This window comes from Streptomyces sp. PsTaAH-137, from assembly GCF_003259365.1.
Taxonomy (GTDB): Bacteria; Actinomycetota; Actinomycetes; order Streptomycetales; family Streptomycetaceae; genus Streptomyces.
In genome coordinates, this window is record NZ_QLLY01000015.1 from 172,394 (window position 1) to 229,506 (window position 57,113).

Annotated in this window: 54 protein-coding genes and 2 pseudogenes (2 of these 56 running past the window's edge); 39 read left to right on the forward strand and 17 right to left on the reverse strand. The window is 72.0% G+C overall.

Going from position 1 to position 57,113, the window contains the following annotated elements; all coding sequences use genetic code 11:
- A protein-coding gene (locus K377_RS29600; protein WP_111666627.1) for an HAD family hydrolase crosses the window boundary here: on the forward strand, positions 1–130 show its 3' end. The gene continues 575 nt to the left of window position 1, outside the view; only the last 130 of its 705 coding nucleotides appear in the window; the start codon falls outside the window, past its left edge; its stop codon occupies positions 128–130.
- On the forward strand, positions 131–886 hold the full coding sequence (locus K377_RS29605; RefSeq protein ID WP_111666628.1) for an SDR family NAD(P)-dependent oxidoreductase: 756 nt from the start codon (positions 131–133) through the stop codon (positions 884–886). It begins immediately after the preceding gene.
- Between the two features lie 67 nt (positions 887–953).
- On the opposite strand, the gene K377_RS29610 is transcribed toward K377_RS29605, so the two are convergent.
- From K377_RS29610 to K377_RS29625, 4 genes are all read right to left on the reverse strand, one after another.
- Positions 954–2,114: an LLM class flavin-dependent oxidoreductase gene (locus K377_RS29610; RefSeq protein ID WP_111666629.1), complete on the reverse strand. Its 1,161-nt coding sequence runs from the start codon at positions 2,112–2,114 to the stop codon at positions 954–956.
- 67 nt (positions 2,115–2,181) lie between these two features.
- Entirely contained in the window at positions 2,182–2,787 is a 606-nt protein-coding gene (locus tag K377_RS29615; protein ID WP_111666630.1) for an AAA family ATPase, read from the reverse strand.
- An 88-nt stretch (positions 2,788–2,875) separates the two neighbouring features.
- Entirely contained in the window at positions 2,876–3,577 is a 702-nt protein-coding gene (locus K377_RS29620; protein WP_111666631.1) for an AAA family ATPase, read from the reverse strand.
- Positions 3,578–3,909: 332 nt separating this feature from the next.
- Complete coding sequence (locus tag K377_RS29625) at positions 3,910–4,542, reverse strand: TetR family transcriptional regulator (RefSeq protein WP_237551940.1); 633 nt, start codon at positions 4,540–4,542, stop codon at positions 3,910–3,912.
- A 374-nt stretch (positions 4,543–4,916) separates the two neighbouring features.
- On the opposite strand from K377_RS29625, the gene K377_RS29630 reads away from it, so the two are divergent.
- From K377_RS29630 to K377_RS29680, 11 genes are all read left to right on the forward strand, one after another.
- Entirely contained in the window at positions 4,917–5,882 is a 966-nt protein-coding gene (locus tag K377_RS29630; protein WP_237551941.1) for a helix-turn-helix domain-containing protein, read from the forward strand.
- A 109-nt stretch (positions 5,883–5,991) separates the two neighbouring features.
- Entirely contained in the window at positions 5,992–7,455 is a 1,464-nt protein-coding gene (locus K377_RS29635; RefSeq protein ID WP_111666633.1) for an MFS transporter, read from the forward strand.
- Between the two features lie 148 nt (positions 7,456–7,603).
- A complete protein-coding gene (locus K377_RS29640) occupies positions 7,604–8,452 on the forward strand; it encodes an MBL fold metallo-hydrolase (protein WP_111666634.1) in 849 nt (282 codons plus the stop codon).
- A 268-nt stretch (positions 8,453–8,720) separates the two neighbouring features.
- Positions 8,721–9,512, forward strand: coding sequence for an HAD family phosphatase (locus tag K377_RS29645; protein WP_111666635.1), 792 nt, complete (start codon positions 8,721–8,723; stop codon positions 9,510–9,512).
- Positions 9,509–10,855 (forward strand): class I adenylate-forming enzyme family protein, encoded by a 1,347-nt coding sequence (locus K377_RS29650; RefSeq protein WP_111666636.1) that lies wholly within the window; start codon positions 9,509–9,511, stop codon positions 10,853–10,855. Before K377_RS29645 ends, K377_RS29650 begins: the two co-directional genes overlap by 4 nt.
- Positions 10,852–11,595: an SDR family NAD(P)-dependent oxidoreductase gene (locus K377_RS29655; protein ID WP_111666637.1), complete on the forward strand. Its 744-nt coding sequence runs from the start codon at positions 10,852–10,854 to the stop codon at positions 11,593–11,595. Before K377_RS29650 ends, K377_RS29655 begins: the two co-directional genes overlap by 4 nt.
- On the forward strand, positions 11,589–11,876 hold the full coding sequence (locus K377_RS29660) for a phosphopantetheine-binding protein (protein ID WP_111666638.1): 288 nt from the start codon (positions 11,589–11,591) through the stop codon (positions 11,874–11,876). Before K377_RS29655 ends, K377_RS29660 begins: the two co-directional genes overlap by 7 nt.
- A 1-nt stretch (position 11,877) precedes the next feature.
- Positions 11,878–12,909, forward strand: coding sequence for an AvrD family protein (locus tag K377_RS29665; protein ID WP_258395162.1), 1,032 nt, complete (start codon positions 11,878–11,880; stop codon positions 12,907–12,909).
- A 104-nt stretch (positions 12,910–13,013) separates the two neighbouring features.
- Positions 13,014–13,430: an acyl carrier protein gene (locus K377_RS29670; RefSeq protein ID WP_111666639.1), complete on the forward strand. Its 417-nt coding sequence runs from the start codon at positions 13,014–13,016 to the stop codon at positions 13,428–13,430.
- On the forward strand, positions 13,402–14,160 hold the full coding sequence (locus K377_RS29675) for a 4'-phosphopantetheinyl transferase superfamily protein (protein ID WP_111666640.1): 759 nt from the start codon (positions 13,402–13,404) through the stop codon (positions 14,158–14,160). The genes K377_RS29670 and K377_RS29675 overlap by 29 nt, the downstream gene beginning before the upstream one ends.
- Position 14,161: 1 nt before the next feature.
- Complete coding sequence (locus tag K377_RS29680; protein ID WP_111666641.1) at positions 14,162–14,902, forward strand: thioesterase II family protein; 741 nt, start codon at positions 14,162–14,164, stop codon at positions 14,900–14,902.
- 74 nt (positions 14,903–14,976) lie between these two features.
- Here the strand turns inward: K377_RS29680 and K377_RS29685 are convergent, their stop codons facing one another.
- A complete protein-coding gene (locus K377_RS29685; protein WP_111666642.1) occupies positions 14,977–16,083 on the reverse strand; it encodes a Gfo/Idh/MocA family protein in 1,107 nt (368 codons plus the stop codon).
- 86 nt (positions 16,084–16,169) lie between these two features.
- A complete protein-coding gene (locus tag K377_RS29690) occupies positions 16,170–16,715 on the reverse strand; it encodes a flavin reductase family protein (RefSeq protein ID WP_111666643.1) in 546 nt (181 codons plus the stop codon).
- A 246-nt stretch (positions 16,716–16,961) separates the two neighbouring features.
- Here K377_RS29690 and K377_RS29695 point away from each other — a divergent pair, with 246 nt between their 5' ends.
- On the forward strand, positions 16,962–17,885 hold the full coding sequence (locus tag K377_RS29695) for a LysR family transcriptional regulator (RefSeq protein ID WP_161195173.1): 924 nt from the start codon (positions 16,962–16,964) through the stop codon (positions 17,883–17,885).
- A gap of 54 nt (positions 17,886–17,939) precedes the next feature.
- Here K377_RS29695 and K377_RS29700 read toward each other — a convergent pair whose 3' ends face one another.
- A complete protein-coding gene (locus K377_RS29700; RefSeq protein WP_111666645.1) occupies positions 17,940–19,484 on the reverse strand; it encodes an amino acid adenylation domain-containing protein in 1,545 nt (514 codons plus the stop codon).
- 205 nt (positions 19,485–19,689) lie between these two features.
- Between K377_RS29700 and K377_RS29705 the strand changes: the two genes are divergently transcribed.
- Positions 19,690–22,071, forward strand: coding sequence for a condensation domain-containing protein (locus tag K377_RS29705; protein ID WP_161195174.1), 2,382 nt, complete (start codon positions 19,690–19,692; stop codon positions 22,069–22,071).
- A gap of 44 nt (positions 22,072–22,115) precedes the next feature.
- On the opposite strand, the gene K377_RS29710 is transcribed toward K377_RS29705, so the two are convergent.
- On the reverse strand, positions 22,116–22,679 hold the full coding sequence (locus K377_RS29710; protein WP_111666647.1) for a CGNR zinc finger domain-containing protein: 564 nt from the start codon (positions 22,677–22,679) through the stop codon (positions 22,116–22,118).
- Positions 22,680–22,818: 139 nt separating this feature from the next.
- Between K377_RS29710 and K377_RS29715 the strand changes: the two genes are divergently transcribed.
- The 17 genes and pseudogenes from K377_RS29715 to K377_RS29795 form a co-directional block, all read left to right on the forward strand.
- Positions 22,819–24,159 (forward strand): MFS transporter, encoded by a 1,341-nt coding sequence (locus K377_RS29715; RefSeq protein ID WP_111666648.1) that lies wholly within the window; start codon positions 22,819–22,821, stop codon positions 24,157–24,159.
- 228 nt (positions 24,160–24,387) lie between these two features.
- A complete protein-coding gene (locus tag K377_RS29720) occupies positions 24,388–24,642 on the forward strand; it encodes an acyl carrier protein (RefSeq protein WP_111666649.1) in 255 nt (84 codons plus the stop codon).
- Positions 24,639–27,791, forward strand: coding sequence for a non-ribosomal peptide synthetase (locus K377_RS29725; protein WP_111666650.1), 3,153 nt, complete (start codon positions 24,639–24,641; stop codon positions 27,789–27,791). Before K377_RS29720 ends, K377_RS29725 begins: the two co-directional genes overlap by 4 nt.
- Positions 27,791–28,522, forward strand: coding sequence for an alpha/beta fold hydrolase (locus K377_RS29730; RefSeq protein ID WP_111666651.1), 732 nt, complete (start codon positions 27,791–27,793; stop codon positions 28,520–28,522). Before K377_RS29725 ends, K377_RS29730 begins: the two co-directional genes overlap by 1 nt.
- Positions 28,519–29,259 carry an SDR family NAD(P)-dependent oxidoreductase gene (locus K377_RS29735; RefSeq protein WP_111666652.1) on the forward strand — a complete coding sequence of 247 codons (741 nt, stop codon included), beginning with the start codon at positions 28,519–28,521 and terminating at the stop codon, positions 29,257–29,259. The genes K377_RS29730 and K377_RS29735 overlap by 4 nt, the downstream gene beginning before the upstream one ends.
- A 6-nt stretch (positions 29,260–29,265) precedes the next feature.
- The gene (locus tag K377_RS29740) at positions 29,266–30,549 is read left to right on the forward strand and encodes a glutamate-5-semialdehyde dehydrogenase (RefSeq protein ID WP_111666653.1); all 1,284 of its coding nucleotides are present in this window, start codon (positions 29,266–29,268) and stop codon (positions 30,547–30,549) included.
- Between the two features lie 58 nt (positions 30,550–30,607).
- A complete protein-coding gene (locus K377_RS29745; protein WP_111666654.1) occupies positions 30,608–30,883 on the forward strand; it encodes an acyl carrier protein in 276 nt (91 codons plus the stop codon).
- On the forward strand, positions 30,883–32,247 hold the full coding sequence (locus K377_RS29750; RefSeq protein ID WP_111666655.1) for a TrpB-like pyridoxal phosphate-dependent enzyme: 1,365 nt from the start codon (positions 30,883–30,885) through the stop codon (positions 32,245–32,247). The genes K377_RS29745 and K377_RS29750 overlap by 1 nt, the downstream gene beginning before the upstream one ends.
- A complete protein-coding gene (locus K377_RS29755) occupies positions 32,240–33,424 on the forward strand; it encodes an acyl carrier protein (RefSeq protein ID WP_202455865.1) in 1,185 nt (394 codons plus the stop codon). Before K377_RS29750 ends, K377_RS29755 begins: the two co-directional genes overlap by 8 nt.
- On the forward strand, positions 33,424–34,938 hold the full coding sequence (locus K377_RS29760) for a class I adenylate-forming enzyme family protein (protein ID WP_111666656.1): 1,515 nt from the start codon (positions 33,424–33,426) through the stop codon (positions 34,936–34,938). Before K377_RS29755 ends, K377_RS29760 begins: the two co-directional genes overlap by 1 nt.
- On the forward strand, positions 34,922–36,247 hold the full coding sequence (locus tag K377_RS29765; RefSeq protein WP_202455866.1) for an alanine racemase: 1,326 nt from the start codon (positions 34,922–34,924) through the stop codon (positions 36,245–36,247). The genes K377_RS29760 and K377_RS29765 overlap by 17 nt, the downstream gene beginning before the upstream one ends.
- Entirely contained in the window at positions 36,247–36,519 is a 273-nt protein-coding gene (locus tag K377_RS29770) for an acyl carrier protein (RefSeq protein WP_111666657.1), read from the forward strand. Before K377_RS29765 ends, K377_RS29770 begins: the two co-directional genes overlap by 1 nt.
- Positions 36,516–37,715, forward strand: a complete 1,200-nt coding sequence (locus tag K377_RS29775; RefSeq protein WP_111666658.1) for an acyl-CoA dehydrogenase family protein — start codon at positions 36,516–36,518, stop codon at positions 37,713–37,715. The genes K377_RS29770 and K377_RS29775 overlap by 4 nt, the downstream gene beginning before the upstream one ends.
- Positions 37,708–38,877, forward strand: coding sequence for an acyl-CoA dehydrogenase family protein (locus K377_RS29780; RefSeq protein ID WP_202455867.1), 1,170 nt, complete (start codon positions 37,708–37,710; stop codon positions 38,875–38,877). The genes K377_RS29775 and K377_RS29780 overlap by 8 nt, the downstream gene beginning before the upstream one ends.
- Positions 38,874–39,530: a 4'-phosphopantetheinyl transferase superfamily protein gene (locus tag K377_RS29785; RefSeq protein ID WP_111666659.1), complete on the forward strand. Its 657-nt coding sequence runs from the start codon at positions 38,874–38,876 to the stop codon at positions 39,528–39,530. Before K377_RS29780 ends, K377_RS29785 begins: the two co-directional genes overlap by 4 nt.
- Positions 39,521–40,468 (forward strand): hypothetical protein, encoded by a 948-nt coding sequence (locus tag K377_RS29790; RefSeq protein WP_111666660.1) that lies wholly within the window; start codon positions 39,521–39,523, stop codon positions 40,466–40,468. The genes K377_RS29785 and K377_RS29790 overlap by 10 nt, the downstream gene beginning before the upstream one ends.
- 8 nt (positions 40,469–40,476) lie before the next feature.
- Positions 40,477–41,415, forward strand: a pseudogene (locus tag K377_RS29795) (hydroxyacid dehydrogenase); the annotation flags it as partial.
- A 133-nt stretch (positions 41,416–41,548) separates the two neighbouring features.
- Here K377_RS29795 and K377_RS29800 read toward each other — a convergent pair.
- Positions 41,549–42,490 (reverse strand): ScbA/BarX family gamma-butyrolactone biosynthesis protein, encoded by a 942-nt coding sequence (locus tag K377_RS29800; protein ID WP_111666662.1) that lies wholly within the window; start codon positions 42,488–42,490, stop codon positions 41,549–41,551.
- A 288-nt stretch (positions 42,491–42,778) separates the two neighbouring features.
- On the opposite strand from K377_RS29800, the gene K377_RS29805 reads away from it, so the two are divergent.
- From K377_RS29805 to K377_RS29815, 3 genes are all read left to right on the forward strand, one after another.
- Positions 42,779–43,381, forward strand: a complete 603-nt coding sequence (locus K377_RS29805) for a ScbR family autoregulator-binding transcription factor (protein WP_111666663.1) — start codon at positions 42,779–42,781, stop codon at positions 43,379–43,381.
- A 68-nt stretch (positions 43,382–43,449) separates the two neighbouring features.
- Positions 43,450–44,829: a mycothione reductase gene (locus K377_RS29810; protein ID WP_111666664.1), complete on the forward strand. Its 1,380-nt coding sequence runs from the start codon at positions 43,450–43,452 to the stop codon at positions 44,827–44,829.
- 257 nt (positions 44,830–45,086) lie between these two features.
- Positions 45,087–45,746: an MSMEG_1061 family FMN-dependent PPOX-type flavoprotein gene (locus K377_RS29815; protein WP_111666665.1), complete on the forward strand. Its 660-nt coding sequence runs from the start codon at positions 45,087–45,089 to the stop codon at positions 45,744–45,746.
- Positions 45,747–45,763: 17 nt separating this feature from the next.
- Here K377_RS29815 and K377_RS29820 read toward each other — a convergent pair whose 3' ends face one another.
- The 3 genes from K377_RS29820 to K377_RS29830 form a co-directional block, all read right to left on the reverse strand.
- Positions 45,764–46,366: a TetR/AcrR family transcriptional regulator gene (locus K377_RS29820; RefSeq protein WP_111666666.1), complete on the reverse strand. Its 603-nt coding sequence runs from the start codon at positions 46,364–46,366 to the stop codon at positions 45,764–45,766.
- Between the two features lie 45 nt (positions 46,367–46,411).
- Positions 46,412–47,182, reverse strand: coding sequence for a class I SAM-dependent methyltransferase (locus K377_RS29825; protein ID WP_111666667.1), 771 nt, complete (start codon positions 47,180–47,182; stop codon positions 46,412–46,414).
- A 241-nt stretch (positions 47,183–47,423) separates the two neighbouring features.
- Positions 47,424–48,722 carry an MFS transporter gene (locus K377_RS29830; protein ID WP_111666668.1) on the reverse strand — a complete coding sequence of 433 codons (1,299 nt, stop codon included), beginning with the start codon at positions 48,720–48,722 and terminating at the stop codon, positions 47,424–47,426.
- A gap of 245 nt (positions 48,723–48,967) precedes the next feature.
- On the opposite strand from K377_RS29830, the gene K377_RS29835 reads away from it, so the two are divergent.
- Positions 48,968–49,540 (forward strand): hypothetical protein, encoded by a 573-nt coding sequence (locus tag K377_RS29835; protein ID WP_111666669.1) that lies wholly within the window; start codon positions 48,968–48,970, stop codon positions 49,538–49,540.
- A gap of 46 nt (positions 49,541–49,586) precedes the next feature.
- Here K377_RS29835 and K377_RS29840 read toward each other — a convergent pair whose 3' ends face one another.
- The 3 genes and pseudogenes from K377_RS29840 to ctaD form a co-directional block, all read right to left on the reverse strand.
- The gene (locus K377_RS29840; RefSeq protein WP_111666670.1) at positions 49,587–50,171 is read right to left on the reverse strand and encodes a TetR/AcrR family transcriptional regulator; all 585 of its coding nucleotides are present in this window, start codon (positions 50,169–50,171) and stop codon (positions 49,587–49,589) included.
- A gap of 122 nt (positions 50,172–50,293) precedes the next feature.
- Positions 50,294–50,629 carry a hypothetical protein gene (locus K377_RS29845; protein WP_111666671.1) on the reverse strand — a complete coding sequence of 112 codons (336 nt, stop codon included), beginning with the start codon at positions 50,627–50,629 and terminating at the stop codon, positions 50,294–50,296.
- Positions 50,626–52,254: pseudogene (gene ctaD, locus K377_RS29850) on the reverse strand (cytochrome c oxidase subunit I); the annotation flags it as partial. The gene K377_RS29845 and the pseudogene ctaD, both read right to left, overlap by 4 nt.
- Positions 52,255–52,539: 285 nt before the next feature.
- Between ctaD and K377_RS29855 the strand changes: the two are divergent.
- Positions 52,540–53,520, forward strand: a complete 981-nt coding sequence (locus K377_RS29855) for a threonine/serine dehydratase (RefSeq protein WP_111666672.1) — start codon at positions 52,540–52,542, stop codon at positions 53,518–53,520.
- A gap of 493 nt (positions 53,521–54,013) precedes the next feature.
- Positions 54,014–54,526 (forward strand): DinB family protein, encoded by a 513-nt coding sequence (locus K377_RS29860; RefSeq protein ID WP_111666673.1) that lies wholly within the window; start codon positions 54,014–54,016, stop codon positions 54,524–54,526.
- Between the two features lie 27 nt (positions 54,527–54,553).
- Here K377_RS29860 and K377_RS29865 read toward each other — a convergent pair whose 3' ends face one another.
- The gene (locus K377_RS29865; RefSeq protein ID WP_111666674.1) at positions 54,554–56,059 is read right to left on the reverse strand and encodes a SulP family inorganic anion transporter; all 1,506 of its coding nucleotides are present in this window, start codon (positions 56,057–56,059) and stop codon (positions 54,554–54,556) included.
- Positions 56,060–56,282: 223 nt separating this feature from the next.
- Here K377_RS29865 and K377_RS29870 point away from each other — a divergent pair, with 223 nt between their 5' ends.
- On the forward strand, positions 56,283–56,678 hold the full coding sequence (locus K377_RS29870) for a MerR family transcriptional regulator (RefSeq protein ID WP_111666675.1): 396 nt from the start codon (positions 56,283–56,285) through the stop codon (positions 56,676–56,678).
- A gap of 10 nt (positions 56,679–56,688) precedes the next feature.
- Here the strand turns inward: K377_RS29870 and K377_RS29875 are convergent, their stop codons facing one another.
- A protein-coding gene (locus K377_RS29875) for an NADH:flavin oxidoreductase (protein WP_111666676.1) crosses the window boundary here: on the reverse strand, positions 56,689–57,113 show its 3' portion. 751 nt of this gene lie beyond the right edge of the window; 425 of the gene's 1,176 nt are visible here — the last part of the coding sequence; its start codon lies beyond the right edge, outside the window; the stop codon is at positions 56,689–56,691.

Below are 57,113 nucleotides of genomic sequence, written 5' to 3' on the forward strand. Positions count from 1 at the left end.
CAGCTTCCAGGCGCACCTGATGAAGGACGCCGGTGTGCGTCATCTGATCGGGGGCCTCGACGACATCGACGAGGAGCTGTTGCGCACCATCGACGACGAGGCGGCCACCGGCACGCTGTGGGGGAACTGAATGCTGAACGGCAAGGTCGTGATGATCACGGGCGCCTCCAGCGGCATCGGCGCCGCGGCGGCCGAACTGTTCGCCGCCCAGGGAGCGGCCGTCGTGCTGATGGCCCGCCGCAAGGACAGACTCGCCGACCTGGCCGCCCGGATCCGCGCGGACGGCGGCCGGGCGCTGGACGTGACCGGGGACGTCTGCCGTGAGGAGGACGTCGAACGCGCCGTGCGCGAGGCGGTGGAGAACTTCGGCCGGCTCGACGCGGCGTTCAACAACGCCGGCTTCGCCACGGCCGGCGTCCCGCTGCACGAGATCGGCACCGACGTCTACGACCGCACGATGGAGGTGAACGTGCGCGGCGTCTGGAACTGTCTCGTGCAGCAGATCCCGGCGATGCTGGCCGGCGGTGGCGGCGCGGTGGTCAACACCTCGAGCGTCGCGGGCGTGGCCGCCACCGGCGCCTCCGCCGCCTATGTCGCCGCCAAGCACGCGGTGATCGGGATGACCAAGGCCGCCGCGGCCGACTACGGACAACAGGGGATACGGGTCAACGCGCTGATCGTCGGCGCGACCAGGACCGAGATGATGCAGCAGGTCATCACGGAACACCCGAGCCTGGAGCACGACTTCATGGCGGAGTCCGTGCAGCACAGGATGGCGGACCCGGTCGAGATCGCCCGGGCCGCCGCCTGGCTGTGCAGCGATCAGTCCTCCTTCGTCACGGGTGCGGCCGTCCCCGTCGACGGTGGCGCCACGGCCACCGCCTGACCGACAGAGTCCGTTCACGGTGTCGGCCCGGGCAGGAACCCCGCCCGGGCCGACACCGACGCGCGCTCTAGGAGTGGATGGACCGTCCCTCGCGCTCGGCCCGCTCACGCCTGGCCTGCGTGTGCGGGAAGACGTGACGGTTGTCGACGCTCCACTGGATCGACTCGTCACCCCGGGCGGTGCTGCCCGAGAAGCGGGGCGCGACCTGCTCGGCCAACAGCTCGTAACTCCGCTTCGTCTTCTCGAACGACGCCCAGTTCATGGCGTAGACGAGGAACGTGCCGAAGCCGCCCGTCTCCTCCTGCAGACGCTGGACGGCGGCTGCCGCGTCCTCGACGGACCCGACGATCGCCAGTCCCTTCTCGATGCCCGCCTCCAGCTCCTGGGAGCGCTTGACGCCCTCCATGCTCGTGGCGACGTCGAACCCCGCGGCCTTGCCCCAGTAGTCCCAGAGCCAGGTCGAGAAGCCCTCCCGGACGTCGCGGTAGGCCTCCTCGCGGGTCTCGGCGATGTACATCGGAGCCACCACACGCCACGTGGCACGGTCCATCGTGTTGCCGTGCTCCTCGGCCGACTCCTCCGCGTAGCGCCACTGCTGCGCGAGGTCGACGGCCGGCGCGCCGGGCGGGGGAGCGCCCCAGGAGACCAGGCTCAGGCCGAACTGGCCCGCCACCTTGGGGCTGTTGGCCGACCCGATGCTGGAGATCGCCATCTCGATGCCCGGCTTGCTGTAGCGGGGCAGCTGCATCTTGGCGTCCTGCAGCACGAACCAGTCGCTCTTGGCGCTGACCCGCTCCTCGCCGTTGACCAGCTCCTGGACCGCGGGGATCGCCTCGCTCGCCATCCGCTTGAGCTCGTCCTGGTCGACGCCGAACTGGTGGGCGTCGTTGGGCGTGGCGCCCGGCCCCACACCGAGGATGTAGCGGCCGCGCGACAGGTGGTCGAGCATGATCGCCCGGCTCGCGACGTTGTACGGGTGGTGGAAAGGCAGCGGAACGACGCCGTTGGCCAGCTTGATCTGGCGGGTCCGCTCGGCGGCGGCCGCGATGAAGGTCTCCGGCGCGCCGATCGTCGGCCAGGCGAGGGAGTGGTGCTCGCCGAACCAGCACTCGTCGTAGTTCAACTCATCGAGGTGCTCCACCAGTTGCAGATCGCGGCGGATGGTCAGGTGCGGGTCCTGGCCGGGCGCGTGCAACGGTGAGAGGAACGCTCCGATTCCGGTGTGCAAGGTGTCTCCTCGGCTTGGGCGGGGGCGATCAGGGCGGAACGGGGGTGACGCCGTGTCGGGGGAGGGCTCAGGCGTGGCCGGAGACGCCCGGGATGGCGAGGATCTGGTCCAGGCGCTCCTCGACGGTGCCGGTGACGACGTGCACCGGTATGTCGAGCGTCTTGAGGATGTCGAGCATGAGCTCGTCCGACAGGGTGCGGAAGCTCTCGCTGATCGGGTCGACGCCCTGCGGCAGCGGGAACTCGACGGGGCAGTGGACGAACACGTCGTAGCCGGTACGGGCGTGCTCCTTGGCGAGCAGGCCCAGCTGGTCCACGACCTCCTCGAAGAGGAGCGTGCGCGGCTCGCGCACCGCGCCGGCCAGGGTGTCGGTCGGCTCGGGGAAGCGGCCGACGGCCAGACGGACCTTGCTGTACACCCACTCGTGCAGCACGGAGCCGTCCGAGAGGAAGCCCTCGGGGTGCGCGGCCTCCTCCACGGCCCGCTCGGTGAAGCGGCGTACGGCGAGCTGGACCAGCTCCGGCTCGTTCGTCTCCTCCAGCGCCTTGGGCGTGCCGCCGGCCGGGTCGCGCATGGCGCTGCCGTGGGTGCGCGCGAGGCCGAGCTTCTCGGACAGTTCGGTGGTGAGCGTCGTCTTGCCGTTGCCGTACGCGCCGACGAAAGCGATGCGCATGTGTACCTCTCAGGAGTCGTGATCGAAGCCGTGATCGAAGTCGAAGTCGATGAGGGGGTGCGGGCACAGCGCCCGCGGGAACGAACCGTCAGGCGGCGTCGGCCATGCGCTCCAGCTCGTTGCGGGTGTCGAGCTGCGCGTACTCCTCCTCGGCGCGGGCGATGGCCTGCTCGATGGTCATCACCTGCGGGAAGTCGAAGATCTCGACGATCCTCGCCAGCCGCTCCGGGATCGTGCCGCCGACGATGTGCACCGGGATCTCCAGCTCGTCCAGGGTCTCCAGGAGCAGCTGCTCGGCGAGCTGGCGGAAGCGCTCGTTCACCGGGCGGTGACCGTCCTCGACGATCGGGAACTCGATGGACAGGTGGACGAACGCGTCGTAGTTGCTCTTGGTGTGCTGCTTCGCCGGTATCGCTATCTGCTTCATGACCTCGGCGTAGAACCGGACATCGTCCGGCATCTCGACGTTGTCGAGGTCCACGGACTCGTTCGGGTTGATGCCGACCTTGACCCGGACGTTGGCGTACGACCACTCGTGCAGGGCGGAGCCGTCGGAGATGTAGCCGTTCGGCAGGTGGCTCTCGGCGACCGCCCGTCCCTGGATGCGCCGCGTGATCAGCATGATCAGCTCGGCGCCGTTGCACTCCTCGAGCGTCTTCCCCGGGAGGGAGATGGGCAGCAGCTCGCGCATGGTGGGGGCCGAGGTGCGCGGGATCCCGGTCAGGTGGGCGATCGCCATGCTGGTGATCGTCTTGCCGACGGAGTAGGTACCGGAGATGGACAGGTTCACTGATGCTCCCGTTGGAGTCGTGAGGGGCGGAACGAGGAAAGCGGGGCGAGGCGGGGCGGGGAACAGGCCGTCCGTGCGAAGGACGGCGCACCGTGTGTTCGGCCCTCGGGGCCCACGTGAGAAGCATGGCAACGGCCCACGGAGGTGCCCAGACTCCGGATCCAACAGTGTTGGCGGGCCAGCCGTCGCGCACACCATTGCCCGCACCAACAGCGTCCGGAACAAGCGGAGTCGGGCCGCTTGTGCGACGGTCCGCAAAAACGCGAAGCGGCGCCGGCCGCGGTCGTCACGCTGGACGACCGCGGCCGACGCCGCTCCGGGTGCCTCGATTCCTACGGGCGCGGTGTGAACGCCGGATCGCGCTCCGCCAGTCCGTTGAGGACCAGGTCCCACACGTCGGCCAGCGCGTCCACGGACGCCGAACCGGTGCCGGGCAGAGCCGAATCCTCCAGGCCGGAGACGAGATGCCGGGTCAGCGTCGCCACGGTGTCCGAGGTCACTCCGGGCTTGAACTCGCTGTCGCCACGGGCCTGTTCGATCAGCCGGCGCACGCTGGGCAGCCAGCTGTCGCGCCAGTCCTCCGGTCCCGCGATGCGCTCACGGGTCAGGCGCGCGGACGCGCGGACCGTGGCCTCCGTCGCCAGGAGCTCGCCCAGGGTCAGCGTGATCCGCACGATGCGCGGCAGCGCGGGCTCGGTTCCGGCCTCCGGCGCGTCCGGCCCGTGCGGTGCGGCGATGCGCAGGACGGCCTCCCGGGCGAGGGCCGCACCGTCGGCGTGGATCGCGTGGGCCAGGTCCATCTTCGTGGGGAAGTGGAACGTCAGGGCTCCCATGGTCACGCCGGCCGCCTTGCTGATGCGCTGCAGGGACGAGCCGTCGTAGCCGAACCGCGAGATCTCCACGGCGGCTGCCTGGAGCAGACGCTTGCGTGTGCGCTCGGCTCGTTGCTGGCTCGCCATCATCATCTGTCTCCTTCGAGCCACGGGGTTCGGCCGTGAGTCCGCCCGCCCCTCTAAAAACCAATCGATCTCTATGATTATTCAGCCTTGAGGCGACGGTGCAAGCCTCGGCGCGGGTGGTGTCCGGATCTGAACAGAGTGAAAACTCTGCTTTAAGGCGCGGTCTTGAGTCCGTCGTGGCCGTTCAATTGGGGCATAAATACCCAAAGAGTTCACCGCGGGTCACGAAACACGCCAAGCTCCTCCGTGAAGCTTAGGTAAAAACGTAACGATCCCTCTGTTTGGAGTAGAGAAAAAAAAGATCGATCGCTATCTTGGTGGTGAAGCACCGCGCCGTGACCGGGCGGGTGCCAGTTGATTCGCGGAGGAGGACGGCCACGATGACTGCCACGGGATCGTCGGCAACCCGTGTCGCGTTGTTGATGCGCGACGCGGGGCGCCTGGAAGCCGGCAGGGATTCCCGCCGGAGGGGGGTCCAGGACGTCGCACCACCCAGGCCCTCCACCCTGAAGTTCGCCGAGCTTGGCAGCTTTCTCGCCGCGCGACGGGCCGAGGTGACCCCGGAGCAGGTGGGGCTGCCCGGCGGGGGATCGCGCAGGCTGACCGGGCTGCGCCGCGAGGAGGTGGCGATGCTCGCGGGCATCGGCGCCTCCTGGTACGCGTGGATCGAGCAGGGGAGAGCGAAGAACGTCTCCCTGGAGATCCTGGAGGCCATCGCGCACGTGCTGCGCCTCAACGAGGTGGAGTGCCTGCACATGATGCGGCTCGCGGGATACGCCGTTCCGCGCAGGCCGCGCAACCCGGTGGACGACGACCGGCGCCTCGCGATGCGGGTCGTCGACAGCTTCCTGTCCAAGCCGGCCTATTTCATGGACCGTTACTGGGACGTCCTGGCGGCCAACTCCCTCGCGACGCGGCTGCTGGGCTTCGAGGGAGCGAACCACAACTACCTGGAGTCCCTCTTCCTCGACCCGCGCGCCCCCGACCGGTTCGCCGACTGGGAGCGGGTCGCGGACGAGGCGGTGGCGCGGTTCCGCACACAGAGCGGCGAATACCTCGGCGACCCGAGGCTGGCCGCGCTCACCCAGCACCTGCGCGAGGGCAGCGCCGTCTTCGCGGATCTGTGGGAGCGGCACCGCTTCGGTGACGGGACCCAGGTCACGCAGGTGCTGACCCACCCCGGCCTCGGGCAGGTCAGCCTGTCCCACATCTGTCTCGACTTCGCGGCACGCCCCGGACTCCAGCTCATCCTGCTGGATCCGCAGTCCGGCGCGGTGGCGGACCGCCTGGCGCGGTGGGCACAGGACGCTCCGCTGCCGGAGGCCGGGGTCCGTGTGCCGGCCTGACCGGTCCCGGGCCGTCGCCCGCCGCGGCAGTTCCCACCCTTTTCCCAACTGGCCTTATCGCTCAGCACTTTACGCCGAAACCCGAATACCCAGAGAGGTACACAGACCCATGACCGCATCGGGTACCACCCGCCGCCCAGGCCTGATCCTGGCCGCGCTGGCACTGGCCCAGCTGATCATCGCGCTGGACTACAGCATCGTGTTCGTCGCGCTGCCGGACATCGGCGAGGGGGTGGGCTTCTCGGGACAGCAGTTGCAGTGGGTCATCGGTGCCTACGCCGTCGCCTTCGGTGGCTTCCTGCTGCTCGGCGGCCGCCTGGCCGACCTGCTCGGGCGCCGGCGCATGTTCCTGACCGGACTCTCCCTCTATGCGATCGCCTCCGTCGTCGGCGGCCTGGCCGACGGACCCGGCCCGCTCGTGGCCGCCCGCGCCGTGCAGGGCATCGGCGGAGCCCTCCTTGCTCCGGCCACCCTCTCCCTGCTCACGACCACCTTCGCGGAGGGTCGCGAGCGCAACCGGGCCCTGGGCATCTGGGGCGCGACCGGCAGCAGCGGCATGGTCGTCGGCTCCCTGCTGGGCGGCGTGCTGACCCAGGCGTTCGGCTGGGAGGCGGTCTTCTACGTGAACGTGCCGCTGGCCCTCGGAGTCGGTCTGCTCGGTGCGCGTGTGCTGCCCGCCGACGCCACGGCCGAGCGCCGCCAGGGCTTCGACCTGCCCGGCGGCGTCTCCGTGACCCTCGGGGCGCTGCTCCTGGTCTTCGGTCTCGTCCAGGGCCCCGACGCCGGCTGGGCCGCGCCCGTCACGCTGATCAGCTTCGTCGCCGCCGCGGCGCTGATCGTGGCCTTCGTCGTCATCGAGTCGCGCACCGCCGACCCGCTGGTGCCGCTGAAGGTCTTCTCGTACAAGAGCCTGCGGCTCGGCTCGATGATCACTTTCATGTTCATGGCCACCTTCGGAGCCAGCGCCTACTTCCTCACCCTCGCGCTGCAGACGGTCCGCGACTGGAGCGCCCTCGCCACCGGCCTGGCGTTCATCCTGCCGTGCGCCTGCATCCTGGTCGGCTCCGTGGTCGGCGGCAAGCTGTCCACGGCCTTCGGCGTCCGCGGCACGCTCGTCATCGGCCTGGTGATCGGCGCGGTCGGCACGGCGCTGTTCGCCGCCTTCCTGGATTCCGGCTCGACGTACCTCCAGATGGCCCCCGGCATCGTCGTCTTCAGCCTGGCGCAGGGCGTCATCTGGACCGCCATGTTCTCGGCGGCCACCGCCGGGGTCGAGGAGGGGCTCCAGGGCCTCGCCTCCGGTCTCGCCACGAGCGGGCAGCAGGTCGGCGCCGCCGTCGGCCTCGCCGTCCTCGTCGCCGTCTCCAACGCGGTGACCGGATCCGACCCCGCCCCGGCCGAGCTGTCCGACGGCCTCCAGGCCGCCACGTACACCTCCGCCGTGCTCATCCTGCTCACCGTCGGCCTCGCCCTGGCGCTGAGCAAGCAGCCCAAGGCGGCGGCCGCGGACACCTCGCAGGTGGTGGCGAGCAGCCTCCCCGCGGAGCCGACCGTGCCGGTCCAGAACGCCTGATCAACATCTGACGCTCCATCAAGTCCCCGTGCGTGCGGCACACAGCGCCACGCTCGCGCACGCGGACGGCCGAGGCCCGGTGTCGAACCCGTCGACACCGGGCCTCGCGCGTGCACCCGCCCCACCTCCCTCCAGCGAAAGAGACGCGATGACCCACCACGACGCACCGTCCGCCACCGACAGCCACGTCAGGTCGCTCCGGCTCGGCGAGCACACCGTCACCGTCCTCACGGACGGCGGTGTCCAACTGCACCCCCTGCACTGGTTTCCCGACTCCGCACCGGACGACTGGAGCGCCCCGGACGCCTCCCCGCTGGACTCCACCGGACACCTCGCCGCCCCCATCACCGCCCTGCTCGTCGAGCACCGCGACCGGGCCCTGCTCATCGACACCGGGTACGGCGCGCACAGCGTGGCCGCCGAGGACACCGTCGCCACCATCGGAGGCCTGTACGGAGGACGGCTCCCGGCCGAACTCGCCCGCCACGGACGCGAGGGCGCGGACATCGACACGGTCGCCTTCACGCATCTCCACGACGACCACGTCGGATGGGCCTTCGGCGCCGGGCCCGACGCGCCACGCCTCTTCCCCCGGGCCGCGTTCGTGGCATCGGCCGCCGAGTGGAAGGGACAGGAGCAGCGGGCGGGCGAGGCGGCGACGCGAGCCGTGGCCACCGGCGACGAGGTCTTCCCCGGAGTCCGCGCCTGGGCCGCTCCCGGGCACACCGGCGGGCACACCGCCTACGTGATCTCGGGCGGCGGACGCCGGCTGATCGCCTTCGGCGACGTCTTCCACGTCCCGGACCAGTTCGCCCGTCCCGACTGGACCTGCGCGATGGACGCCGACCCGCGGCAGGCGGTGCGGACCCGGCACGCGATGACGGCCGAACTGACCCGGCCCGACACGCTCGCCTTCGCCACCCACTTCGCCGCGGGACCGCTCGGACGGGTCCGGACCCGGCGCGGTGTCCCGTACTGGGACGCCCTGGAGGCGTAGCAGACCGCCCGGCGCTCAGCGTGTTGGTGTGAATGGCAGTTTGCCTGGCGGTGGCGTCGCGGAAGCCGGTGACATTGAAGTCTGGGGAACCGGAAAACCCGCTGCGATGATTCACAGCGTGGACCAGAACTTCTATTCGAAGTTCACAGCGGAATCCGGATCCGCCTTTGTCGGCCGGTGGCCGTGCTTCCACCGATCCGCCGCCGACGAATGACGCGGGAATCCGTCATGTCGTTCTCCCGGCCAGGCCACAGGAGGTACCAGACAGATGAGACGGGTGAAAGTCGCCTTCTTCGACGTGGATCACACCCTGACCACCTCGGGAAGCATGTCCCGGTTACTGGCCTATTACCACGCGGCCCTGGGCCACCCGCGCCGGGAATTCGACGACCGGATGTGCGAACTCAAGGCCATGACGGCCGTCGGATGCCCGCGCGAGGCGGTCAACCGCGCCTATTACGCCGGTCTGGAGGGCCTCGACGCGGAGGTCATGGCCGCGATGGCCGGCGCCTGGTTCGACGCGGAACGCGCCACCGGCGGCTTCTACCACGAGCCCGCCGTCGCCGAACTGCGCCGGCACCGGGAACACGGCGCGCACGTCGTCCTCGTCTCCGGTTCCTTCCCCGCCCCGCTGCGCCTCATCGCCGCCGACCTCGGCGCGGACGAGCTCCTGTGCACGGTGCCGCGCGTCGAACGCGGCCGGTACACGGGGGAGTTGGACGGGCCGCCGATGATCGGGACCGCCAAGGCGGACGCCGCGCTGAAGGTCCTCCTGCAGCGCGGCGTCCCGGCCCGTGACTCGATCGCGTACGGGGACCACGTCTCGGACCTGCCGCTCCTGAGAGCGGCCGGTTCCGGCGTCGTCGTCGGCGGGAACCACCGGCTGCGCACCCTGGCGGGCGCCGAGGGCTGGACCCTGCTGCCCGGCACCCCGCCCGCACCGGACCTCCGCCTCCCGGCCTGGTCCGCCCCGGCCCGGTCCGCCCCCTGGACGGCGCGCGGCCGCACCGCACAGCCCTTTGTCACCTCATCCCGCTATGACATGTCGGAGAGCGCATGACTGCCTGGTTCTTTCAACGACTGGAAACCTTCGGGGACGCCGACGCCATCGTCTTCGAAGGCCGCACGCACAGCTACCGGCACGTACTCGACCTCGCCGCCCGGTGGGGCGAACTCCTCGACACGCACGGCATCCGCTCCGGCGACGTCGTCGCGCTGGAGGGGCCCAGCAGCGTCGAGGCGTGCGCTGGACTGCTCGCCCTGATCGCCCGCGGAGCCGTCGCCGTGCCCCTGGCCCCGCTGCCCGCCGCCAAGCGGACGGAGTTCCTCGACGTCGCCGAGGTCGAGACGGTCGTGACCCTCGGCGGGTCCGCCGCCGAGCACCGCGTCGAGCGCACCGGACGACGTGCCGTGCACCCCCTCTACGAGCGCCTGCGCGCCGCGGCCACCCCCGGTCTGGTGCTGTTCAGTTCGGGCACCACCGGGCGCAGCAAGGCCACCGTCCTCGACCTGGCGAAGATGCTGGGCAAGTACCGCGAGATCCGCAGGGCGCAGCGCACCCTCGGCTTCCTCAGCCTCGACCACATCGGCGGCATCAACACCCTGCTGCACACGCTCAGCCAGGGCGGCGCGCTGGTCACCATCGCCGAGCGCACCCCGGCCACGGTCTGCGCCGCCGTCGCCGCCCACCGCATCCAGGTCCTGCCCACCACGCCGACGTTCCTCAACATGCTGCTGATCTCGGGGGCGTACGCCGACCACGACCTCGACTCCCTGCGGCTCATCACGTACGGCACGGAACCCATGCCGCTCGGCGTCCTGCGCAAGCTTCACGAGGCACTGCCCGACGTACGCCTGAAGCAGACCTACGGCCTGTCCGAACTCGGCATCCTGGCCACCAAGTCGCGCGGTGACGACAGCCTCTGGGTCAAGCTCGGCGGCGCCGGATTCGACTACGACGTCCGCGACGGCATCCTGTGGATCCGCTCCGACATCGCCATGTTGGGCTACCTCAACGCGCCCGCGCCCTTCGACGACCGGGGCTACTTCAACACACAGGACGCCGTCGAGGTCGACGGCGACTACGTCCGCATCCTCGGCCGGAAGTCGGAGATCATCAACGTCGCGGGGGAGAAGGTCTACCCGGGCGAGGTGGAGAACGTCCTGCTGGAGATGGACATCGTCGCCGACGCCACGGTCTCCGGCCGCAGCAGCCACATCACCGGCCAGGTCGTCCAGGCCGTCGTGAAGCTGACCCGCCCGGCCGACCCCAAGGACGTGGCCCGCCAGGTGCGCCGCCACTGCTCCGAGCGGCTCGAGGCCTACAAGGTGCCGCTCCTCGTCGAGGTGTCGCAGGACGACCACCACTCCGAACGCTTCAAGAAGATCAGGGCCGCGGTATGAGCACCCCGACCCCGGCCCGCAGGGCGGCACTCGTCAGCGGCGGCACCAAAGGACTCGGCAGGGTCCTGGTCGAACGGCTGCTCGCCGACGGCTGGTCCGTGTCGACGTTCAGCCGGACGTCCAACGACTTCGTCACCGAGACGACGGACAAGTACCAGGACGCGTTCCACTGGGAGTCCGTCGATCTCGCCGACTCCCAGGGCCTGCGCTCCTTCGCGCGCGACACCGGCAAGCGGTTCGGGCGGCTCGACCTCCTCATCAACAACGCCGGCGTGCTTCACCAGGAACTCTTCCTCACCGCAGCCCCCGGCCGGATGGAGGACCTGATCCGCGTCAACCTCCTCGCCCCGCTGCACCTCTCCCAGGCCTGCGCCCGGCTCATGGTGCGCGGCGGCGGCGGAAGCATCGTCAACATCTCGTCCATCAACGCCGTACGGGGATACCGGGGCGTCGCCGTCTACGCCGCGGCCAAGGCCGGCCTCGAAGGTCTCGGCCGCAGCATGGCACGCGAGCTGGGGCCCCAGGGCGTACGGGTCAACACCCTCACGCCCGGCTTCTTCGACAGCGACATGACCGCGGAGGTCACGTCGGCGAACCGCGAGAAGATCCAGCGGCGCACGCCGCTGGGACGACTGGGGACGGTGGACGAGATCGCCGACGCGGTCCTCTTCCTCGCGACCCCCTCATCACGCTTCATCACCGGACAGACCATGGTCATCGACGGAGGCATCACATGCTGAACGACACCCAAACCACGGACAGCGCCGTGCAGCGGACCGTCCTGCGCGAGATCGACAACGTTCTGCTCAACGACGACGGCGCCATCGAGTACAACCTGGACGACCCGCTGCTGACGGCCGGCCTCAACTCGCTGCTGCTGGCCCAGCTGCTGCTGGAGCTGGAGGCCGAACTCGGCGTCGACCCCTTCTCCGGCGACCGGTCCATCACCGACGTGCGCACCGTCCGCGAGCTCGTCGCCGCCTACGAGGACTCGATACGTACCGCAGGGGCGGGTGTGTGACGTGACCACCAGCATCGATCGGCACCTCCTGCTGCCGTCCATCGACGACTATCTCGGCCCCGGTGAGACGCGGTTCTTCTCCCGCGGCTACCAGCGCGCCGAGTACCGCGTCGGCGACCTCGTCGTCGCTCCGGTCGACGCCCCGGACGCCGGGGTGCGGGGCACCGTCGACGTCTCCTATCCGGCCGACTGGTCCCGCAAGAAGGACGGCACGGACCTGCGGCCGCACCTCAGCACGGTCGACGCCCTCGTCCTGGGCGTCCAGCTCGCCGAGCTCCACCTGACGTACGGGTACGGTCTGGACGCCGCGGCCCGCCGCCGCATGCGCCTGGTCAAGGTCGTGCTGCGGGCGGGCGGCGCTCCCCAGGAGGAGCTGGCGGACATTCCGCTGGCCGCCCGCCTGGTGCGGACCACGGCGATGTCCGACCGGGAGGGCCGCTTCCGGTCCGTGCACAACTGCACCGTCGGCAACCTGCAGGTCCGCTGCGAGATCGAGCACGACATCAGCGTCCGCGCCGTGCGGGAGGCCCGGTTCGACGGCCTGGAGGACGCGCTCGGCCCGGACCGGGACCGGTTCTGGGGCGGCGGCTTCAAGCACCGGCGGCACCACATCCGTGAGGTCGGCATCGATCTGGGGGAGTTCACCGCCCGCGCCGACGTCACGTTCGACCCGGAGACCGAGCCCGCCCCCGACGGCATCGAGGGCGACCGGCGATCCGCCGTCTCCCTCATCGACGCGTTCGTGGTCAATCTCCAGCTGGCCCAGGTGCTCCTGTACGAACTGGACTCGATCAGCCGGTCCGAGAGCAACACGCTGTGGATGATGCAGACCGTTCTCGAGGCCCCGCCCGAGCAGCCGCTCCGCACCGGCCCCGACACCCATGCCGCGCGGGCCACGCTCAGCAGCCGGCGGCTGCTGCCGCTGCGCGGCGGACTGTGGCGCAGCGTCGAGATCACGGGGGAGCTCGCCGGCGTCCAGCTGCGGTGCGGCTTCGCCCACGAACTCCCGCCGAGCGCCGTCGTCGCGGACTGAGACGACGGCCCTCCCCGACACGACCGGTGGCGCGCCCGCCAACCCCCCGGCGCACGGCGCGCCACCGGCCGTCCCCCGACCGACCGTGACCGACAGAGAGACACATGACAGTGGATCAGGCCGTACTCGACTGGTTCTCCCTCAGCCCGTCGGCGGAGACCCGGCCTCAGGAACCCGAACCCCGGCCGACTCAGGCCGCGCCGCCCTCCTCCTGGCCAGTGCACCCCGCCGAGCGGGAGCGACTCCTGGAGGACCTCGTCCGCCAGGAGATCGGCCACGTACTCGACTGCCCGCCGACGGCCGTCGACCGGCACCAGACCCTGACCGATCTGGGCGTCGGCTCGATGATCGGCCTGGAGCTCCAGCGGCGGCTCGCCGCCGCTCTCGCGGTCGAGCCCGAACTGACCTTCATCCTGCGGGCCCCCGACACCGGAACGCTCGCCCGCTACCTCGACCGACTCCTCACTCCATCCAAGGCAGGGACTGAACAGCGTGACATTGCCGATCCCGCCGCAAAGTAGCGCGGACCTGTGGATCCTGCGCCAGCCGCCGCTCGGCAGCTGCACGGGTGAACTGGACCTCACCGAACTCGACGCGGCCGAACAGAGCCGGGCCGGGACGTGCCGGCGCGAGGCGGGCCGGCTGCTCTACAGCAGCGCGCACGTGGCCCTGCGCCGCCTGCTCAGCGCCTACCTGGGCACCGATCCGCGCAGCCTGCGGATGGGCCGGGAGCCCTGCCCGTGCTGCGACGAGCCGCACGGCAGGCCGATCCTCGCGTCGCCCGACACCCCCCTGCACTTCTCCCTCTCCCACAGCAACGGCATGGCCCTCATCGGCATCTCGACCGCCCCGATCGGCGTCGACGTGGAGAAGGTCCCCACGGCCAAGACGGTCAGCGTCTGCACCCCCGCCCTGCACCCGGACGAACAGCGCGAGCTGGCGACCGGACCCGGGGAAGCCGTCGGGTTCGGACAGTTGTGGACGCGCAAGGAGGCCTATCTGAAGGGCCTGGGCACCGGACTCGGCCGCCCCCTGGCCGCCGACTACCTCGGCGCCGATCCGGCGCTGCGGCCCGACGGCTGGGAGGTCGTCGACGTGCCCTGCGGTCCGCAGCACGTCGCGGCCGCCGCGCTGCGCGGCACCGAGGGGGCCCGGGTGCGGGTGCACTGGCTGGCCATGGAGTCCCTGTACAAGGACAACCCGGTGCCGCTCGACCAGCGGCGCTCCCTCCTCGCCGAACTGGTCGCCTGAGATGCCGATCCTCGATCTCAACCCGACCCTGCGCGGCGAGCCCGCCCACACGCTGGTGCTGTTCCACCACGCGGGCGGCTCGTCGCGCGGGTTCGCCCCGCTGCTGCCGCACCTGCCCGCCAACTGGCGCGTCTGGGGCGTCGACCTCCCCGGCCGCCTCCTGGACCGCGGCACGGCACGGTGCCGTACGGCCGTGGAAGCCGTCGACTACCTGCGGTCGACGCTGGGGCCGGCGCTGTCGGGCCCGTTCTCCGTCTTCGGCCACAGCCTCGGGGCGCTGCTCGCCTTCGAAGTGGCGCGGGCGCTGGAGTCGGAGCACCGGGGGCCGTGCTGGCTCGGCGTCTCGGGAAGCCGCGCCCCGCAGCGGTTCGTGAGCCCCGTGAGCCCGGCCAGGCCCCGCGACCTCCTGCGCCAGGTGCACGGCCTGGGCGCACCGGGCGGCGACCACGGCGACCGCCACGCCCTCGCCCGGCTGGTCGCCCGCACCCTGAGCGCCGATCTCGACCTGGTCGCGGACTACGCCTACACGCCCGGTACGCCGCTGCGGACGGCGCTGTCCGTCTTCGGCGGGGAGGACGATCCGCTGGCGCCCGCGACGGCCCTGGGGGAGTGGTCCGCCCTCGCCGACGGCCCGGTGCACTGCCACACCTGGCCCGGCGGCCACTTCTACCTCTACGAGCACGCCGAGGCGGTGTGCGCCCGCCTCGTCGCCGCCTGCCGGTCCCGGACCGCCCCGGGCTGACACCCGCGCACGCGAGACCGCCCCGCGGACAGATGTCCGCGGGGCGGTCCCCTGTGTGCCGCTGTGCGCGGCCCCTACTGACGGGCCCCGGTCTCGGCCGACTTCGCGATGCGGTCCAGCAGACGGTGGTGCTCGACCGCGTGCCGGAAGTCCGGCACCGTACTGCTGCCCGTGTGCAGGTCCTCACGCAGCTGCGCGTAGGCATGGGCCACGACGCCGGCGGGGCCGTCCACGCCGGAGACCTCCTGGTACCGGGCGGGGACGGGCAGCGGCGCCGGCCGCTGGTCCTTGCCGCGTGCGCCGCTGATCTCGAACTGGCCGAACTGGAGATGCCCGGTGCCGCCCGAGATCACCAGGTCGCCGTCCGTGCCGTTGATCTCCCAGTGCAGGTTCGTCGCGCGGCTCGACCCGCCCCGGTAGTGCAGCGAGGCGACCGCGCCGCTCGCCAGCCGGCCGGAGACGGCGATCTGGTCCTCGGCGGTCATCGGGATGCTCTCCCCGGTGTCGGAGACCTGGACCGTGGGGCGCCGCGTGGCCGTCGTCGCGCTCAGCTCCGCGAACGACGACAGGCACATGGTCAGGGCGTCGAGGGTGTGCCCGAACGGGATGGTCATCAGGGTCGCCCCGTTGCTCCGGTCGACGGTGTACGCGCCGCCCGAGCCCACGGCCGGACCCCACCCGCCGCCCGAGCCGAGCAGGGTGGTCGACAGGACCTCGCCGACGTAGCCGTCCGCGATCAGGTCCCGCAGGTAGCGCACCGCCGGTGCCGAGCGCGACTGCAGCCCCACCGCCGTGCGCACCCCGTGCCGCTCCGCCAGCCCGGCCAGCTCCTCGGCCTCGTCGAGCCCCGTGGCGAGCGGCCACTCGCTCAGCACGGCCTTGCCGGCCTCCAGCGCGGGCAGGATCAACTCGCGGTGCCGGGGCACCCGTACGGCGATCACCACCAGGTCGATGTTCTCGTCGCGGGCCAGGTCGCCCGCGTCCGCGTAGGCGGCCGCGACACCGTGCCGCTCGGCCGCCCGTCGCGCGGACTCGGGGGAGGAGGCCGCGAGTCCGCGCAGCTCGTAGCCGTCCACGGCGCGGAGCGCGGGCACATGGCCACGCGAGCCCCACCCTCCGTCGGCGCTCAGGCCGACGATGCCCACGCCGATGGGCTTGCGGGAGCCGGTGCTTGCTGTCATGAAGGGATTCCTCTGGTCGATTCGGCGATGGTGATGCGGAGAAGGAGATTGGGGGAGAGCGGCGGCCGGTCCTGCCCGCCGCCGCGTCAGTCGGCCAGGCGCCCGTACGACCCGCGGTAGAACACCAGCGGGGCGTCCGCTCCGTGGCCGCCGATCCGGTGCACGCGGGCCACGACCACGTCGTGGTCGCCGGCCGGGTACTCGGCCTCGGTCGAGCACTCCAGCCAGGCGGGCGTCCCGTCCAGGACCGGCGCGCCGGTCTGCGTGGTGCTCCAGCTCAGCCCGCGGAACTTGTCACCGCCCGGAGCGGCGAGCTGCGTGCTGATCCCGCGCTGGTTCTTGCCGAGTATGTTCACGCAATAGCGCTGCGCGGTACGGATTTTGGGCCAGCTGCTGCTCGTACGGGCCATGCAGAAAAGCACCAGGGCGGGATCCAGGGAAACCGAGGTGAAGGAATTCACGACCACGCCCGCGGGCGTGTCGTCGATTCCGTGCAGGGCGGTGACGGCGACCACTCCGGTGGTGAACCTGCCCAGGGCGGCACGGAATTCGTCGGGGTCGATCCGGCCGGACGAAGGGGCCGGAAAACCGAGGGGACGCTGAATGTGAGGGGGCGCGACTGGCGAGGTCATGCTGCCATGGTTCGTCGGATCCCGGGCATCGGGGAAGTGCCCCTCGGTGGTATTGGTGAGGGCAACACCGACAACGGGTGCAACTCCCTTTCCCCGTCCGTAAGGTCGCACAGCGGGGCGGATCGTGCGTCCGCCCGGCACGGCCCGGAGACCGACCGGATTCCGGCCGCGCGTTCCGCACCACGGACGAATGGGGTTCATCGTGCACGACAGTGCGCAGGGTCGGACGCCGAACGGGGTCGGGCCGTGAACATAAAGCAGCTCGACGCCTTCCTGGCGGTCGCGCAGTCACGGAGCTTCACCCAGGCCGCGCGCCTGCTGGGTCTCGCGCAGCCGACCGTCACCGCCCGCATCAAGACACTGGAGCAGATCCTCGACGCGCCGCTGCTCGACCGCACCGCCGGCGGCGCCCAGCTCACGCCCGCGGGGCGGCGCCTGCACGACTACGCGTGCCGGATCGTCCGGCTCAGCGAACTGGCGCGCAACTCGGTGGCCGAACCCGCGGACCAGGCACCCCCGCTGGCGATCGGTGCCGCCGAGTGCATCACCACGTACCGCCTCGTCCCGCTGATCGAGTACCTGCATCTGCGGCACGGGGGCCTCGGGGTGTCCCTGCGCGGCCTCGACGACGATCCGGTCTCCCTGGTGCGTGAGGAGCGCGTGGACTGCGCCTTCTTCATCGGCCCCCGCCCCGCCACACCCGACGTGCGCCACCGCGCGCTGCGCCGCGAATCGTTGTGCCTGGTGGCGGCGCCGTCCCATCCGCTGGCCGGGAGGGCCGTCGGGTCGGCAGCGGAGTTCGCCGCGGAGACGCTGGTGTGCGCTCACCGGTGGAGCGGCTACCAGCGCTCCCTGGAGGCCGAGTTGGCCGCGAGCGGCGAACCGGCGGGCGGTGTGCTCGCGCTCGGATCGGTCGACGCGGTCAAGCGCGGCGTCGGCGAGGGCATCGGGATCGCCCTGCTGCCCTCCGTCGCCGTGCGCGACGAGTTGCGCGAGGGGCTGCTGGGAGCGATCCGCTGGCGGCCCCCCTTCGAGGTGTTCTCCCAGTGCGTCTGGCGCCGGGGGCTCGACGACGATCCGTCCTTCGCGACCGTGCTCGACGCGGCCCGTCAGGTGCTGGCCGAGGGCGAGGCCGCCGACGGTGCCGCCATGCTGCGTCCCGCGTGCTGACGCCCGCCGGGCCGGGTGCCCCGTGACCCGGCCGGCGTCGGCGCGCCGGGCGGCTCAGGCGGCGATCGCCGTACCGAGAACGGTGGTGAGCGCCTTGCGGTCCACCTTGCCGTTCGCGTTGAGGGGCAAGGTGTCCAGGACCGTCAGGGAGCCCGGCACCATGTACGAGGGCAGCCGCGCGGCGAGCCGCTCCAGTGCCCCGGCGGTGTCCGTGATCGTGCCGGTGCAGACGGCGCCGAGTTCGATGTCACCGCCGGGTCCCGGCACCGCGAGGACGACGGCCTCGGCGACGCCGGCGAGGTCGAGCAGCGCCGACTCGATCTCCCCGAGCTCGACCCGGTAGCCGCGGATCTTGAGCTGGTGGTCGAGCCTGCCGAGATGCACGAGCGCTCCGTCGAGGTGGCCCACCCGGTCGCCGGTGCGGTACCAGTCCTCGGCCGTGACCGGCGTCGTGCCGTCGTGGATCACCGCCGATCCGTCCACCATGCGCAGGAACCTGCCGACGTTGTCGGACGGATCCAGGTAGCCGGGGAAGCGCTGCGAGCCGCGCACCACCAGTTCGCCGGTCTCGCCGGGCCGGCCGGACTCGTCGAGCACGAGGTGTTCCTGGCCCGGGTAGGGCGTCCCGATGGGCACCGTGCCGTTGGCCGGCCGCGGCCAGTCCTCCGGGGCGGTGGGGAGACGGAACTCCGTCCAGGTGACGGTCATCTCGGTGGGGCCGTAGATGTTCTCCAGGACGGACTGCGGGGCGGCGGCCCGCCACGCCTGCGCGTGATGCAGTGTCAGCGCCTCGCCGCAGAACAGGCTCCAGCGCAGGGTCGGCATGGAGCCGGGCCTGAGCGCGCGCAGCCGCAGGGCGATGGAGGCGACGGAGGGCACGGAGTTCCAGTGCGTGATGCGCGCCCGGTTCACGAACCGCACCGGCGTCAGCAGGTCCTTCTTGTCCGGAACGACGAGCGCGGCGCCCGAGCCCCAGGCGGCGAACATGTCGTACACGGACGGGTCGAAGGTGAGGTCGAAGGTCTGCGAGACGCGGGCGCCGGGCCCCAGCTCGTAGCGCGGAATGACATGGCTCAGATAGGCCGACACGTTCCCGTGGACGATGGGCACGCCCTTGGGGCGGCCGGTCGAGCCCGAGGTGAACAGGATGTAGGCGAGGTCGTCGGGGCCCGCCTCCGATGCGGGGAGGTCCGGGACCGGACCGGAACGCAGGGCATCCACACGGGCGGCGGGCAGGTCCACCGCGGGCGTCCCCAGGTCCGTCCCGTCCTCGGTGATCACGAGGTCGAGCCCGGCGTCGGCGGCGATGGTCGCGTTGCGCGCGGCCGGCCAGGCCGGGTTGAGCGGCACGACGACGGCGCCGAGGCGCTGCACGGCGAGATAGCCCGCGTACGCGGCCGTGCTCCGGGCGGCCAGCAGGCCGACGCGGGCGGGCACACCGCCGTGCGCGGCGACGAGTTCACCCGCCACGCGTGCGGCCAGCCCGTCGAGTTCGGCGTAGGTCAGCACCTCGCCGGCGACCTCGAGCGCGGTCTGCCGGTCTCCGTGCTGGGCAACGGAGTGCGCGAACCAGTCGTACATGGTCCTGATGGCGTTCATGATGTCCGGTCCTCTTCCGTGGCGCGGGAATGGAGAGTCGGAAGAATGCTTTTCCGCGCTTCCCGAAGAGTCAAGAGAAGGCTTGGGCGAGGCCGGGCGCCGATAGATTATCCAAATACTCTATTTGTGGTCGCGTCCCCGGATTCGAAACTATTTCACACCCCCCACCTCGGTTCGAAACTCCTATGTCTCCGGTGAGGACCCCGTGACCCCGAATCCAGAAGTCCGGCCCAGTTCACCGCTCCAGGAAGCCCTCTGGTGGATCCAGCACCGAGGCGGGCGGAAAGACCTGATGAACCTCACCTGGCGGCTGCGCACCGGCCGCCTCGACCCCGAAATCCTCACGGCCGCGTGGCGGCACGTCGTCGACCGGCACGCGGCACTGCGCACCGCGTTCGCGCGCCACGGGGAGAGCGTCGTACGCATCGTGCACCCGGCACCCTTCGACGCGCGGCCCCAGCAGATGATCTGGGACCGGACGCCCGGGGACCGGAGCGCGCAGGCGCTGCTCGACGAGATCGCCGTCCGGCTGCACGCGATCCCCTTCGCCCTCGACGACGCACCCCTGGCCCGGCTCGCGCTGGTGCGCGTCGGACCGGTCGACGAACTCGTGGTCACGGCCCATCACTCGGTGCTCGACGGCTGGGGGATGCAGTTGCTCCTGGACGACCTGCACCGCGGCTATGTCGCGGTCCAGGACGGCGGCGTCGCGGCACTCGCCCGGGAGGCAGCCGTCCCGGCGCCCGCCGAGGAAGGGACGCACGCGCCGCCGACCGCGGCGGAGACCGAGTTCTGGACGGACCGGCTGCGCGGCGCGAGACCCGCGGCCCTGGTGGCCGAAGCCCGCGGCGCCGCGCCCGGTTCCGGTGCGGTGCTGCGCCACACCCTGTCGCCCCGATCGCGCGCCGCCGTCGAGACCATCGGCCGGCGCGTGGGCTGCACGGAGTTCGCCGTGCACCTCGCGGCCGTCCGCACCGTGCTCGCCCGGGGCGGGGCGACGGGACGCACCACCCTCGGCACGGTCGTGGCCAACCGCCCGACCCTCGCCGACCAGCGCAGCGTCGACTACCGGGCCAACACCGTCCTGCTGGCCGACGAGATCGGCGCGCAGGACACCTTCGACGCGGTGGTGACGCGGGCGCGGGACAGCCTGTGGGAGAGCCTGCCGTTCCACCACGTGACCTATCCCGAGGTGTTCGCGCGCCTGGCCGACGAGGACCGGGCCACGCTCGGCACCGTCCCGCCCGTCCTCGTGACCCATCACGGAGGGATCGGCTCGGGGATCACGCTCGGCGACGAGCCCGCCCGCCTGCTGGCCAGCCCGTCGACCAGCGCCCGCTGCCAGATGCTCGTCGGCGTCTTCGACGACGGCGCGGACACGGTGCTCGAGGTCGAGTACGACACCTGCGCCCTCGGCGAGAGAACGGTGCGCGTGTTTCTCGCCGACGTCGAGGCGGTCCTGGCCGCGTCGACGGCCGAGGGGAGCCGCGTGGCGGATCTGCGGGTGGCGACCAGGGCCACGGCCCGGCGGGCCCGGCCGGCGGGCGGGCCGGACGCGGCCGTGAGCGTCGACCCGGCGGAGGGCGTACTGGCCGACTGGCAGCGCGTGTTCGGCCGTACCGTGCGCCCGCACGACGACTTCTTCGCCCTGGGCGGCCATTCGCTCCAGGTACTGGAACTGGTGGCCTGCGTCGAGAAGAACAGCGGAGCCGAACTCGACCTGGAGGCCTGGCTGGAGGAGCCGACGCCCGCACGGATGGAACAACTGCTGAGCACCGCCGCGACGGACACGGCCGCCCCGGACCCGACAGCGCCCGCGCTCGCCCGCCCCGTGGTGCTGCGGGCGGGAGCACCCGGCGGCCGGCACCTGCATCTGGTGCACGGCGCGGGAGTGGGCGTGCTGCCCTACCGCGAACTCGCCGCGGCGCTGCCCGGCGACTGGCGGGTGACGGTCAGCGAGGACGACGGCGTCGCCGAGGCGAGCGTCGAGGACATGGCGGCCCGCTACGCGGCGCAACTCCTCGCCGACGGGCTGCCCGACCTGCTCGGCGGCTGGTCCATGGGCGGTCTGCTGGCCCACGAGATCGCCGCCGGGCTCCGGGCGGACGGCCACCCGTGCCCGCCGCTGCTCCTGCTGGACGCGCCGGTCCCGGGCGCCGTGCCGGAGGCGGGCACCGACGCCTTCGCCCGCGCCGCCCTGCGCGGCGCGGCCCCCGGCCCGCGCGTGCCGGACCGGCTCGGTCTCGGGCCGCGCGACGACCAGGCGCTCGAGACGCTGGCCGTCCTGCTGCGCGTCACCTCCGGCGACGCCGTCACAGACGCCCTGCACGCACGCCACGCCCTGCACCGCCGCCACGTGGCGGCGATGACGGCCCCACGCACGCCCCGGGTCGTCGACGTGCCGGCGCTGGTGGTGGCGGCGGACCTCGACGACGGCGATCTCGACCGCTGGCGGGGCTTCCTCGCCGGCGACACGCGCTGTGTGCGCACGGCGGCCGACCACTACGGGCTGCTGACCCGTCCCGCCGTCGACGAGGTGGCCCGGCTGGCGGTCGACCTGATGAGCGCCTCCGCGACGGCGCGATGACCCGGGGCCGTCGGGTGCCGCACGGGAGCGGTCCCGGTGTTCCGTCAGCCGGACTGTGCGGCTCCGGCGGCCTGCCGGGCCGCGTAGCGCCGGGCCTTCGCGCGGTTGCCGCACACGCGCATCGAGCACCAGCGGCCGCTGCGGTTCTTGGAGGTGTCCCAGAAGACCCAGGCGCAGGCGTGCTCGGAGCAGCGCTTGAGCCGGGCGGCCTCGCCGGTGACGGCCAGTTCGCTCCAGGCGACGGCGAGCGCCGCGAGCGCCTTCCTGGACGCCGTCAGCTCCGGGGCGGGAGCCAGGGTGCCGGGCGTGTCGCCGCCCGCGACGACCACGAGGGGCAGTGCGCGCAGCGCCTCGGTCGCGCCGTCCTGGAGCGCCGGGTCGGGCCGGTCGCCCACGTGCACGCCGAGGGCCTCGCGGAGGCCGGAGCGCAGGCGCAGTCCCAGGGCGTGGTCCACGGCGCCGACCCGCTCGCCGCCGCGCAGCAGCCCCTGGGCGCGCAGCCAGTCGTCGAGCTTGCGGGCCGTGTCGATCTCGTCGGTCGCGTCCTCGACGTCGACCGTGTTGGCGAACGCCTGGATCAGCTGGGCGGACGCCGGTGCGTCACGCATGAGCCACCTCCCGGGTCGGCTTCCAGCCTACACCGGATAACCGGCTATCGGCTTTGCCGGGTAGCCGTGAGGTGGTTTCCGTGCCAGACTCGACATCCCGGATTCACCAGCAAAACCGTTAGACGGTTAGGGGAGACTGATGAGTGACCAGAGCGTCGACACCGCGCGGGCGCCGGTGGGGCTCGCCGAGCCCGTGACGGCACCCGCCGCCCCTGACCACGCCGAGCCCACCGCGCGCCGCGGCACCCGCAACACCGTCGTCCTGCTCGTCTTCACCGCGATCACCAACCTCGCCGACGGCGTCACCAAGATCGCGCTGCCGCTCCTGGCCGCCCGGGCCTCCGCGTCCCCGGCCCAGGTCTCCGCGGTCTCCCTCACCCTCTCCCTGCCCTGGCTGCTGGCCGCCCTCCACGTCGGCGTGCTGGTGGACCGCCTCGACCGGCGCCGCCTGCTCTGGGGTGCGAATGGGCTGCGCCTGACCGCCCTCGGCGCCCTGATGCCGCTCGCGGCGGCCGACGCCGTGACCATCCCGGTGCTCTGCGCCGCCGGCCTCGTCCTGGGCGTCGCCGAGGTCATCGCCCTGACCTCGGCCTCGGCCATGATCCCGGCGCTGACCCCGCCGGAGGGCCGCGAGCGGGCCAACACCTGGATCGCGGGCGCGGAGACGGTCTGCAACGAGTTCGCCGGCCCCTTCGTCGGCGGCCTGCTGCTCGCCGCGGGCACCGGCGTCGCCCTCGGCACGACTTGGCTGTCGTACCTCGCCGCCTCGCTCGTCGTCGTCCTGCTCGTGGGCCGCTTCCGCGCGAGCCGACGGACGGACGGCCGGGCGGACGCCGAGACCGCCGCTCCCGAGACCGTCCGCGTGCAGATCGTGGACGGCCTGAGCTACCTGTGGCGGCACACCCTGCTGCGCACCATGGCGCTCATCCTCACCGTCCTGTGCGCGTGCTGGGGAGCCTGGCTCGCCCTGATGCCGCTGTTCGCCACCTCCGTCATGCACCTGAGCCCGAGCGAGTACGGGACCCTGCTGAGCGCCCTCGGCGTCGGCGGCCTGGCCGGCGCCCTCGCCGTCACCTGGCTCAACCGCTTCTTCGGCCGCCGCTGGGTCATGTTCGCCGACCTCGTCGGCACCTTCGCGATGATGGCCGTCCCCGCCGTGACGACGAACCTCTGGGCGGTGGCCGTCGCCGCCTTCCTCGGCGGCATGGGCGGCACCCTGTGGACGGTGAACGCGCGGACCATGGCGCAGCGGCTCGTGCCCGACGCCATGCTCGGTCGCTTCGGAGCCGTCAGCCGGCTGTTCAGCTGGGGAGCCATGCCGATCGGCGCGGGCCTGATGGGCCTGCTCGCCGAATGGTTCGGACTGCGTCTCGCCTTCGGCTTCTTCGCCGTGACGGTCGCCCTCACCGTCCCGCCGTTCCTGCGCGTGCTCACCCGGTCCGCGCTCGCGGAGGCGTTCGGCGACAAGCCGCGCGCCTGACGGGCGCCGCCAGCACCACCGCACGACCCAGGAGGAGGCCGGTGAACCGGCCTCCTCCTTCCTTTTGATCTATCGAATTCATTGATGACTCCTTTTCGTGGAGGCTTCGCGGGGGTCGGCAATCACGTCTTTCAATAGGTGCGCCAGGCGGCTGTTGACCGTCGGAAGGCCCCTGCTGAACTATTTGTGGTGCGCCACGAAGCGACCTTTCCCCGAGGAGCCTTTGTAATGAACCATGCGGACGAGATGGTCGACGCGGAAATAGGGTCCGTCCTTTCGAGACACATCCGTGCGTCATTCGACGACAATTCCCTGCTGGCCGAGGTGGGACTGCATTCCCTGTCCGTGCTGCGCATCGCCAGTGAGCTGATCACCGACCCGGATCAGGAGATCGACCCCACCGGTCTCGCCTCGGTGCGCACGGTGGGCGAACTCCGCCAGTGGCTGCGCGGACTCCTCACGCCGAAGGAGAGCCTCCGATGACCGTCGCACCGCAGATTCCCACGGCCACCCTCCCGCTCACCGCCGCCCAGAAGGGGCTCCTCGTCGTGCACCGCACGGTGCCGGTGCCTCATCTCTACAACGTCGTGGCCGAACTGGAACTGGACCCCGGCCTCACCCCGGCCGCCCTCGCCCCGGCCCTCATCGACGTCCTCGCGGTGCAGCCGGCCCTGCGCCTCGCGATCCGTGAGGGTGCCGACCCGCACGCCGTGCTCGGCGACGTCCCCTCCGACGCCCCGCTCCACCACGTCACCACCGAGGCGGCGGAGTTCGACCGGCGGCGCACCGAACTCCTCGCGGAACTGGGCGACACCGCTTTCGACCTGACGCGCGCCCCGCTGCTGCGCGCCGTGCTGCTCCGCGCCGCCGACGGCACCCGCTCGACCCTGCTCCTCGTGGTGCACCACCTCGTCTTCGACGGCTTCTCGCTGCGCCGGTTCGTCGGCGACCTGACCGCGTCCGTCCAGGGCACCCTGGACGTCGCGACGGTACGCGCCGGTCGTGAACGCGCCCTGGGGCGCGAGCTGGAGGCCCAGCTCAAGGCGGCGGACGACGACGGGACGGAGCGCGCGGCGAAGGCCCTGGCCGACCGGCTGCGGGCCACCCCCGCCACGGTCCTCAACCCGCGCCCCAACCGCCCCGCGACCACCGACTTCACCGGGACCCGGCGCGAGATCCGGCTCTCGCCCCGGCAGTCCGCGGACCTGGACGGCCTGTGCGCGACGCTCGGCGTCAGCCCGTTCGTCCTCTTCTCCGCCGCCTACGCGGCCGTGCTCGCCCGGCACTCCGCCAACACCACCGTCGTCTTCGGCAGCCCCGTCATGGCGCGCCGCACCCTCGGCTCCTTCGACCTGTGCGGCTTCTTCGTCAACACCCTGCCGCTCATCGTCGACGTGTCCTGGGACACCCCCTTCGACGTCTTCGCCAAGGAGACCGTGCAGGCCGAGGCCGGCCGGGCCCGCGCCGACGCCGCCGTCTCCTTCGACCGCATCGTCCGCCACGTCGACCCGGACCGCTCGACCAACCGCAACCCGGTCTTCTCCTGCATGCTCGCCCTCCAGGACGCGACCGACGCCGAGCCCGGATCCCCGGTGCGCCGCGTACGCGAACACGGCAACGGCACCGCCAAGTTCGACCTCTGGCTCGGGGTGACCCCCGGCCCCGAAGGCTGGTCCCTGGAGCTGGAGAGCGACCGCGAACTGCTGCCCGAACCCCTGGCCGACGCGCTCGCCGCATCCCTGCGCACCGTCCTCGACCGGGCCGTCGAACAGCCCGGCCGGACCGTCGCCGACCTCTTCGAGGACACCTCGGCCGAGGACTCCCACGCCACCGACGGCTTCCGGCGCCGCCTGCCCCAGGCCGACCTGTACGGCGCGGTGCGCGCCGCGGCGGCGGCGCGGCCCGGGCAGGTCGCCGTCCAGGAGGACGGCCGCCGGCTGACCTACGCCGAGCTGGACCGTCTCGCCACGACCGGCGCGGCCGCGCTGGCCGCACGCGGCGTCACCCGCGGCACCGTCGTCGGCCTCACCACGACCACGCTCGTGGACACCGTCGTCACCGTCCTCGCGGTCCTCGCCCGCGGCGCGGTCTTCCTGCCGCTCGACCTCGGCCTGCCCGCCGAGCGGCTGACGTACATGACCGGCAAGGCCGACTGCCGCCTGGTCGTGGGGGACGACCCCGTCGACGGCGTGGACCTGCTCACCCCGGCCGAACTGACCGCGGGGCCGCAGGACATGACATCCGACGAGTCCGCCCCGACCGGCGCCTCCGACGGCGTGTACATCATGTTCACCTCGGGCTCCACCGGCCGCCCGAAGGGCGTGCTGATGAACAGCGGCCCCCTGATGAACCTCACCGAGTGGCAGCTCGACGCCCTGGACATGGACGAGCGCACCCGCTTCCTGCAGTACGCGCCGCTGGGGTTCGACGTCTCCTTCCAGGAGATCCTGCCCACCCTCGTCGCGGGCGGGACGCTGGTCTCCCGCGAGCCGGCCGACCGCCGTGACCTGCCCGCCGTCGTCGAGCGCGTCCGCGCGCACCGGGTCACCCATGTCTACCTCCCGGTCGCCGCGCTGCCCGCCTTCGTCCGGGCCGCGCAGGACTCGGGCGACGCGCTGCCGCACCTGAGCCACGTCTGCGTCTCCGGCGAACAACTCCTGCTCGACGACCGCGTCCGGAGCTTCTTCGCCGACCGCCCGCACCTGAGCCTGGTGAACCTGTACGGCCCGACCGAGACCCACGCCGTCACCACGCACCGGCTCACCGCCGACCACCGCCCCTGGCCCTCCCACGTCCCCATCGGCCGCCCGATCACCGACGTGGCAGCCCATGTGGTGGACACCACGGGCCACCTCGCCCCGCGCGGCGTGCCCGGCGAGCTGTACCTCGCGGGTGCCTGCCCCGCACTGGGCTACGTCAACGACCCCGCCCGCACGGACGAACGGTTCCTGCCCGACCCGTACGCCGAGGACGCCCGGGCCCGTATGTACCGCACCGGTGACCAGGTCCTGCGCGACGAGAGCGGCGCGCTGCTCTTCCTCGGCCGCGACGACGACCAGGTCAAGATCCGCGGCTACCGGGTCGAGCTGGGCGAGCTGGAGAGCGCCGCCGCCTCCCACCCCGATGTGGCCCGCGCCGTCGGAGTCGTGCACGGCGAGGGCCACGAACGCCGCCTCGCCCTGTTCTTCCGGCCCGAGGACGGCCGTTCGCCCGACCCGGACGGCATCCGCACGCACGTTGCGGCCGCCCTGCCCGGCTACATGGTGCCCGCCCGGGTCTTCCCCCTGGACGCGGTGCCCACCACCCGCAACGGCAAGGTGGACCGCGCCGCCCTCGCCGCCCGGGCCCAGCGCGCCCTGGCCGATGAGGCACGGTCCGCGCCCGCCGTGACCACCACCGACGATCCGCTCGTCGCGGCGCTCCAGCAGATGTGGGCGAAGCTGCTCGGCATCGCGGAGGTGCCCGTCGACCGGTCGCTCCTGGAGCACGGCGCCCACTCGTTGACCGTGATGGCCGCCGGCGCCCGCATCGAGGAGGAGTACGGCGTCCAGATCCCGATCCTCGACTTCTTCCGCGACCCGACCGTCCGCGCGCAGGCGGCCTGGATCACCACGCTCCGCGAGGACGCCTGATGCCGGCCACGACCCACGGGACCAAGCTGCTCGTCCCGCTCGCCCAGCGGCCCGGACCGCTCAGCAGCGTCCTGCTCCACCCGGCCGGCGGCGGCCTCGGCCAGTACCTCGGCACCGCCGCCCGACTGGCGCGCCACGGCAGCGTGTTCGGCATCCGCGCCGCCGGACTGCTGCCCGGCGAGGACCCCGACGACGCCGTGACCGACATGACCCGCACCTACCTGGACCTGCTCGACCACGTCCCCGACCGCCCACGCGTCCTGGTCGGCTGGTCCCTGGGCGGCGTCCTCGCCTGGGAACTCGCCGCACGTCTGGCCGAGACGGGCCCCGCCCCCGCCGTGGTGCTGATCGACAGCTTCACCGAGCACACCGCCCCCGACCCCGGAGCCAGGGCCCGCGTACTCGACGCCATCGAGAAGTCCGTCAGCCACCTCGGAGACGGCACCGACGCGGACCGGGCCCGCACCACCGCGCTGGCCCACGTCCGGGCCAGCGCCGCGCACCGCACCCGCTCCCGGCCCGACGGCCCCGTCCTGCTGATGGCCTGCGCGGGCCCCGGCCGTGACCAACAGGTCGCCTCTTGGGGCGAGTTGACCGAACGGCTGACCGTACGGGACCTCGACTGCGGTCACTTCGAGGTCTTCGAGCCGCCGAACCAACCGACGCTCCTGTCCCACCTCGACGCCTTCCTGGACCGGCTCACCGACGCACCGCGGGAGACACCCCGATGACCAGCACCAGCCCCCTCGCCGTCGTCACCGGCGGCACCCGCGGCATCGGCCTGGCGCTCTCCAGGCGCCTGCGCGACCTCGGCCACCGCACCGTCGCCCTCTACCGCTCCGACAAGGACGCGGCGCAGCGGGCCGCCGACGAGCACGGCATCGCCGTGCTCCGCGCCGACCTCGGCGACCGCGCGTCCGTGTGGGCCGCCGCCCGGACCCTCCTCGATGAGCACGGCACACCCGAGGTGCTCGTGAACAACGCGGGCATCAACATCGACCGCCCCTTCCTCGAACTCACCGAGGACGACTGGCAGAACGTGCTCGACACCAACCTGTCCGGCCCCTTCCACCTCACCCAGGCCCTCGCCCCGGCGATGCTCGACGCCGGCACCGGAACCATCGTCAACATCGGCGCGACCACCGGCCTGCGTCCCCGCCTCAACGGCGTCAACTACGCCGCGTCCAAGGCCGGACTGCTCCAGCTCACCAAGTGCCTGGCCCTCGAACTCGCCCCCACCGTGCGGGTCAACTGCCTGATCCCCGGGATGACCGAGACCCAGGAACTCGTCGACCGGTTCCGGCTCGACGACCCCGAGCGCCGCGCCGCGGTGCTCGCCGAGATCCCGCAGCGACGCATCGGCTCCCCCGACGACATCGCCGACGCCCTCGAATACCTCGTGGGCCCGCTCAGCCGCTACGTCACCGGTCAGAAACTGATCGTCGACGGCGGCCAGTTCATGTGGTAGGAGATCATGACCGACGAACTGCTCGTATCCGCCCGCGAAGCCGTCGCCGCCGCGCCACCGGTCGGCGACCTGGCCTACGAAACCTACTGCCGTGAGCTGGCCAAGCGGCTCGCCGCCCACTGGCCGGCCGTCCTGGAGGCGAACGCCGAGGACGTGGCCGTCGCCGAGGAGCGCGGCCTGTCCCCGGTCCTCCTCGACCGGCTCCGTCTGACCACCGCCCACCTCGGCGGCCTCGAACGCCTCACCGAGGCCGTGCTGTCCGAACTCACCGAGGTCACCGCCCCCGGCACCGCCGTCCCGGCCGGACCGTGGGGCACCCGCAGCCGCGTCCCCAAGCCGCTCGGCGTCGCCTTCATGGTGTACGAGGCCCGCCCCACGGTCACCGTGGAAGGCGCCCTGCTGCCCGTCGCCGTCGGCAACGCGGTGATCCTGCGCGGCGGCAAGGAGATCGCCCGCACCAACCAGGCCCTCGCGGCCGTCGCCCGCGACGCCCTGGAGGCCGCCGGCCTGCCGACCGGCCTGGTCAGCGTCATCGACGACCCCCGGCGGACCCAGCTGCGCGCCCTCCTCAAGCGGCCCGACGCCATCGACGTCCTCATCCCGCGCGGCAGCCCGTCCCTCATCGACTACTGCCGCACCGCCTCCTCGATCCCCGTGATCGCCAGCGGCGGCGGCGTCAACCACCTCTACGTCCACCGCAGCGCGGACCTCGACCTCGCCGCCGAGGCCGCACTCGACAGCAAGCTGCCCGAGCCCACCGCCTGCAACACCGCCGAGATGGTCCTGGTCGACGAGGAGGTCGCGGCCGACTTCGTCGCCGCGCTGCTGCGCGCCTCCGAGCGCGGCGACCGGCCGGTGACCGTACGGCTCGCCGCGCACACCCCGCGCCCCGAGTCCGCCGACGCCCCTGCCGGCAGCCGTCCCTGGAGCATCGGCGAACTGCGGGAGCACGACCTCGGCCGCGAGTTCCTCGACGCCACGATCGGCGTGTACCCGGTCGCGGGACCCGACGAGGCGACCCGGCACATCTGGACCCACGGCTCCGGTCACACCGAGGGCGTCGTCGCGACCGACGCCGACGTCACCCGGGAGTTCGCCCGCCGGGTCGACGCCGCCGCGATCGTCGTCAACGGCTCCCTGCGCCTGCACGACGGACCCACCCTCGGCCTCGGCTCCGAGATCTCCATCAGCACCGGCCGCATGCACGTCAGGGGCCCCGTCACGCTCGGGGCGCTCGTGACCCACAGCTGGGTCGTCGACGCGCGCGGCACCCTGCGCAGCTCGTTGTGACACCCCCGCCCCACCCCACAACCCCCCTCTGTTCCCACGGACATCCCCGGAGCATTCAATGATCACAGGACTGGACCGGTCGGCGGTCACCGAATCCGTCAAGCGCGTGGTGCTCGCCGAGTCCCGCCTGCCCCTGCGGCCCGCCGACATCGACGACCACGAGCCGCTCAACGGCGAGATACTCCACGTCAACTCGCTGGGTTTCGTCGGCATGCTGGTGCTGCTGGAGGACGAGCTCGACATCGTCCTGCCCGACGACCTGTTCGTCGGACGCAGCTTCCAGACCGTCCACGACCTGATCGAGGTCGTGCTGCTCGGGGCGGAGGCTGCCTGATGAGCACCACGCACCTGCCCACCACCTGGCGCAGCGTCCTGCCGCACCTCGACGAGCAGCTCCCGCCGGACCGCACACCGCAGACCGCCGGCCGCGACGGCGTCCAGGTCAACCTGCCGATGGAACTGGTCCGCCAGAGCGTCCTGCCGAAGGAGCGCTGGGACATCCCCGCCGAGGTCGTCGAGGCGTACCGCGCCTTCCGGCCCACGCCGCTGTGGCGGGCCGAACGCTTCGAGCGCGCCGTCGGGGCGCGCGTGCCGATCTACGTCAAGTACGAGGGCGGCAACATCTCCGGCAGCCACAAGCTCAACACCGCCCTGGCGCAGGCCTATTACTACGCCAAGGCGGGCGTACGGGAACTCGTCAGCGGCACCGGCGCCGGGCAGTGGGGCACCGCGCTCGCCGCCGCCTGCGCCATGTTCGGCATGAAGTGCACCGTCTTCATGGTCGGCAACAGCCTGCGCCGCAAGCCCTACCGGGGCACGCTCATGCGCACCCTCGGCGCCACCGTGCACGCCAGCCCCAGCCCGCTGACCGAGGTCGCCGCGCAGAGCCGGGAGGGTGTCAACAGCCTCTCCCTCGCCATCGGCGAGGCCGTCGAGTACGCCGCGAGGACCGAGGGCGCCGCGTTCTGCATCGGCAGCGGGGAGACCTACAGCATCCTGCACCAGTCGGTCATCGGCCTCGAGGCCGCCGACCAGCTCGCCGCGCTCGACGCCGAGGTCGACGCCGTCGTCGGCTGCGTCGGGGCCGGCTCCAACTTCGGCGGGATCGCCCTGCCCTTCTTCGCCGAGGCCGCCGCGGCCGGCACCCGCGCACCCCTGCTGCTGGCCGCCGAGTCCAGCACCACGCCCAAGCTGACCCGCGGCACGTACGCCTACGACCGCACCGACGCGACCGGCACCGGCCCGATGGAGGCGATGTACACCATCGGCAGCTCCTATCCGATCCCCGACTCGCACTCCGCGGGGCTGCGCTTCCACGGCGCCGCGAAGGTGCTGTCGGCCATGCGGCACCGGGACCAGATCGCCGCGACGGCCGTCGGCCAGGTCGACGCGCTCGACGCCGGACGCCTCTTCACCCGTAGCGAGATGGTGCTGCCCGCCCCGGAGTCCGGGCACGCCCTCGCCGCCGCCGCCCGGCTGGCCTCGGCGGGCGCCGAGGCCAACAGCGGCCTGCTGCGCTCCGAGCGGGGCGTCGTCGTGTGCGTCAGCGGCCACGGGTACCTGGACCTGGGCGCCTACCAGCAGCTCCTCGACGGCGAGCTGAGCGACGTCGCGCCCGACCCCGAGGAGCTGCGCCGCGCGATGAGCGGCCTTCAGGCGGCCCAGGAGCCCGTCGGAGCCGGAGTGGGCCGTGACTGACCTGCCGATCACCACCGACTGCCGCCTGTTCGACTGCGTCCAGGTCAACCTGGCGATCCTCGCCGACCGCTGGCACGGCCCGCACACCCACCTCGGCCTCGGCGCCGAACTGCGCTTCCGGCCGACACCCGGCCCGGCGGGCCTGCCCACGGTCGAGCGCAGTGTGACGGACCAACTGACGGCATCTGCAACGCTGTTGGGCCTCGATGTCGTCACGCAGGAGCGGACCGCCCCGGGCGCACCGCCGGCGCCCGCCCCCGGCCGCTACGTCGTCGCCGACGCCTACCACCTGCCGTGGGTGCCCTACTTCGGGCAGCGGCACATGGAACACAGCTTCCTGCTGGAGACGGACGACGAAGGCGGTGCCGTCGTCGTCGACGGATACCACAACGAGACGCCCTGGGGCAGCGCCCGCCCGCTCACCCGCCGCCCGACCCCCGCCGAACTCGCCGCCGCCGTACCCGGGGACGCGACCACGGTCACCTTCGCCCCCGCCCGGCGCCCCGTCCCGCCCGCCGCCGTGATCGACCTGGCCGACGACGAGACCGTCGACGCCTACGTGTCCGCGTACGCCGGACACCCCGACCGCGCCGCCGCCTTCGACCGGCTCACCCTGGAGACCTGGCTGCTGGCCCGGTCCCGGAGGCTGCACGCCCGCTTCCTCGATGGCACGACCGGCTCGTCGGCGGCGCGCGAGGCACACGTCGCCGCGTGGGACGCGCTCGCCGAGAGCGTCTACGTCGGATACCGTCGGGTCGCCCGCGGACGACCGGAGCCCACCGGTGTGTTCGACCGGCTGCGTTCCCAACTCGCGGGGGACCGCGAGGTGTTCGCCGCGAGCGCGGCGCCCGCCCCGACGGAGCACGACAGTGGTCCCGCCGAGGTGCCCGGCCCGCTGCTCGACCGGGTGGCCGACACCGTCGCCAGGGTGCTCGGCGTCGACGTCGCCACGGTGCGGTCCGCACCGTCCCTCGCGGATCTGGCCGGGTTCACCTCGTTCCGCGTCGTCGAGATCGTCGAGCGCCTCGAACAGGACCTGTCCGTCGAATGCGCCGCCGACGACCTCGTCCCGGAGAACCTCCACCACCTCGACGGCGTCGGCCGCATCGTCCTCCGCGCCCAGCACGCCGCACCGCAGCCGCCACCCGTCCTCGTCCCGACCCCAGGAGGGAACTGATGTCCGCCCACGCCGATCTGCTGCACGACCTCCTCGACGAGGCCGTCGCCGCCCGGCCGGACGGCCCCGCCGTCAGCAGCGCCGGCCGGACCCTGACCTATCGGGAGCTCGACGACGCCTCGCGCCGTCTCGCGGCATGGCTCGTCGAACTCGGCCTGGAGCGCGGCGACCGGCTCGTCGTGTGCGCGCCCGGCTCCGTCGCCCAGCCCGCCCTGGTGTACGCCGCCTCCCGCGTCGGCGTCACCTTCTCCCTGCTCCACGAACAGGTGCGCGGAGTCCAGCTCGACCACGTACTCGACGACTGCGAACCGGCGCTCCTCGTCACCGACGACGCCGCCGCGCGCCAGGCGGCCCATCGCCGTGACGTGCGTACGCGGAGCACCGCGTCCTTGGCGGACGCGGCCTTCGACGGCCCCGTACCCGAGGCGACACCGCCGGGCCCGCTCGCCGTCGACCCCGTGTGCCTGATCTACACCTCCGGGACGACGTCCCTGCCCAAGGCCGTCGTCAGCACCCACGGCCAACTGACGTTCGCCGCCCGCGCCATCCAGAGCGTCCTCGGTTACCGCCCGGCCGACGTCGTCTACAGCCCGCTCCCGCTCTCCTTCGACTACGGGCTCTATCAGCTGTTCCTGTCCACACTGGCCGGAGCCCACGTCACGCTCGGCGCTCCCGCCGAGGTCGGGCCCGCCCTGGTGAACAACCTGGTCCGGGCCGGCGCGACCGTCCTGGCCGCGGTCCCCTCCGTCGCCGAGGCGCTGGCCCGCCTGCTGCGCCGCGGCCGTGGCGGCAGCACACCGCCGCTGCGGCTGCTGACCAACACCGGAGCGGCCATGCCCGCCGAGACCCTGCGATCCCTGCGCGCGTCCCTGCCCGGCCTGCACGTCCAGCTGATGTTCGGACTGACCGAGTGCAAGCGGGCCACGATCATGCCGCCCGACGGCGACCTGGAGCGCCCCGGATCCAGCGGCCGCGCGCTGCCCGGCACCGAGGTCTTCGTCGTGGACGACGACGGCCGGCGCCTTCCGCCCGGTGACATCGGCGAGATCGTCGTACGAGGACCCAACGTGATGGCGGGCTACTGGCGCCGCCCCGAACTCACCGCCCAGCGCTTCCGCCGCGCCGAGGGCCTCTTCCCCCAGCTCCACACGGGCGACTACGGCTGGGTCGACGAGGACGGCTACCTGTACTTCGACGGCCGCCGCGACGACATCTACAAGGAGAGCGGATTCCGCGTCAGCGCCACCGAGGTCGAGGCGGCCGCCCGCCGCGTGCCCGGCGTCACCGCCGCGGCCGTCCTTCCTCCTCAACACCCCTCGCGCGCCCTGCTGTTCGTCGTCAGCGACCTCGACCCGAGCGAGGTCCTGAGCGGCATGCGCGAGCAGATCGAGGAGTTCAAGATCCCCGGCAACTGCCTGCCCGTCGACACGCTCCCGCTCACCGGGAACGGCAAGGTCGACCGCAAGGCGCTCGCCGCCCTCGCCGAGGAGGCCGCCGGTGTCCGCACCCGCTGAGACCGCCGCCCCGGCGCTCCCGCTGCCCCCGGGCCTGCTGTCCCGCATCCCCACCCCCGCCTACGTCTACGACCTGGCCGAAGTGCGCCGCAACCACAGCGCGCTGCGCGACGCGCTGCCCGCCGGCAGCGGCGTCTACTACTCCCTCAAGGCCAACGCCCACCCCGCCCTCCTGCGCGTCCTGCGCGAACAGGGAGCCGGCCCCGAGGTCTGCTCCAGCGGCGAACTGGACGCCGCACTCGGCGCGGGCTGGCCCGCCGCCGACGTGCTCTACACCGGGCCCGGAAAACGCGACGAGGAGATCGGCCGGGCCCTGCGCGCCGGAGTGCGCCACTTCTCGGTGGACTCCCCGCACGCCATGGAGCAGCTGGACCGCATCGCCGGGAGCCTCGGCGTCCGCGCCCAGTGCCTCCTGCGGATCAACGACGACCAGCCTGTCCCCGGCCAGGGCCTGGCGATGACCGGCGTGGCCTCGCAGTTCGGCGCCGACACCCGCTGGGTGCTGCGCGAACCGAACCGCTTCGCCGGACGGCCGCACGCCGAACTGATCGGCCTGCACCTGTACATGGGCACCAACATGGCCGAACCCGCGGCTCTCCTGGGCCAGTTCGAACGGTCCCTGCGGACCGCGAAGACCCTGCGCGCGGCCCTCGCCGAGTACGGAGCGGACCTGCGCGTGCTGGACCTCGGCGGCGGCTTCGGCGCCCCCTTCGCGAGCGCGGGGGAGCGCATCGACCTCAGCGGGCTGCGCCCCGGCCTCACCGCGCTGCTCGACGAGGAACTGCCCACCCGGCACGAGGACGGCACCCGCATCGTCTTCGAGTCCGGCCGCTACCTGGTCGGAACCGCGGGCGTCCTGCTGACCGCCGTCCTCGACGTGAAGCAGTCGCACGGCAAGGACGTCGTCGTCCTGGAGTCCGGCATCAACCACCTCGGCGGCATGCCGGGCCTGCGCCGCCTCCCGCCGCTCAACCCCCGGCTCGTCCCCGACGCCACGGATGCCGGCGACGCCGCCGGGCCGCGCCCCGACGTCCTCGACGCCCTGGTCAGCGGACCGCTGTGCACGCCCCTCGACACCTGGTCACGGGCGGCGAAGCTGCCCGCGCTGCGCCCCGGCGACGTGCTGGCCGTCCCCAACGTCGGCGCCTACGGCCTCAGCGCGAGCCTCGTCGCCTTCCTCGGCCACCCGCTGCCGGCCGAGGCCGTCGTCGACGGCGACGACCCCGACCGCGCCCCCGACATCACCCGCATCCACCTGACCCGTACCCCTGTCACGGCCGACACCGCCCCCACCCTGGGAGAGAAGTGATGGACCCCCGATTCACCGAAGCGCTCGTCCCCTTCCTCAAGTTCCTCGACGGCAAGGAGATCGAGCCCGACGCGCCCCTGCGCACGTACGGCCTCGACTCCATGCAGGCCATCGAGCTGCTCTTCGCCCTTGAGGACGCGTTCGAGGTGACGCTGCCGGACGACGCCATGAACGACACCACCTTCGCCACCGCCGGCAGCCTGTGGGCGGCCGTGTCCGCGGCGATCGACGCCCAGAACGGCGTCTCGGACGCCTCGCGGGCGGCGGCATGAGCGCGCCCGCCGTCCTCCTCGAACCGCACCGCACGGCGCCGGACGCCCCGAGCATCGAGGACCGCGTCCAGGACGTCGCCACCGTCGCCGCCGAACACCTCGCCCGCCACGAGCGGGACGCCACCTTCCCCACCGAGGCGCTGGACCGGATGCGCGACACCGGTCTGCTCGGCCTGCTCGTGCCCCGCGGGCACGGCGGCCTCGGCGGGACGTCCGCCGACGTGATCCGGGCGGGCACCGCCCTCGGCCGCGTCGACATGTCCGTGGCGATGATCTTCGTCATGCACTGCCAGCAGGTCGCCGCCCTGGTCCGGTACGCCCACCCCGGGCTCCGTGACGAACTGCTCCCCGAGATCGCCGCGGGCCGCGTCTACCTGGCCTCCGTCACCACCGAGGCCGGCAAGGGCGGCCACCTGCTCACTTCCCGGTCGGCGCTCACCGCCCACCAGGACGGCCTCGCCGTCGACCGCTTCGCCCCGATCGTCACCGGCGGAGAGCACGCCGACGGATTCCTCGTCACCATGCAGAGCCCGCACTCCACCTCCTCACAGGACGTCTCCCTCGTCTACGCCCACCGCGACCAGCTGAAGATCGAACGCTCGGGGGACTGGGAGCCGCTGGGCATGCGGTCGAGCCACAGCGTCGCGCTCCGCCTCACCGGAACCGTCCCCGACCACCAGGTGATCGGCGAGCACGGCGCCTTCCGCACGATCGTCACCAACGTGTTCGCCCCCATGGCCCACCTGGGCTGGTCTGCGTGCTGGCTCGGCACCGCGGCGGGCGCCCTGTCCCGCGTCGTCAAGTTGCTGCGCTCCCCGAAGAACCGGGGCCGGGCCGACCTCGACTCGGAACTGCTGCTCACCCGGCTCTCGCGGGCCAGGCAGCGCGTCGACACCGTGCACGCCCTGCTCGAACAGACCCGCAGGACCGTCGAGCAGGCCCCGGACCTCAGTGTCCCGCGCGTCCAACTGCTCCTGAACGGGCTGAAGATCACCGCCGCCGAGCAGTCCTACCGGGCCGTCGACGACCTGGTGGACGCCGTGGGCATGCGCCACGGCTACCTCAAGGACTCGCCCACACGACTGGAGCAGAGCCTGCGCGACCTGCGCTCGGCCGCCCTCAACTACAGCAACGACCGCCTCCACCTCGTGGACGGCAAACTCGCCCTTCTGGACTCCGAGGTGCGCCTTGACTGACGGGACGACGACCACGACCGCACCCACCACGACCCTGACTGCACCGGCCCGTTCCGCACCGCCCCCGACCACCCCGCTCGACCCGGCCGTCGCCCTCGCCGGTCTGCCCGACGCGGCCCCGGCCGCGCTCGTCTGGCAGACCTGCGGTGCGGCGGGACTGATCGAGGGGCTCTACGACGACCGAGGAGGCACCGACCCGCGGCGACTGGCCGCACTCCTCACGGCCGTCGACGCCCGCGGCGACAACGGCGTCACCCTCAGCGTCCTGGTCCAGGCCGCCAGCGCCCTCCCGATCCTGGCCGCGGGCGCACCCGCGAGCGGCCCCGTCCGCGACGCGCTGCACCGCGTCCGGTCCGGCGAACGCCCCCTCGCGCTCGCCGCCACCGACAGCGCCGCGGCCGGCTCCGACCTCGCCGATCTGGGGACGGAGGTGACGATCGGCCCGGACGAGATCGTGCTGAACGGCGGCAAGCGCTGGATCACCACCGCCTGCGCGGCCGGCTGGTTCCTCGTCCTGGCCCGGCACCGCCCCGGCCGCCACTTCACCAGCTTCACCTGGGTCCTCGTACCGGCGGAAACGCCCGGCGTCCAAGTCACTCCCGCCGACACCGACCTGCTCGTCGGAGCCGCCACCGGACACGTCGAGTTCACCGACGTCCGCCTTGCACCGGACCTGCTCGTCGGCCGACCCGGGCGCGCCATGCCCGCGTTCGCCCAGCACATGGGCACCGAACGCCTCGCGGGCGCCCTGTGGGCCCGCGCCCTGACGGCCCGCGTGCTCGCCGACACCAAGGAACGGCTGACCCGGCGCCTCGTGGACGGACAGCCGCTGTGGCACAACAGCTCCGTACGCCAGCGCTTCGCCGGCTGCCTGGTCCAGGTCCGCCAGTTGCACGCCCTGAGCGACACGCTCGCCGAGCGGATCACCCGGCACCAGGACCTCGCCGCCGCGGCCCTGCTCAAGTCCGCCGTCGGCCTGACCGTCGACCCCGTACTGGCCGTGTGCGCCCAACTCCAGGGCGCCGACGGCCTGCTGCGCGACGGAGCCCAGCGGATCCGCGCCGAGGCAGCCGTGTTCGGCATCGGCGGCGGCGTCACCGAACTGCTCCTGGACGCCGTCGCCGATCACGCCGACCCGTGGCTCACGGAGCTGCGGGCATGACGACCCTCATCACCCGCGCAGCCCCGGACGTATGGGTGGCCACCGGACAGCTCGGCCCCTGGCTGCGCGCGGCCGCGGACCCCGACGACCGGGCCGTCGCGGCCGCCCTGCCCCGCCGGCGCACCGCCGAATTCCTCGCAGGGCGCGCCCTGCTGCGCCACCTGCTGCGCCTCACCGTGCCCGAGCGGGCGTCGACGCCGATCCGGGCCGACGCCAAGGGGCGGCCCGTGCTCGACGGCGACCCGGACACCGGCATCAGCGTCTCGCACGACGGCCCGGCGATCGCCGTCGCGGTCGCCCGCGGCCGGCGCGTGGGCGTCGACGTCCAACTGCCCGTCACCGACGTCCCGGACAGTCTGCTGCGCCGCTGCCTGGGACGGCACACCGAGGACGTCATGCCGCTCTGCGAGCGCCGGCGCGGAGTCGAACTGGCCTGGGTCTGGACGGCGCAGGAGGCCTGCGTCAAAGCGGCGGGAACCGGTCTCGCGGGCAGCCCCTGGTCGATCAACATCCCGCCCGGCAGCCGAGCGGGCCGGTGGGACGGATACCGGTGGATCAGCCTGCGCGACCGTTCCCCCACGCCCCTCAGCTGCGCCTTCTCCCTGTCCGACGCCCCATCCGACGCCGACGGCCTGGAGGCCACGTGTTCCTGACCGGCGCCCCGACCACCATGCCCGACCTGAGCTGTTACACGACGAACCTGCTGGCCCACGTGGCCCCCGACATCCCCGATGTCCGGCGCCGGCTGGCCCACGGCGTCCGGCTCGCCGTCCGCGTCGACCTCCCCGCGGGCGAACTGGCCTTCTCCCACCATCCGCGGATCGACAGAACCGACGACGGCAGGCAGCTCGCCCACGCCGGTACGCGCGACTGGCCCACCGCACGCGAGGCGCTGCACCGCGCGCTGCTGCGGGACCGGCGCGTCCTCGCCGTGGCCAACACCCGTCACCTTCCCTGGTCACCGGCGCACGGCCGGGCGGACGCCCCGCACTGGATCCTGCTCAAGGACCGGCGCGACGACCAGTGGCTGGTCGCCGACCACTTCTCCGCACTGACCCCGCACGGCACACAGAGCCCCTACCTCGGCTGGATCGACGACACGGAACTCGCCGCCGCCCTGGCCCCCTTGACCCGCCCGCCGCGCGAGGTCGCCCGGCGCGACGTCCTCGCCCTCGGCACGGAATCCACGGTCCCGCCGGCCGACCACTACCGCTGGCTCGACTGGGCGCCCGCCACCGACGGCGACGGCAGCGCGCCGGGCACCGGCACCTGGCTCCTCGACCTCGACGCGGCCCTGCGCCACACCTCCGAGGTGCTGCGCGCCGACCCGAGCGCCGTCGCCCGGTACGTGGACGACCTGTGGGCCGCCGCCCGCCACCACACCTTCAAGCTCGACTTCGACGTGGCGGACGGCACCACCGACCCCGTACGCGCCGCGGCGGCGTCGGCGGCGTGGGACGAACTGCCCCGGGCGCTGCGGTTCGCCGCCCAGTCCACCGCCCGCGGCCGCCCCCGCCCGGGCGCCATCGAACGATCCGTCGACCAACTCCTCACCGCACTGCGGGCCCTGCCCGCGCCCGACAAGGAATGAGTCTCCCCATGAGCAGGCCGATCGTCCTGATCGCCGAAGAACTGTCCCCGGCCGCCGTGGCCGCCCTGGGCCCGGATGCCGAGATCCGCCGGTGCGACGGCGCCGACCGCGACGCGCTGCTCACGGCCGTCGCGGACGTAGACGCCGTCCTCATCCGCTCCGCCACCCGCGTGGACGCCGAAGTGCTCGCCGCCGCACGCCGGTTGAAGGTCGTCGCACGCGCGGGCGTCGGCCTGGACAACGTCGACGTGCCCGCCGCCACCGCGGCCGGAGTCCTGGTGGTCAACGCGGCGCACGCCAACGTGGTCAGCGCCGCCGAACTCACCTGCGGTCTCCTGATCGCGGTCGCACGCAACATCCCCCAGGCGGGCCGGGCGCTGAAGAACGGCGAGTGGAACCGGTCCAAGTACGTCGGCGGAGAACTCGCGCGCAAGACACTGGGGGTGCTGGGCCTCGGCCGCATCGGCACACTGGTGACCGAGCGGATGAAGGCGTTCGGCATGGACGTGATCGCCCACGACCCGTACGTCGACGCGGCACGGGCCGCCCAACTGGGTGTGCGCATGCTGCCGTTGGACGAGGTCCTGGCGTCCTGCGACTTCCTGACGGTCCACCTGCCCCGCACGCCGCAGACGCTCGGCCTCATCGGTGCGCCGGAACTGGCCCGGGCCAAGCGGGGCATGCGTCTGGTCAACGTCGCGCGCGGCGGCCTCGTCGACGAGGCCGCTCTGTACGACGCCCTGGTGGAGGGGCGGGTCGCGGCGGCCGGCCTGGACGTCTTCGCCCAGGAGCCGTGCACGGACTCGCCGCTCCTCCGTCTCGATCAGGTCGTCTGCACCCCGCACCTGGGCGCCTCCACCCGGGAGGCGCAGGACCGGGCGGGCGTCTCGGTCGCCGAGTCGGTACGCCTCGCCCTGGGCGGCGCCCGGGTGCCGGACGCGGTCAACGAGGTGCTGTGGCACGGCGCCGGACCTCTGGAGGCGAAGATTCCGTCACCGGCGGTGGCCCGCGCCGCATGAGCGGGGGGGGTGGTGGCCGGGTCCGCGGACCCGGCCACCACCCCGTTCCCGGTGCGGCGGGTTACACGCGGGCGGTGGTCACGTCGGCGGTGAACACCACCCGGTCGTTCTGCGACAGCGCGACCCGGACGGTCTGCGCCCCGTCCCGGCCGTCCGTCACGGGCAGCGGCGCGGTGCTGACGAGGCACGGCACGTCGAACTCGGCGTAGCGGATGAAGCGGGTCGTCATGCCGACCACCGTCGCGGCCTGGGAGCACCGCGCAAGCGCCGCCTGCCGGGCCGCCTCCAGCAGCAGCATGCCGGGGGAGTGGTCGACCGGGTGGTCGAAGAGGATCGGGTGGTCGAGGTCGTTCCTCATGAACCAGGTGTACGGAGGATGGTCCGGCGCCGGCGCCAGCACGACGTCCGCGGCGCTGCTGCGGCCCACGAGCTCGGGGGAGACCGGGCGGCCCGGCGCCAGCGCGGCCGCGTGCGCCGTCGCCATGTCGCCGTTCGCCCCGCGCAGCCGCTGGTAGACCGCCGGCGACTGGTTGTTGAACCGGGTGCGGACGGTCGCCGCGGGCAGGCCCTGCCACGACGCGCGTACGTCCATGGTCATGCCGCCGACCCGAGTTCCGCGGCGGATGACGTCGGAGCATCTGACGTCGAGCCGTATCTCCAGGTCGGTGCCCGTTCTCCCGAGGATCGAGGGCTCGACGGCGAACTGCAGGTCCTCCCAGGCCTGCCGGAAGCCGAAGGGCGTGTCGTAGGCGCCGTGGCAGAGCATCGGGATCGACTGCCGCACGCACTCGATGAGCATGAGTGCGTCGCGGCGGTCGTGTGCCGCCTCCGCGTAGAAGCGGTGCAGAGCGGGCCAGCGTGCGCAGATGCCGAAGTGATCGGGGCCGATGTGCTGCCAGTCGGTGAGCAGGACCTCGCTCGCGTCCAGTTTGTGCACCTCGGCCGCGGATACGGGCCGGTCGTCGGTCATCGTGGGCGACGTGTGGGACAGGGTGCTGAGCATGCTGTCTTCCCCCTCGAAAGTGCGGAACGAACAACGGTCAGAGCCGACCCGTGGATCCGGTTGGGTCGCCCCGCAGGCAACAACATAAAGAGTGTTCGGTTTCTTGGGAAGGAAAGATGTAGTAAACCTCGACCGCCATGAGGTAACCGGGCCGGTGCGCCGGTGCGATGTCCACGAAAAGGCCACGTGGTGAGGCTTGATGCCGTGTGCCCGGGCACGTAAAATAGAGAGCGTTACGTTTTTCGGGAAGTGAGAGACATCGTGGCGGAGCCGAAACAAGAGCGTGCGATGCAGACGCGCAAGGCCCTCCTGCGGGCGGCGGCCGAGGCCTTCGACGAGTACGGGTACGCGGGCGCGAGCATCAACCTGATCCTCAAGCGGGCCGGGCTGACCACAGGGGCGCTGTACTTCCACTTCGACTCGAAGGAAGACCTCGCGCACGCGGTCATGAACGCGCAGCCGGAGCTGATCGTCCCCCAGCTGGAGTCGAAGGGGCTCCAGCGCCTGGTCGACATCACCCTGCTGTGGTCCCACATGCTGCAGGTCGATCCGCTCCTGAGAGCCGCGGTGCGCCTGACCGGAGAGCAGGCGTCCATGGGCACCCGCGACGCCACGCCCTACGAGTCCTGGGCGAAGGTCATGGCGGAATGCCTGCGCGACGCGCAGAACGCGAACGAACTACAGGCCGGCGTGGACCCGGACGAGCTGGGCGAGTTCGTCACCGAGGCCTGCACCGGCATGCAGATGTTCTCCGCCGTGGCCAGCGGCCGCGACGACCTGAGCGAACGCGCGATGCGCATGTGGCGCCTGCTGCTGCCGGGCGTGGCCGTCCCCGCGATCGTGGCCCGCACCGAGGTCAGCAACGAGCGGCTGAAGACCCTGATCGGCTGACGCATCTTCCGGGGGCGACGCCGCACGTCGTCGGGATGGGGCGCGGACGCAGCGGATACGTTTCCGGCATGCGCCGACACGATCTGATCATTGTGGGAGCGGGCACCGGCAACGCCCTCGTCGATGAACGCTTCGCCCATCTCGACGTCGCCCTGGTGAGCGACGGACCCTTCGGGGGGACCTGCCTGAACGCGGGCTGCATTCCCAGCAAGATGCTCGCCGCCACCGCCGACACGGTCGACACCGTCCGGGACGCCGCGCGTTTCGACGTCGACGCCCGACTGAACGGTGTGGACTGGCGGGCCGTCCGTGAGCGCGTCTTCGGCCGCCTGGACAAGGCGGCCCGTGAGGGCGAGGCGGGCCGCCGGAAGACCGAGCACATCACGGTGTACCGCGGCGCGGCCCGCTTCACCGGTCCCCGCCGCCTGGCGGTGGAGACCGAGGACGGGACCGAGGAGATCACCGCCGACCGGGTCGTCATCGCCGCGGGCGGCCGGCCCGTCGTCCCTCCGGTGGTCGAGGAGGCCGGGCTGCCCTACGAGACCTCTGACACGATCATGCGGATCGACGAGGTGCCCGAGCGGCTCGTCATCCTCGGCGGCGGCTACATCGCCGCCGAACTGGCCCACGTCTTCCACTCGTTCGGCAGCCGGATCACGATCGTCGAGAAGGCGGACCTGCTGCTGGGACAGCAGCAGGACGAACAGATCTCGCGGACCTTCACGGAGGCCGTGCGCACCCGGTGGGATCTGCGCCTGGGCCGCGAACCGACCGCCGTCCGCGGCGCACCGGGCAAGCTCCTGCTGACCCTGGACGACGGCGCGGAGCTGGAGGCGGACGCTCTGCTGGTCGCGACCGGGCGACGGCCCAACAGCGACCGGCTGGACCTCGGCGGGACAGGGGTGGACGTCGGCGACGACGGCCGGATCACCGTCGACGAGCGGATGCGCACCAGCGCCGAAGGCATCTGGGCGCTGGGTGACATCTCCTCACCGGTACCGCTCAAGCACGTCGCCAACCGTGAGGCCGAGATCGTCGCCCACAACCTTCTCCACCCCGGCGATCAGCGCGCCATGCGCTACGACGCCGTGCCCTCCGCCGTCTTCACCCGCCCCCAGATCGCCCAGGTCGGCCTCACCGAGCAGGAGGCCCGCGACAAGGGCCTCGACCCCGTGGTCGCGGTCCACGACTACGCGGACGTGGCCTACGGCTGGGCCCTGGAGGAGACCCGGGGCTTCTGCAAGGTGCTCGCCGACCGGCGCACCGGACGCCTGCTGGGCGCCCACATCCTCGGCCCGCAGGCGGCCACACTGGTGCAACCCCTCGTCGTCGCCCTCACCACCGGCATGACCGCGCGGGACCTGGCCGAGCAGCCGCTGTGGATCCACCCGGCCCTCACCGAGGTCGTCGAGAACGCCCTGCGGGACCTGGACACGGAAGCCCCCTGAACGGCTGAGGGACAGGCGGGCGGCGTCCCTGCCGGACGCCGCCCGCCCCACCACCATGTGCGGCCCGACGGGGGAGCAGAGCCGCACATCCTCCGAGTGCCCGCCGACCGCGTCGGCATGCAGCGATGAACCAAATCGTCAGCGACCGCTCGCCTCCGGCCGTCCGGCCGACCGAATCCGGCATGCCCCGGACGCGCCGGTCCGGCCTCTCCCGCCCCCGGCGATCGGCCGCGGACCGGCTCGTTAGGGTCACAGGCATGACAACCTCCCTTGCCGGAAGTGCTTTCGACTCGCTCCGCCTCGACTCCGTGCGGGACCAGGAGGCGTTGCGGCGGGCCTACGCGCTTCCCAGCGACGCGGCCAGACGCAAGCAGATGACCGAACTCACCCCGCAGACCCAGCGGTTGATCGGCTGCGCGTCACTGGTCCTGGTCGCCAGCGCGGACGCCGAGGGCAACTGCGACGTCTCCCCGCGCGGCGGCCCCGCCGGATTCGTCTCCGTGCTGGACGAGCGGACGGTGGCGATACCGGACGCGACCGGCAACAAGCGCCTCGACACCCTGCAGAACGTCATCGCCACCGGACGGGCCGGGCTGTTGTTCCTCGTCCCCGGCCGGACCACGACCCTGCGGGTGAACGGCCGGGCTGTCGTCTCCACCCGCCCGGAGCTGCTGTCACGGCTGACCGCCGTGGGCAAGCCGCCGGCCAGCGCGCTGGTGGTGGGCATCGAGGAGGTCTACCCGCACTGCCCCAAGTCGCTGCTGCGCAGCGGCGCCTGGAAGCCGGAGCAGTGGCTGCCGGCGGACGCCCAGCCGACCTCGGCCGAGGTCACCCTCGCCCAGCTGCGGATCCCGGAGATGACGATCGCCGACGTCGAGCGCGTGGAGGCGGAGTCGCTGAAGTACCGCTACGAGTGAGCGGTCTTCCTCGGGGCTCACACGTGTGGTGCGGTGCCGCGCAGTCCGTCGACGACGATGCTCAGCATGCGGTCGGTGCGTTCGTGCCAGTCGGGGCCGTCGTCCACTTTCCACAGGAACGACACGAGCAGAAGGACCTCGTCGGCGTTGGTGCCGGGCCGTAGGGGTGCGGCGGCCTCGCAGGCGCCGAGGAGCTGGTCGAGCGCGGCGGCGACCTGCGGGTAGCTGCGGCTTCCGAGGTCGGCGCGAGTGGCCGCCTCCAGAGCCTGCGACGCCCCCTGCTTGACGCGGCCGTACGCGGCGAGCCGCCCGAACCAGAGACGCAGCGCCCGCAGGGATTCGTGCTCCGCGAGCAGGCGCGGGGCGGCTTGGACGAGTGCGTCGACCTCGGCCCGGTAGACGGTGAGCAGCAGTGCCTCACGACTGGGGAAGTGCCGGTACATGGTTCCCTGGCCCACGCCGGCCGCCTTCGCGATCGACTGGAGCGTGGCGTCGGGGGAGCAGGCGAAGGCCGCGCTCGCGATCTCGACGATGCGGGCACGGTTGCCCTCGGCGTCCGAGCGCTTCGACCGTGGGTGGGGCGGCGCCGTCAGGCCGTTGCGGCGACCGGGGTCGGGCATGCGTCCGCTGCCTTTCGTTCCGCGGGGTGTGTGTGGCTGCCGATGTCAGGGGAGGGCCCGCAGCAGGACGAGCGATCCGTCGTACGTCGGGCGGCCGCGCAGATGCCCGAAGGCCTCGTCCCAGGCGCCCGAGCCCAGGGCGTGGCGCAGGGAGAGGTCGAAGTCCTGGCGCGCGCGGTCGTCGATGAAGCTCCAGGCCGAGCAGGGCTGGCGGGCGGCGGGGTCGAGGAGGAGTTCCGGACGGCCGTAGTACGCCTCGTTGAAACTGTCGGTGCAGTCCAGCGGCACCGGGACCGGCTGGACCGAGACGGTACCGCCGAGCGCGGTGGCCAGCCGGTCGAGGGAAGGGAAGCGGCGCGCTTCGGTCTCCAGGACATCGGGCGCGTACTCGTAGAGCCAGAAGTCGCGTACGCGCGCGGGGTCGCAGGTCAGCACGGTGACGGGACCGCGGGTGACCCGGCGCGTCTCCCGCAGTCCGGCATCGGCGTCCGTCCAGTCCTGAACGCTGAAGAGCGCCATCGAGGCGTCGAACTGCCCGTCGCCGAAGGGGAGGTCCTCGGCGACGGCGTCGATGGCGGTGACGAGCTGCGCGGGCCGCCGGGCGCGCATGGCCAGGGACGGCTCGACCGCGGTGAAGGTGTGCGCCGCGGTCTCGTACGATCCCGTACCCGCTCCGACGTTGAGGACCGTGCGCGCGTCACCGAGGGCCTGGGCGATGACATGGGCGATGCGCGCGTCGGGGCGGCGGGAGGAGGCGCGCGCGGATGTCAGAGGTCCGTGGCCGACACTGCCGCCGTCGAGGGTGGGCATGACCATGGGGGGGACCTCGCCTTCCGGGCCTGGCCGGAGCGACGGCATCCGCGCCCCGAACTACGCTCCTTATCTTGCATCTGCCATGCACAATCTCATAGACGCATGGCGAATGCTTGTCTCATCGACCAAAGAGCGGTGCGTGTGCGGCGCCGGCCTTGGAGGTTGTGTCAGCCGTGGTCGGTCCGCGTCGGCCGCGACGTCTCCTTCGCGTCGCCGCTCAACGAGGCCGGGGTGTGAGCGCGTTCTAGGCGGAGTGCTCGCCGCTCAGGGCGGCACGCCGTCGGGCGTCCTCGTCCGTGTGGGCGTCGTAGGTGAGGAGCTTGGGGAGGGCGGCGGCGAGCAGGCCGACCGAGGCGACGCAGGCCAGGCCGCCGGTCCAGACGGCGGGGCGGACGCCGGACCAGCCGGCCATGGCGCCCGCGCGGACCTGGCCGAGCTGGGGGCCGACGCTGTAGGAGAGGACTTCGATGCCGGCGAGCCGGCCGCGCAGTTCGTCGGGGACGGTCTGGTTCCAGATGGTCGAGCGGCCGAGGCCGCTGAGCATGTCACCGGCGCCCGCGAGACCCAGGCAGATCAGGACCAGCCAGATGTTCGACGTCCACCCGGCGGCCGCGATGGCCAGGCCCCAGCCGCCCGCGCCGAAGACCACCAGCAGGCCGTGGCGACGGGTGCGCGACACCCAGCCGCTCGTCAGGCTGACGACCAGGGAACCGATCGACCCGGCGGCGTACATGAGGCCCAGGGACCAGTCCGCGTTCAACTCGTCCGCGAGGAACGGGAAGATCGTGTTCGGGAAGGCGAAGAACATCGCCGCCATGTCCACCGCGTAGGTACCCAGCAGGACGGGCTTCGACCAGGCGTAGCGCGCCCCCTCGACGATCCCTCGCAGCGACGGCCTGGCGGCGTTCTCGTGCGGAGGCGAGGCGGAGAGCCTGCGGCACATGAGCACCGAAACGACGAAGCAGCCCACCGTGGTGGCGTACGCCGTCGTGCTGCCCGCGTAGGCCACGACCAGGCCCGCGAGCGCGGGACCTGCGATGGCGCCGGCCTGCCACCGGAGGGCGTTCAGGGCGGCGGCCGCGGCGAGTTGGCCGTGCGGGACGATCCGGGCCAGCAGCGAATCCATCGCGGGCCGCTGAAGGCCCGCCAGCGCCGCCACACCCGCCGCCACCACGTACAACGGCCACAACAGCGGCTCCGGCAGCAGTGAGTTGATCAGCAGCACGCCCGCGAGGAGACCCAGCCCCACCTCGGTCAGCACGATGACCCTGGCCCGGTCCACGGCGTCCGCGAGCGCCCCGCCGTACAGCCCGAACACCACCAGGGGCACCAGCTCGACGGCCCCCATGGCGCCCACCGCGAGGGGCGAATCCGTCATGTCCTTGATCTGGAGCGGCAGGGCGATCAGCGCCATGAAGCTGCCGAACGTCGTGATCAGCCCCTGCCCCCAGAGGAGCCGGAAGTCCCTGCTGGAACGCCAGGGGCTGAGATCGGGCAGCACGGCAGCGAGCTTCGGTATCGCGATCAACGGAGCCAGTTCCATACATCTAGGGGCCCTAACAGCTGGGCCGGCTGGGACGCGCCCTTATTAGGCATGCCTAACTTAGCCCGAGTCCGGCGAGGGAGAACGTTCGGTCTTGACAAGCCAGGCCCCCGTCGCCAAGCTAATGAGGCAGAACGTTCGTTCTCTCTAAGGCTCTCGGGCCCTGCTCTCCTCCCCGCATCCACGTATCCACGCGTCATCCAGGCCTCATCCACGCGTTCACGCACCTACCGAAAGGGATCACCGTGAGCACCACTGCTGCTCCGACCGGCCTCACCACCACGGAGACGCCCGCGGCCACAGCGCTGCGGCGCCTGTACTTCGTCCGGTTCGCGTTCGCCATCGTCTGGGCCCTCGTGATGTTCACGATGGCGGACGAGATCAGCCCGGCCGGGGCCGCGCTGCTCGTGCTGTATCCGCTGTTCGACGTGGGGGCGGCCGTCGTCGACGCGCGATCGTCGCGCGCCACCGGGTCGCCGGGACTGCTCTACGTGAACATGGCCGTGAGCCTCGCCGCGGCCGTAGGCGTGGGTGTCGCCTCCGCGTCCGGCATTCCGGCGGTGCTGCGCGTGTGGGGAGCCTGGGCGTTCGTGGCCGGCCTCGTGCAACTGATCGTCGCCGTCTCCCGCCGCGCGATGGGCGGCCAGTGGCCGATGATCCTCAGCGGTGCCATCTCGGCGCTCGCCGGTGCCTCGTTCGTCGCGTCGGCCGGTGCCGACAAGCCCACGCTCACCAGCGCGATCGGCTACGCCGTCCCGGGCGGAATCTTCTTCCTCGTGTCGGCCCTGCGACTGAGGCGCGCCTCCCGCAAGAACTGACTCCACGAGCCCGGCCGTCGGCGGACGTCCCCGCCGACGGCCTCGGTCATGCGCCGCGGACCTGGAGGATTCCTTCGACGCCCTGGAGGAACGTCTCGGAGACCCGCTTCGGGTCGGACAGGCAGCCGGACGCCATCGCCCCGTCGCGGAGCATGACGAGATGGCGGGCCGCCGCCTCGGCGGGTGTGTCGCCGGTCCGGCTCAGCAGGTCCGTGACGGTGTCCTGGAACCACTGACGATGCGCCAGCACGGCCCGGTGGACCGGGTGCTCGGGGTCGGGGTACTCCGCAGCCGCGTTGAGGAAGGCGCAGCCCCGGAAGCCGGGGGACTGGATGCCCGCCGTGATGGTCCGGCAGACGGCGCGGATCTTGTCGGCCGCCGACTCCTCCGCCGCCTGGGCGGTTTCGGCCAGCCCCCGCATCTCCCGGTCCGCCTGGTCGAGGTAGGCCAGGACGAGGTCTTCCTTGCCGGTGAAGTGCCGGTACAGCGTGGCCCGGGTGACCTGCGCCTCCGCGATGATCCGGTCGACGCCGACGGAGTGGATCCCCTCCGCGTAGAAGATCCTGGTCGCCGTGTCGAGCAGCCGCGCCCGCGCTTCCGACGGGCCTCTTCCTCGTGCGCTCTGACTCATGCGTCCAGGGTAGCGAACCGCAAGGGAGAACGGTCTGTCTCACGAGAGAGGGCGGGCCGACCGCGCCACGAAGAACGCTTCGGTCGGCCCGCCCCGCCGTCCAGCCGTACTCTCACTGCCCGTCAGTTGTTGGCGACGTAGGCGAAGAGGCCCGCGGTGACACCGAAGCCGATCGCGCACCATCCGATGCACCGCGCCTTCAGCCTCGTGTAACGCTGCTGGTACTCGCCCCGCAACTCCTCCGCGCGCACCGCGACGCGCTCCAGCGCCGCCTTGTGGAACGCCAGGCGTTCCGTGACGAAGGCCCGCTCGACCTCCTCGCGCTGCGCCGTGGTGAGCCAGTCGAGCTGCCGGGTGATCGCCTCGGCCTGTGCACGGGCTTCGGCCACCTTCGAGTTCCACAGCAGATAGCCCTCCATCTGCCGGATCCCGGTCTCGACATCGTGCTCCGCGCTCATGCGGACGCGGCCTCGTGCGGATTCTGCGCGTGGTCGAGGACGGCGATGCCGGGGTGGTGCAGGTCGAACGCCGGGGATTCCGAACGGATGCGCGGCAGCGTGACGAAGTTGTGCCGCGGCGGCGGGCAGGAAGTCGCCCACTCCAGCGAACGGCCGTAGCCCCACGGGTCGTCGACCTCGATCTTCTTGCCGTACTTTGCGGTCTTCCAGACGTTGTAGAAGAACGGCAGCATCGACAGACCCAGCACGAACGAGGAGATCGTCGAGATCGTGTTCAGCGCGGTGAAGCCGTCGGCCGCGAGGTAGTCCGCGTAACGACGCGGCATCCCCTCGACACCCAGCCAGTGCTGCACCAGGAACGTGCCGTGGAACCCGCAGAACAGCGTCCAGAACGTGATCTTGCCGAGCCGCTCGTCCAGCATCTTCCCGGTGAACTTCGGCCACCAGAAGTGGAAGCCCGAGAACATCGCGAAGACGACCGTGCCGAAGACGACGTAGTGGAAGTGCGCCACCACGAAGTACGAGTCGGAGATGTGGAAGTCCAGCGGCGGCGCCGCCAGGATCACACCGGTCAGACCACCGAAGAGGAACGTGACGAGAAACCCGATCGACCACAGCATCGGGGTCTCGAACGACAACGAGCCCTTCCACATGGTGCCGATCCAGTTGAAGAACTTCACACCCGTCGGTACGGCGATCAGGAAGGTCATGAAGGAGAAGAAGGGGAGGAGTACCCCGCCCGTGACATACATGTGGTGCGCCCACACCGTCACCGAAAGGCCCGCGATGGCGATGGTGGCGCCGACCAGCCCGGAGTAACCGAAGATCGGCTTGCGGCTGAAGACCGGGATGACCTCCGAGACGATGCCGAAGAACGGCAGCGCGATGATGTACACCTCCGGGTGACCGAAGAACCAGAAGAGGTGCTGCCAGAGCAGCGCGCCGCCGTTCGCCGCGTCGAAGACATGCGCCCCGAATTTGCGGTCCGCCTCCAGCGCGAGCAACGCGGCCGCGAGGACGGGGAAGGCGAGCAGGACCAGGACAGCGGTCAGCAGTACGTTCCACGTGAAGATCGGCATCCGGAACATCGTCAGACCGGGCGCGCGCATGCACACGATCGTCGTGATGAAGTTGACCGAGCCGAGGATCGTGCCGAAGCCCTGGAAGGTCAGACCCATGATCCACATATCGGCGCCGATGCCCGTCGAGTGGACGGCGTCCGACAGCGGGCTGTAGGCGAACCAGCCGAAGTCGGCGGCACCCTGCGGGGTGAGGAAGCCGCCGATCGCGATCAGCGAGCCGAACAGGTAGAGCCAGTAGGCGAACATGTTCAGCCGCGGGAACGCGACGTCAGGAGCGCCGATCTGCAGCGGCATGATCCAGTTGGTGAAGCCGATGAACAGCGGTGTGGCGAACATCAGCAGCATGACGGTGCCGTGCATGGTGAACGCCTGGTTGAACTGCTCGTTCGACAGGATCTGCGTGCCGGGACGGGCGAGTTCGGCGCGCATGAACAGCGCCATGACGCCGCCGACGAGGAAAAAGAGGAACGATGTCGTGAGGTACATCGTGCCGATGGTCTTGTGGTCGGTCGTGCTCAGCCACTTCACCACGATCCCACCGGGCCGCCGCGCGTGGGCGGCCTCGGAATCCGATTCTTCGTGGGTGGTCGGGTCGATCTCCGTGGACGGCATTCGGCAGGTCGCTTCCTTCGCGTGGAGCTGTCGGTCAGAACCTGCGTAGTCCGTGCCGGGGATCCGGACGGGGAGACGCACTCGCCGGTTCACCTGATGTGCCCAAAGCGGGAACCTGATCCAGGTACGTGCTGTGCGGGGGAGGCATGTCCCGGCCATCGGCGTCCTCGTATGTGAAGCGACGCGCCCGGCCCGATCGCCCTACGCTCCCGTGCCATGCAGGAAACGCGTCTCGACCTCGCACGTGTCCGCGCGGCCCGCCGGATGATCGACCCGGTCTTCCTCGACACGCCGCTCTACCCCTGCGAAGCGCTGGAAGCCGTCCTCGGCTGCGCGGTGAGCGTCAAGCTCGAAACGGCCAACCCCGTCCGCAGTTTCAAGGGACGCGGCACCGAGGTGGTGGCGACCCTGCTCGCCGACCGGGGCGAGCGGGCCGCCGTGTGCGCGAGCGCCGGCAATCTGGGCCAGGCCCTCGCCTGGTCCGGGCGCGGCCGCGGGCTCGACGTGACCGTCGTGGCCTCCCGCGCCGCGACGCGCGCCAAGCTCGACCGCGTCCGCGCGCTGGGCGCCCGGCTCGAACTGGTGGACGGTGACCACGAGGCCGCCCGGGAGCGCGCGGCGGCCCTCGCGCGGGAGCACGGCATCCGGCTGGTGGAAGACAGCCTGGACATCGAGACCTGCGAGGGCGCGGCGACCATCGGCCTTGAACTGGCGGCGCAGGCGCCGCAGTTCGACACCGTCCTGATCGCCCTCGGCGGTGGAGCACTGGCCACGGGAGTGGGACACGTACTGAAGTCCCTGGCACCCGGGGTCGAGGTGGTCTGCGTCCAGCCGCTGGGCGCACCCGCGCTGACCCTTTCCTGGCGTGAGCGGCGGATCGTCACCACCGGCACGGCCCGCACCATCGCCGACGGCGTCGCCGGCCGGCATCCCATCCCGGCCGTGCTGAACGACCTCCTGCTGACCGCCGACGACGCCGTCCTGGTCCGGGAGGATTCGATCATCGCCGGAATGCGGCTGCTCCTCGATCACGCGGGCCTCGTCGTCGAACCGTCGGCCGCACTCGGCGTCGCGGCGCTCCTGGAGGATCCCGAGCGTTTCGCGGGCCGCCATGTGGTCACGATCGTGTGCGGCAGCAACGTCGACGTGAACGTCTATCGCCGCTGGGTCGGACCGGCTTCCCCGGAGCGGTCATGAACCGGCCCCGCCGTGCACGCACCCGTCGGCGGCGCGAGTACGCCACCGGCGGCACACAGCGGGGCCGGTCCCATGTCTGGCCGTCGCATCACCTTCCGGGGTCGGGGATCATCGGTCGGGCCGGAGCCCTCAGAACGGCGGTTCGGTCCGCTGCGACGGAATCCTCGGCACCGTGCCCCGGGGCCGGGGAAGGTGCTCCGGTCGCCTGCGCGGCGGCGACGGTCTCTTCTCGACCCACCGGGCGGCAAACACACGGGCCCACCAGTTGTCCTGCGGATCGCGGAACGTCATGTCGATCGCCCTCCTGCTGGTCGGAGTCGGACTGGATCTCTGACTGACATCCCGCATTGCCCGTGCAACGGTTTCAACGCATCATTCCCCTCTTAGGGAGTATGTGCGGAAATCCGGCGCTGACGCCGAAGCCGTCCGGGTCCGCGCACCGCCGCCGAAAACCCGGCGACAAGGGGAGGCGCGCCCGCTACGGTCCCCGGCTATGACCTTCACGCATGAACGTCCCCCGTTCCAGGCCGACGAGCGCACCGCACTGATCGGCTGGCTGGACCTTCAGCGGCAGATCCTGCGCTGGAAGTGCGAGGGCCTGAGCGAGGCGGACGCGCACCGCAGTGTCGTCCCGTCGTCCCCGGCCATGACGATGGCCGGGCTCATCAGCCACATGCGATGGGTGGAGCACACCTGGCTGGAGGTGATGTTCCTCGACGGCGACGAGACACCCAACCCCTCCTTCGGCGAGGAGGACGAGGACGCCGACTGGCGCACCGACGGCACCACGCTGAAGCAGTTGCTCGCGGACTACGAGGCCCAGTGCGCCCGGAGCAACGAGATCGTCGCCGCTGCCTCCCTCGACGACATCGGCCGCAACGACCACCGCGCGGCCAAGGCCAACCTCCGCTGGATGCTCATCCACCTCGTCGAGGAGACCGGCCGGCACGCGGGACACGCGGACATCGTGCGCGAACTCCTCGACGGCTCCAAGGGCTACTACTGAGCAGCGCCCGGCCCGGACCGCGGTCGCTCAGTGCCCCGCGGTCAGCTCCCCGCTGAGCCGGTCGTGGAGCCGGGCGCTGGGCGCGTCGAGGCCGATGATCTCGACCTGCTTGCCGCGCTGCGCGTACTTGGTCTCGATCGCGTCGAGCGCCGCCACGGACGAGGCGTCCCAGATGTGCGTCGCGGACAGATCGATCACGACCTTGTCCGGGTCGGTCGCGTACTGGAACCGGGTCACCAGGTCGTTGGAGGACGCGAAGAACAGCTCGCCCGTGACCCGGTAGACGACCTGGCCGCCGTCGGGGTCGACGACCGCGGTGACCTCGGCGAGGTGTGCCACCCGCCGGGCGAACACCACCATCGCCGTGACCGATCCGACGACGACGCCGATGGCGAGGTTGGAGGTGGCGACCACGACCGCGACGGTGATCACCATGACCGTGATCTCGCCCGCGGGCATCCGCCGGAGCGTCCTGGGCGCGATGGAGTGCCAGTCGAACGTCGCGAACGACACCATCACCATCACCGCGACCAGCGCCGCCATCGGGATGTCCGAGACGACCGGCCCGAAGACGATGCACAGCACCATCAGGAACGACCCCGCGAGGAACGTGGACAGCCGGGTCCTGGCTCCCGACACCTTTACGTTGATCATGGTCTGGCCGATCATCGCGCAGCCGCCCATGCCGCCGAAGAGACCGGTGACGATGTTGGCGATGCCCTGGCCGATGGACTCACGGGTCTTGTTCGAGCGGGTGTCGGTGATGTCGTCGACCAGCTTGGCCGTCATCAGCGACTCCATCAGGCCCACGAGCGCCATGGCGAGCGCGTACGGCGCGATCGTCGTCAGGGTGTCCAGGGTGAACGGCACGTCGGGCAGCCCCGGCACCGGGAGCGCGGAGGGCAGCTCGCCCTTGTCGCCCACGGTCGGCACCGCGATCCCGGCCGCCACCGTGACGACGGTCAGGATGACGATGGAGACCAGCGGCGCCGGGACCGCCTTGGTGACCTTCGGGAAGAGCACCATCAGGACCAGGCCCGCGGCGATGAGGGGATAGACCGCCCAGGGCACGTCGGTCATCTCCGGCACCTGGGCCATGAAGATCAGGACGGCGAGGGCGTTGACGAAGCCGACCATCACCGAACGCGGCACGAACCGCATCAGCTTCGCGACGCCGAGCGCGCCGAGGACGACCTGGAAGACACCGGCGAGGATGACGCAGGCGACCAGATGACCGAGGCCGTGCTCGCGGTTGAGGGGTGCGGTGACCAGGGCGACGGCGCCGGTCGCCGCCGAGATCATCGCGCGTCGCCCGCCGACGACCGAGATCGTCACCGCCATGGTGAACGCCGCGAACAGCCCGATCCGGGGATCCACCCCGGCGATGATCGAGAAGGAGATCGCCTCGGGGATCAGGGCGAGCGCGACGACCAGACCGGCGAGCACCTCCGTGCGCCACACCTTGGGGTCGCGGATCCAGTCGGGTCGCAGGCCGCGCAGGCGTGAGACGGGGGAGAGGGCAGGAGCGGACACGGGCGGTACCTGTCGTGATCGGGCACGCCCGGCAGCCTGGAACGTGCGGAAGGAGGCGGGCGGACCCGGCCCCGGATTGACGGTACGGAGCAGTGATCCCGCACCATAGGGGTGCCGGGCGACACCACTGTCCCCAGCACCGCGGGAACTCTACCCTAACGTTACGGTAGAGATCGCAGCCGCCCTCGCGTCCGACGGGGGCACGGGACGAGGAGAGCGGCGCGTGAGCGGCGAGCACATGCAGATCGGCGAGGTCGCCGCACGGACCGAGCTGTCGCTGCGCACCATCCGGCACTACGAGGAGACCGGCCTTGTCATCCCGTCGGCCCGCTCCCAGGGCGGCTTCCGCCTCTACACCGAGGCCGACGTCGCCCGCCTGATGGTCATCCGCCGGATGAAACCGCTCGGCTTCACCCTCGACGAGATGCGCGACCTGCTGGCCGCGACCGACCTCCTCGACGGCGGCGACCGGCTGCCCGACGCCGAACGCGAACAACTCCTCGACCGTGTACGTCACTTCGAGGAGGCCGCGCAGCGCCGGGTCGCCGATCTGCGGACCCAGCTCGCCCGCGCCGAGGAGTTCGCCGCCACCCTGCGCGGGCGGCTCCCGAGCGCGTAGCGCCCCGGCCTCAGGGGGAAGGTGCCAGGACGCACCGGGTCCCGCTGTAGATCGTCGGCATGCACTTGTTGCAGTGGATGCACAGTGAGCGGGTGCCGGGCTCCCGCTCCATCCGGTGGACCAGGTCGGGCTCGCGCAGCAGCGCCCGGGCCATCGCCACGAACGAGAAGCCCTCCGCCAGAGCGCGCTCCGCGGTCTCGCGCCGCGTGATGCCGCCCAGCAGGACCAGCGGAAGAGCCAGCGCCGCCCTGAACTGACGGGCGCTGTCGAGGAGATACGCCTCCTCGTACGGATAGGCGTGCAGGAACCGGCTGCCGACCGCGCGCACCCCGAGCCGCACCACCGGGTTGCGCATCGCGGCCGCGAACTCCCGCAGCGGCGCGTCGCCGCGGAACAGGTACATCGGGTTCAACAGCGAACTGCCCGCGGTGAGTT

Coding starts and splice junctions, on each gene's coding strand:
- K377_RS29605 (WP_111666628.1), top strand. CDS start 131: ATGCTGAACGGCAAGGTCGTGATGATCACGGGCGCCTCCAGCGGCATC.
- K377_RS29615 (WP_111666630.1), bottom strand. CDS start 2,787: ATGCGCATCGCTTTCGTCGGCGCGTACGGCAACGGCAAGACGACGCTC.
- K377_RS29625 (WP_237551940.1), bottom strand. CDS start 4,542: ATGATGATGGCGAGCCAGCAACGAGCCGAGCGCACACGCAAGCGTCTG.
- K377_RS29630 (WP_237551941.1), top strand. CDS start 4,917: ATGACTGCCACGGGATCGTCGGCAACCCGTGTCGCGTTGTTGATGCGC.
- K377_RS29635 (WP_111666633.1), top strand. CDS start 5,992: ATGACCGCATCGGGTACCACCCGCCGCCCAGGCCTGATCCTGGCCGCG.
- K377_RS29640 (WP_111666634.1), top strand. CDS start 7,604: ATGACCCACCACGACGCACCGTCCGCCACCGACAGCCACGTCAGGTCG.
- K377_RS29645 (WP_111666635.1), top strand. CDS start 8,721: ATGAGACGGGTGAAAGTCGCCTTCTTCGACGTGGATCACACCCTGACC.
- K377_RS29650 (WP_111666636.1), top strand. CDS start 9,509: ATGACTGCCTGGTTCTTTCAACGACTGGAAACCTTCGGGGACGCCGAC.
- K377_RS29655 (WP_111666637.1), top strand. CDS start 10,852: ATGAGCACCCCGACCCCGGCCCGCAGGGCGGCACTCGTCAGCGGCGGC.
- K377_RS29660 (WP_111666638.1), top strand. CDS start 11,589: ATGCTGAACGACACCCAAACCACGGACAGCGCCGTGCAGCGGACCGTC.
- K377_RS29670 (WP_111666639.1), top strand. CDS start 13,014: ATGACAGTGGATCAGGCCGTACTCGACTGGTTCTCCCTCAGCCCGTCG.
- K377_RS29680 (WP_111666641.1), top strand. CDS start 14,162: ATGCCGATCCTCGATCTCAACCCGACCCTGCGCGGCGAGCCCGCCCAC.
- K377_RS29685 (WP_111666642.1), bottom strand. CDS start 16,083: ATGACAGCAAGCACCGGCTCCCGCAAGCCCATCGGCGTGGGCATCGTC.
- K377_RS29690 (WP_111666643.1), bottom strand. CDS start 16,715: ATGACCTCGCCAGTCGCGCCCCCTCACATTCAGCGTCCCCTCGGTTTT.
- K377_RS29700 (WP_111666645.1), bottom strand. CDS start 19,484: ATGAACGCCATCAGGACCATGTACGACTGGTTCGCGCACTCCGTTGCC.
- K377_RS29710 (WP_111666647.1), bottom strand. CDS start 22,679: ATGCGTGACGCACCGGCGTCCGCCCAGCTGATCCAGGCGTTCGCCAAC.
- K377_RS29715 (WP_111666648.1), top strand. CDS start 22,819: ATGAGTGACCAGAGCGTCGACACCGCGCGGGCGCCGGTGGGGCTCGCC.
- K377_RS29720 (WP_111666649.1), top strand. CDS start 24,388: ATGAACCATGCGGACGAGATGGTCGACGCGGAAATAGGGTCCGTCCTT.
- K377_RS29725 (WP_111666650.1), top strand. CDS start 24,639: ATGACCGTCGCACCGCAGATTCCCACGGCCACCCTCCCGCTCACCGCC.
- K377_RS29730 (WP_111666651.1), top strand. CDS start 27,791: ATGCCGGCCACGACCCACGGGACCAAGCTGCTCGTCCCGCTCGCCCAG.
- K377_RS29735 (WP_111666652.1), top strand. CDS start 28,519: ATGACCAGCACCAGCCCCCTCGCCGTCGTCACCGGCGGCACCCGCGGC.
- K377_RS29740 (WP_111666653.1), top strand. CDS start 29,266: ATGACCGACGAACTGCTCGTATCCGCCCGCGAAGCCGTCGCCGCCGCG.
- K377_RS29745 (WP_111666654.1), top strand. CDS start 30,608: ATGATCACAGGACTGGACCGGTCGGCGGTCACCGAATCCGTCAAGCGC.
- K377_RS29750 (WP_111666655.1), top strand. CDS start 30,883: ATGAGCACCACGCACCTGCCCACCACCTGGCGCAGCGTCCTGCCGCAC.
- K377_RS29760 (WP_111666656.1), top strand. CDS start 33,424: ATGTCCGCCCACGCCGATCTGCTGCACGACCTCCTCGACGAGGCCGTC.
- K377_RS29770 (WP_111666657.1), top strand. CDS start 36,247: ATGGACCCCCGATTCACCGAAGCGCTCGTCCCCTTCCTCAAGTTCCTC.
- K377_RS29775 (WP_111666658.1), top strand. CDS start 36,516: ATGAGCGCGCCCGCCGTCCTCCTCGAACCGCACCGCACGGCGCCGGAC.
- K377_RS29785 (WP_111666659.1), top strand. CDS start 38,874: ATGACGACCCTCATCACCCGCGCAGCCCCGGACGTATGGGTGGCCACC.
- K377_RS29800 (WP_111666662.1), bottom strand. CDS start 42,490: ATGCTCAGCACCCTGTCCCACACGTCGCCCACGATGACCGACGACCGG.
- K377_RS29805 (WP_111666663.1), top strand. CDS start 42,779: ATGCAGACGCGCAAGGCCCTCCTGCGGGCGGCGGCCGAGGCCTTCGAC.
- K377_RS29810 (WP_111666664.1), top strand. CDS start 43,450: ATGCGCCGACACGATCTGATCATTGTGGGAGCGGGCACCGGCAACGCC.
- K377_RS29815 (WP_111666665.1), top strand. CDS start 45,087: ATGACAACCTCCCTTGCCGGAAGTGCTTTCGACTCGCTCCGCCTCGAC.
- K377_RS29820 (WP_111666666.1), bottom strand. CDS start 46,366: ATGCCCGACCCCGGTCGCCGCAACGGCCTGACGGCGCCGCCCCACCCA.
- K377_RS29825 (WP_111666667.1), bottom strand. CDS start 47,182: ATGGTCATGCCCACCCTCGACGGCGGCAGTGTCGGCCACGGACCTCTG.
- K377_RS29830 (WP_111666668.1), bottom strand. CDS start 48,722: ATGGAACTGGCTCCGTTGATCGCGATACCGAAGCTCGCTGCCGTGCTG.
- K377_RS29840 (WP_111666670.1), bottom strand. CDS start 50,171: ATGAGTCAGAGCGCACGAGGAAGAGGCCCGTCGGAAGCGCGGGCGCGG.
- K377_RS29845 (WP_111666671.1), bottom strand. CDS start 50,629: ATGAGCGCGGAGCACGATGTCGAGACCGGGATCCGGCAGATGGAGGGC.
- K377_RS29855 (WP_111666672.1), top strand. CDS start 52,540: ATGCAGGAAACGCGTCTCGACCTCGCACGTGTCCGCGCGGCCCGCCGG.
- K377_RS29860 (WP_111666673.1), top strand. CDS start 54,014: ATGACCTTCACGCATGAACGTCCCCCGTTCCAGGCCGACGAGCGCACC.